The organism is Paracoccus methylarcula (genome assembly GCF_003007735.2).
Classification (GTDB): domain Bacteria; phylum Pseudomonadota; class Alphaproteobacteria; order Rhodobacterales; family Rhodobacteraceae; genus Paracoccus; species Paracoccus methylarcula.
In genome coordinates this window covers 230687-286001 of the sequence record NZ_PXNQ02000001.1, presented here as the reverse complement: position 1 = coordinate 286001, position 55315 = coordinate 230687, and the positions used below count along the sequence as shown (strand labels likewise).

At 60.8% G+C, this 55315-nt stretch carries 62 protein-coding genes, 1 tRNA gene and 1 pseudogene (2 of these 64 cut by a window edge); 29 read left to right on the top strand and 35 right to left on the bottom strand.

Translation table 11 applies throughout. From position 1 onward, the window contains the following. The 6 genes from A7A09_RS01305 to A7A09_RS01280 all read right to left on the bottom strand — a co-directional run. Positions 1 to 225, bottom strand: partial view of an HNH endonuclease gene (locus tag A7A09_RS01305; protein ID WP_245999070.1) — the 5' end (the start) only. The gene continues 765 nt to the left of window position 1, outside the view; 225 of the gene's 990 nt are visible here — the first part of the coding sequence; its start codon is at positions 223 to 225; its stop codon lies off the left edge, out of view. Between the two features lie 231 nt (positions 226 to 456). After that, positions 457 to 747 (bottom strand): AbrB/MazE/SpoVT family DNA-binding domain-containing protein, encoded by a 291-nt coding sequence (locus A7A09_RS01300; RefSeq protein WP_106689595.1) that lies wholly within the window; start codon positions 745 to 747, stop codon positions 457 to 459. Between the two features lie 9 nt (positions 748 to 756). Continuing rightward, on the bottom strand, positions 757 to 1137 hold the full coding sequence (locus A7A09_RS01295) for a hypothetical protein (protein ID WP_106689593.1): 381 nt from the start codon (positions 1135 to 1137) through the stop codon (positions 757 to 759). Next, on the bottom strand, positions 1098 to 1514 hold the full coding sequence (locus A7A09_RS20475; RefSeq protein WP_148043598.1) for a hypothetical protein: 417 nt from the start codon (positions 1512 to 1514) through the stop codon (positions 1098 to 1100). The genes A7A09_RS01295 and A7A09_RS20475 overlap by 40 nt, the downstream gene beginning before the upstream one ends. A gap of 134 nt (positions 1515 to 1648) precedes the next feature. Further along, positions 1649 to 2047 (bottom strand): hypothetical protein, encoded by a 399-nt coding sequence (locus A7A09_RS01285; RefSeq protein ID WP_106689589.1) that lies wholly within the window; start codon positions 2045 to 2047, stop codon positions 1649 to 1651. A gap of 43 nt (positions 2048 to 2090) precedes the next feature. Further along, the gene (locus tag A7A09_RS01280; RefSeq protein WP_106689587.1) at positions 2091 to 2474 is read right to left on the bottom strand and encodes a hypothetical protein; all 384 of its coding nucleotides are present in this window, start codon (positions 2472 to 2474) and stop codon (positions 2091 to 2093) included. Between the two features lie 90 nt (positions 2475 to 2564). Between A7A09_RS01280 and A7A09_RS01275 the strand changes: the two genes are divergently transcribed. The 7 genes from A7A09_RS01275 to A7A09_RS01245 all read left to right on the top strand — a co-directional run bounded on the left by A7A09_RS01275 (position 2565) and on the right by A7A09_RS01245 (position 13359). Next, positions 2565 to 2822, top strand: a complete 258-nt coding sequence (locus A7A09_RS01275) for a helix-turn-helix domain-containing protein (RefSeq protein ID WP_106689585.1) — start codon at positions 2565 to 2567, stop codon at positions 2820 to 2822. Positions 2823 to 3328: 506 nt separating this feature from the next. Further along, positions 3329 to 5143: an McrB family protein gene (locus A7A09_RS01270; protein WP_106689583.1), complete on the top strand. Its 1815-nt coding sequence runs from the start codon at positions 3329 to 3331 to the stop codon at positions 5141 to 5143. After that, positions 5143 to 6387 (top strand): McrC family protein, encoded by a 1245-nt coding sequence (locus tag A7A09_RS01265; protein WP_106689581.1) that lies wholly within the window; start codon positions 5143 to 5145, stop codon positions 6385 to 6387. The genes A7A09_RS01270 and A7A09_RS01265 overlap by 1 nt, the downstream gene beginning before the upstream one ends. 89 nt (positions 6388 to 6476) lie before the next feature. After that, a complete protein-coding gene (locus A7A09_RS01260; RefSeq protein ID WP_106689579.1) occupies positions 6477 to 6800 on the top strand; it encodes a hypothetical protein in 324 nt (107 codons plus the stop codon). Between the two features lie 354 nt (positions 6801 to 7154). Continuing rightward, positions 7155 to 10610, top strand: coding sequence for a type I restriction-modification system endonuclease (gene hsdR, locus A7A09_RS01255; RefSeq protein WP_245999069.1), 3456 nt, complete (start codon positions 7155 to 7157; stop codon positions 10608 to 10610). Then, the gene (locus A7A09_RS01250; protein ID WP_106689577.1) at positions 10607 to 12082 is read left to right on the top strand and encodes a class I SAM-dependent DNA methyltransferase; all 1476 of its coding nucleotides are present in this window, start codon (positions 10607 to 10609) and stop codon (positions 12080 to 12082) included. Before hsdR ends, A7A09_RS01250 begins: the two co-directional genes overlap by 4 nt. After that, positions 12079 to 13359, top strand: a complete 1281-nt coding sequence (locus A7A09_RS01245; protein WP_106689575.1) for a restriction endonuclease subunit S — start codon at positions 12079 to 12081, stop codon at positions 13357 to 13359. The genes A7A09_RS01250 and A7A09_RS01245 overlap by 4 nt, the downstream gene beginning before the upstream one ends. A 156-nt stretch (positions 13360 to 13515) precedes the next feature. Here the strand turns inward: A7A09_RS01245 and A7A09_RS20470 are convergent, their stop codons facing one another. The 7 genes and pseudogenes from A7A09_RS20470 to A7A09_RS01220 all read right to left on the bottom strand — a co-directional run bounded on the left by A7A09_RS20470 (position 13516) and on the right by A7A09_RS01220 (position 19769). Beyond that, positions 13516 to 14721: a hypothetical protein gene (locus tag A7A09_RS20470; protein ID WP_148043597.1), complete on the bottom strand. Its 1206-nt coding sequence runs from the start codon at positions 14719 to 14721 to the stop codon at positions 13516 to 13518. Then, positions 14718 to 15572: a serine/threonine-protein kinase gene (locus A7A09_RS01240; protein WP_106689573.1), complete on the bottom strand. Its 855-nt coding sequence runs from the start codon at positions 15570 to 15572 to the stop codon at positions 14718 to 14720. Before A7A09_RS01240 ends, A7A09_RS20470 begins: the two co-directional genes overlap by 4 nt. Continuing rightward, positions 15556 to 16284, bottom strand: coding sequence for a hypothetical protein (locus A7A09_RS20465; protein WP_148043596.1), 729 nt, complete (start codon positions 16282 to 16284; stop codon positions 15556 to 15558). The genes A7A09_RS01240 and A7A09_RS20465 overlap by 17 nt, the downstream gene beginning before the upstream one ends. Positions 16285 to 16865: 581 nt before the next feature. Then, a tRNA-Pro gene (locus tag A7A09_RS01235) sits at positions 16866 to 16942 on the bottom strand. Positions 16943 to 16990: 48 nt separating this feature from the next. After that, positions 16991 to 17950, bottom strand: coding sequence for a DMT family transporter (locus A7A09_RS01230; protein ID WP_366465312.1), 960 nt, complete (start codon positions 17948 to 17950; stop codon positions 16991 to 16993). Next, a pseudogene (gene leuB, locus A7A09_RS01225) lies at positions 17951 to 19076 on the bottom strand (3-isopropylmalate dehydrogenase). 57 nt (positions 19077 to 19133) lie between these two features. Beyond that, complete coding sequence (locus tag A7A09_RS01220) at positions 19134 to 19769, bottom strand: ribonuclease T2 family protein (RefSeq protein WP_106689571.1); 636 nt, start codon at positions 19767 to 19769, stop codon at positions 19134 to 19136. A 186-nt stretch (positions 19770 to 19955) separates the two neighbouring features. Here A7A09_RS01220 and A7A09_RS01215 point away from each other — a divergent pair, with 186 nt between their 5' ends. After that, on the top strand, positions 19956 to 20717 hold the full coding sequence (locus A7A09_RS01215; RefSeq protein WP_106689568.1) for a DUF1013 domain-containing protein: 762 nt from the start codon (positions 19956 to 19958) through the stop codon (positions 20715 to 20717). A 79-nt stretch (positions 20718 to 20796) separates the two neighbouring features. Here A7A09_RS01215 and A7A09_RS01210 read toward each other — a convergent pair whose 3' ends face one another. From A7A09_RS01210 to A7A09_RS01200, 3 genes are all read right to left on the bottom strand, one after another. After that, on the bottom strand, positions 20797 to 21051 hold the full coding sequence (locus tag A7A09_RS01210; protein ID WP_106689566.1) for a GlsB/YeaQ/YmgE family stress response membrane protein: 255 nt from the start codon (positions 21049 to 21051) through the stop codon (positions 20797 to 20799). Between the two features lie 96 nt (positions 21052 to 21147). Further along, complete coding sequence (locus A7A09_RS01205) at positions 21148 to 22620, bottom strand: NAD-dependent succinate-semialdehyde dehydrogenase (protein WP_106689564.1); 1473 nt, start codon at positions 22618 to 22620, stop codon at positions 21148 to 21150. A 67-nt stretch (positions 22621 to 22687) separates the two neighbouring features. After that, positions 22688 to 23149 carry an Lrp/AsnC family transcriptional regulator gene (locus A7A09_RS01200; RefSeq protein WP_106690018.1) on the bottom strand — a complete coding sequence of 154 codons (462 nt, stop codon included), beginning with the start codon at positions 23147 to 23149 and terminating at the stop codon, positions 22688 to 22690. Positions 23150 to 23305: 156 nt separating this feature from the next. On the opposite strand from A7A09_RS01200, the gene ald reads away from it, so the two are divergent. Continuing rightward, positions 23306 to 24424, top strand: a complete 1119-nt coding sequence (ald, locus tag A7A09_RS01195; RefSeq protein WP_106689562.1) for an alanine dehydrogenase — start codon at positions 23306 to 23308, stop codon at positions 24422 to 24424. A gap of 41 nt (positions 24425 to 24465) precedes the next feature. Here ald and mscL read toward each other — a convergent pair whose 3' ends face one another. Together mscL and A7A09_RS01185 are read right to left on the bottom strand one after the other, a co-directional pair. Next, on the bottom strand, positions 24466 to 24900 hold the full coding sequence (gene mscL / locus A7A09_RS01190) for a large conductance mechanosensitive channel protein MscL (protein ID WP_106689560.1): 435 nt from the start codon (positions 24898 to 24900) through the stop codon (positions 24466 to 24468). 104 nt (positions 24901 to 25004) lie between these two features. Beyond that, positions 25005 to 25382 (bottom strand): GFA family protein, encoded by a 378-nt coding sequence (locus tag A7A09_RS01185; protein WP_106689558.1) that lies wholly within the window; start codon positions 25380 to 25382, stop codon positions 25005 to 25007. Positions 25383 to 25518: 136 nt separating this feature from the next. On the opposite strand from A7A09_RS01185, the gene A7A09_RS01180 reads away from it, so the two are divergent. Beyond that, entirely contained in the window at positions 25519 to 26421 is a 903-nt protein-coding gene (locus A7A09_RS01180) for an ornithine cyclodeaminase family protein (RefSeq protein WP_106689556.1), read from the top strand. A 37-nt stretch (positions 26422 to 26458) separates the two neighbouring features. Then, positions 26459 to 26854, top strand: coding sequence for an acyl-CoA thioesterase (locus A7A09_RS01175; protein WP_106689554.1), 396 nt, complete (start codon positions 26459 to 26461; stop codon positions 26852 to 26854). Between the two features lie 144 nt (positions 26855 to 26998). On the opposite strand, the gene A7A09_RS01170 is transcribed toward A7A09_RS01175, so the two are convergent. Then, positions 26999 to 27715, bottom strand: a complete 717-nt coding sequence (locus A7A09_RS01170; RefSeq protein ID WP_106689552.1) for a GNAT family N-acetyltransferase — start codon at positions 27713 to 27715, stop codon at positions 26999 to 27001. Further along, positions 27715 to 28455, bottom strand: coding sequence for a competence/damage-inducible protein A (locus A7A09_RS01165; protein WP_106689550.1), 741 nt, complete (start codon positions 28453 to 28455; stop codon positions 27715 to 27717). The genes A7A09_RS01170 and A7A09_RS01165 overlap by 1 nt, the downstream gene beginning before the upstream one ends. 102 nt (positions 28456 to 28557) lie before the next feature. Here A7A09_RS01165 and map point away from each other — a divergent pair, with 102 nt between their 5' ends. Continuing rightward, positions 28558 to 29358: a type I methionyl aminopeptidase gene (gene map, locus A7A09_RS01160; RefSeq protein ID WP_106689548.1), complete on the top strand. Its 801-nt coding sequence runs from the start codon at positions 28558 to 28560 to the stop codon at positions 29356 to 29358. Between the two features lie 46 nt (positions 29359 to 29404). Here map and A7A09_RS01155 read toward each other — a convergent pair whose 3' ends face one another. Beyond that, positions 29405 to 29995: a YqgE/AlgH family protein gene (locus tag A7A09_RS01155; protein WP_106689547.1), complete on the bottom strand. Its 591-nt coding sequence runs from the start codon at positions 29993 to 29995 to the stop codon at positions 29405 to 29407. Positions 29996 to 30098: 103 nt separating this feature from the next. On the opposite strand from A7A09_RS01155, the gene A7A09_RS01150 reads away from it, so the two are divergent. After that, positions 30099 to 30902 carry a protein-disulfide reductase DsbD domain-containing protein gene (locus A7A09_RS01150; RefSeq protein WP_245999067.1) on the top strand — a complete coding sequence of 268 codons (804 nt, stop codon included), beginning with the start codon at positions 30099 to 30101 and terminating at the stop codon, positions 30900 to 30902. 13 nt (positions 30903 to 30915) lie between these two features. Here the strand turns inward: A7A09_RS01150 and A7A09_RS01145 are convergent, their stop codons facing one another. The 3 genes from A7A09_RS01145 to A7A09_RS01135 are packed head-to-tail and all read right to left on the bottom strand — an operon-like array spanning position 30916 to position 33021. After that, complete coding sequence (locus tag A7A09_RS01145) at positions 30916 to 31749, bottom strand: uracil-DNA glycosylase (RefSeq protein ID WP_106689545.1); 834 nt, start codon at positions 31747 to 31749, stop codon at positions 30916 to 30918. 38 nt (positions 31750 to 31787) lie between these two features. Next, complete coding sequence (locus tag A7A09_RS01140) at positions 31788 to 32492, bottom strand: response regulator (RefSeq protein ID WP_106689543.1); 705 nt, start codon at positions 32490 to 32492, stop codon at positions 31788 to 31790. Next, positions 32455 to 33021 carry a MarR family winged helix-turn-helix transcriptional regulator gene (locus tag A7A09_RS01135; RefSeq protein WP_170166985.1) on the bottom strand — a complete coding sequence of 189 codons (567 nt, stop codon included), beginning with the start codon at positions 33019 to 33021 and terminating at the stop codon, positions 32455 to 32457. The genes A7A09_RS01140 and A7A09_RS01135 overlap by 38 nt, the downstream gene beginning before the upstream one ends. A 156-nt stretch (positions 33022 to 33177) precedes the next feature. On the opposite strand from A7A09_RS01135, the gene A7A09_RS01130 reads away from it, so the two are divergent. Both A7A09_RS01130 and A7A09_RS01125 read left to right on the top strand, forming a co-directional pair. Continuing rightward, positions 33178 to 34047 carry a branched-chain amino acid aminotransferase gene (locus A7A09_RS01130; protein ID WP_106689542.1) on the top strand — a complete coding sequence of 290 codons (870 nt, stop codon included), beginning with the start codon at positions 33178 to 33180 and terminating at the stop codon, positions 34045 to 34047. After that, positions 34044 to 34442, top strand: coding sequence for a VOC family protein (locus A7A09_RS01125; RefSeq protein ID WP_106689540.1), 399 nt, complete (start codon positions 34044 to 34046; stop codon positions 34440 to 34442). The genes A7A09_RS01130 and A7A09_RS01125 overlap by 4 nt, the downstream gene beginning before the upstream one ends. Before the next feature lie 24 nt (positions 34443 to 34466). Here the strand turns inward: A7A09_RS01125 and A7A09_RS01120 are convergent, their stop codons facing one another. The 8 genes from A7A09_RS01120 to A7A09_RS01085 form a co-directional block, all read right to left on the bottom strand. Then, entirely contained in the window at positions 34467 to 34655 is a 189-nt protein-coding gene (locus tag A7A09_RS01120) for a hypothetical protein (RefSeq protein WP_106689538.1), read from the bottom strand. A 61-nt stretch (positions 34656 to 34716) separates the two neighbouring features. Then, positions 34717 to 35181 carry a PTS sugar transporter subunit IIA gene (locus A7A09_RS01115; protein WP_106689536.1) on the bottom strand — a complete coding sequence of 155 codons (465 nt, stop codon included), beginning with the start codon at positions 35179 to 35181 and terminating at the stop codon, positions 34717 to 34719. Positions 35182 to 35263: 82 nt separating this feature from the next. Beyond that, entirely contained in the window at positions 35264 to 35839 is a 576-nt protein-coding gene (gene hpf, locus A7A09_RS01110) for a ribosome hibernation-promoting factor, HPF/YfiA family (protein ID WP_106690015.1), read from the bottom strand. A 207-nt stretch (positions 35840 to 36046) separates the two neighbouring features. Further along, on the bottom strand, positions 36047 to 36781 hold the full coding sequence (gene lptB, locus A7A09_RS01105) for an LPS export ABC transporter ATP-binding protein (protein WP_245999066.1): 735 nt from the start codon (positions 36779 to 36781) through the stop codon (positions 36047 to 36049). Between the two features lie 14 nt (positions 36782 to 36795). After that, positions 36796 to 37272 (bottom strand): lipopolysaccharide transport periplasmic protein LptA, encoded by a 477-nt coding sequence (lptA, locus tag A7A09_RS01100; protein ID WP_106689532.1) that lies wholly within the window; start codon positions 37270 to 37272, stop codon positions 36796 to 36798. 21 nt (positions 37273 to 37293) lie between these two features. Further along, on the bottom strand, positions 37294 to 37869 hold the full coding sequence (locus A7A09_RS01095) for a hypothetical protein (RefSeq protein WP_106689530.1): 576 nt from the start codon (positions 37867 to 37869) through the stop codon (positions 37294 to 37296). A 4-nt stretch (positions 37870 to 37873) separates the two neighbouring features. Next, positions 37874 to 38818, bottom strand: coding sequence for a KpsF/GutQ family sugar-phosphate isomerase (locus tag A7A09_RS01090; protein WP_436277766.1), 945 nt, complete (start codon positions 38816 to 38818; stop codon positions 37874 to 37876). Between the two features lie 9 nt (positions 38819 to 38827). Beyond that, entirely contained in the window at positions 38828 to 39442 is a 615-nt protein-coding gene (locus A7A09_RS01085) for a ribonuclease D (RefSeq protein WP_106689526.1), read from the bottom strand. 461 nt (positions 39443 to 39903) lie between these two features. Here A7A09_RS01085 and A7A09_RS01080 point away from each other — a divergent pair, with 461 nt between their 5' ends. Further along, positions 39904 to 40824, top strand: a complete 921-nt coding sequence (locus A7A09_RS01080; protein WP_106689524.1) for an aminotransferase class IV — start codon at positions 39904 to 39906, stop codon at positions 40822 to 40824. A 51-nt stretch (positions 40825 to 40875) separates the two neighbouring features. Here A7A09_RS01080 and merA read toward each other — a convergent pair whose 3' ends face one another. After that, complete coding sequence (gene merA / locus A7A09_RS01075) at positions 40876 to 42300, bottom strand: mercury(II) reductase (RefSeq protein WP_106689522.1); 1425 nt, start codon at positions 42298 to 42300, stop codon at positions 40876 to 40878. Positions 42301 to 42312: 12 nt separating this feature from the next. After that, the gene (gene merF, locus A7A09_RS01070) at positions 42313 to 42537 is read right to left on the bottom strand and encodes a mercury resistance system transport protein MerF (RefSeq protein WP_106689520.1); all 225 of its coding nucleotides are present in this window, start codon (positions 42535 to 42537) and stop codon (positions 42313 to 42315) included. 214 nt (positions 42538 to 42751) lie between these two features. Here merF and A7A09_RS01065 point away from each other — a divergent pair, with 214 nt between their 5' ends. Next, positions 42752 to 43165: a MerR family transcriptional regulator gene (locus tag A7A09_RS01065; protein WP_106689519.1), complete on the top strand. Its 414-nt coding sequence runs from the start codon at positions 42752 to 42754 to the stop codon at positions 43163 to 43165. Then, a complete protein-coding gene (locus A7A09_RS01060; RefSeq protein ID WP_106689517.1) occupies positions 43165 to 43434 on the top strand; it encodes a hypothetical protein in 270 nt (89 codons plus the stop codon). The genes A7A09_RS01065 and A7A09_RS01060 overlap by 1 nt, the downstream gene beginning before the upstream one ends. A gap of 65 nt (positions 43435 to 43499) precedes the next feature. On the opposite strand, the gene A7A09_RS01055 is transcribed toward A7A09_RS01060, so the two are convergent. Next, complete coding sequence (locus tag A7A09_RS01055) at positions 43500 to 44066, bottom strand: carboxymuconolactone decarboxylase family protein (RefSeq protein WP_245999063.1); 567 nt, start codon at positions 44064 to 44066, stop codon at positions 43500 to 43502. Between the two features lie 177 nt (positions 44067 to 44243). On the opposite strand from A7A09_RS01055, the gene A7A09_RS01050 reads away from it, so the two are divergent. The 11 genes from A7A09_RS01050 to bioA all read left to right on the top strand — a co-directional run. Continuing rightward, positions 44244 to 44780, top strand: coding sequence for a TetR/AcrR family transcriptional regulator (locus A7A09_RS01050; RefSeq protein ID WP_170166984.1), 537 nt, complete (start codon positions 44244 to 44246; stop codon positions 44778 to 44780). 105 nt (positions 44781 to 44885) lie between these two features. Continuing rightward, positions 44886 to 47036 carry a dihydrolipoyl dehydrogenase family protein gene (locus tag A7A09_RS01045; RefSeq protein WP_106690013.1) on the top strand — a complete coding sequence of 717 codons (2151 nt, stop codon included), beginning with the start codon at positions 44886 to 44888 and terminating at the stop codon, positions 47034 to 47036. Then, positions 47033 to 47653, top strand: coding sequence for a CDP-alcohol phosphatidyltransferase family protein (locus tag A7A09_RS01040; RefSeq protein ID WP_106689513.1), 621 nt, complete (start codon positions 47033 to 47035; stop codon positions 47651 to 47653). The genes A7A09_RS01045 and A7A09_RS01040 overlap by 4 nt, the downstream gene beginning before the upstream one ends. A gap of 12 nt (positions 47654 to 47665) precedes the next feature. After that, a complete protein-coding gene (locus tag A7A09_RS01035) occupies positions 47666 to 48856 on the top strand; it encodes an ABC transporter substrate-binding protein (RefSeq protein ID WP_106689512.1) in 1191 nt (396 codons plus the stop codon). Continuing rightward, positions 48832 to 49788, top strand: coding sequence for an ABC transporter permease family protein (locus A7A09_RS01030; protein WP_148043595.1), 957 nt, complete (start codon positions 48832 to 48834; stop codon positions 49786 to 49788). The genes A7A09_RS01035 and A7A09_RS01030 overlap by 25 nt, the downstream gene beginning before the upstream one ends. Beyond that, positions 49770 to 50567, top strand: a complete 798-nt coding sequence (locus A7A09_RS01025; RefSeq protein ID WP_211341006.1) for an ABC transporter permease subunit — start codon at positions 49770 to 49772, stop codon at positions 50565 to 50567. The genes A7A09_RS01030 and A7A09_RS01025 overlap by 19 nt, the downstream gene beginning before the upstream one ends. Continuing rightward, positions 50564 to 51226, top strand: coding sequence for an ATP-binding cassette domain-containing protein (locus A7A09_RS01020; protein WP_106689506.1), 663 nt, complete (start codon positions 50564 to 50566; stop codon positions 51224 to 51226). Before A7A09_RS01025 ends, A7A09_RS01020 begins: the two co-directional genes overlap by 4 nt. A gap of 146 nt (positions 51227 to 51372) precedes the next feature. After that, a complete protein-coding gene (gene bioB, locus A7A09_RS01015; protein ID WP_106689505.1) occupies positions 51373 to 52341 on the top strand; it encodes a biotin synthase BioB in 969 nt (322 codons plus the stop codon). Further along, positions 52338 to 53468 (top strand): 8-amino-7-oxononanoate synthase, encoded by a 1131-nt coding sequence (locus tag A7A09_RS01010; protein WP_106689503.1) that lies wholly within the window; start codon positions 52338 to 52340, stop codon positions 53466 to 53468. The genes bioB and A7A09_RS01010 overlap by 4 nt, the downstream gene beginning before the upstream one ends. Continuing rightward, positions 53465 to 54085 carry a dethiobiotin synthase gene (bioD, locus tag A7A09_RS01005; RefSeq protein ID WP_106689501.1) on the top strand — a complete coding sequence of 207 codons (621 nt, stop codon included), beginning with the start codon at positions 53465 to 53467 and terminating at the stop codon, positions 54083 to 54085. The genes A7A09_RS01010 and bioD overlap by 4 nt, the downstream gene beginning before the upstream one ends. Next, positions 54082 to 55315, top strand: partial view of an adenosylmethionine--8-amino-7-oxononanoate transaminase gene (gene bioA, locus A7A09_RS01000; RefSeq protein ID WP_106689499.1) — the 5' portion only. The gene runs 53 nt beyond the window's last position; 1234 of the gene's 1287 nt are visible here — the first part of the coding sequence; its start codon is at positions 54082 to 54084; its stop codon lies off the right edge, out of view. Before bioD ends, bioA begins: the two co-directional genes overlap by 4 nt.

The window sequence follows — 55315 nt, the reverse complement described above, 5'->3', positions numbered from 1 at the left end:
GGGTTCGAGGTAAACGATCCAGTCATCCTCGAATTGCTGTACACGTGTAAGGTATTGTTTCGGGAACTGATATCGTTCCGATGGGATGTCATCATAGATCGAATCCGACCGGTGGATGAATACGCCAAACGCCATGCTGAAAAGAATGCCCGGAATTTTTGAGTGAGCCAATCTGCAAAACTTCTGACCAGAATTATTTCTTCGGGGAAGGTCGTGGCGCAGCATATGGCGTTCTGAACAAGGGCCAGAATGAGGCCTCCACAGCCATTGTCACGCAAGCAAAGATGCCGAATTCCGGATCAGTCGGGACTTGTCAGTGCTTCCCGCAGCATTGCTTGTATTTGCGCCCGGGGCCGCAGGGGCAATCGCTGCGTCCAGCACCTGTTCGGTCTTGTTCACAAACTCGATAATTGAAAATCGACGCACCGCTGCCCTCCCGGTGATTTGTTCGCTGCATCAAAGCATTTCTTTGCCCATGGGTGCGGCGTCTATCCAAGCTCTGTCTTCGTTATCCCACTCGATATCAGAATCGAGTTGTTTCAGCAGGGCATCGAGATCATGTTTGGGACGGTGACGCAGCGCGATGATCAAGCGCTCATTATCGATGGTCAACTCAACTTGCTCGCCTTCTGCCAGCGCCAGCTGCTTCATGATGGCGGCTGGAATCGCCAGCGCAACCGAATCCCCCAGCCTGAAAAGGTGAGAATACCGAAATGCCTCGGTGTCGCGATCATCGTGTTTCTTCATGTACCCGACCTATTTCGCGCACTGCCGATCATCTGGAATCCTATCGCCCTGAGCGAAACAACGCAGGGCAGCCTGATCACGCGGCAATCCGCGCAGAATCTGTTCGATCCCGACATGCGGGATCGTGAGGTCATGAATAATGAACCCGCGATCGTCAGTCGACCACCATTCGACCCTCTCCCTTCGTTTGACTTCTATCTCCCCGTGGTTGGGCCAGCGAGCTGCGTTCCCTCCGGTATGCAGATCCCGCAAATAGCGATGCGTATCTAACTGGTAGGCGTCCGCGAACTCCGGAAAAACCGGGTTGCCGAAAACAGGGTCAACGATCAAAGCGAGAAAATCATCATCTTCTATATCAAGTGCGATTTCAAATACTTCGCGCTTGGCCACGATGCCCCTGCCGAAATGCCGGCATAGATAGGAAAGAAAACATGCGGATCCAAACCGTCTGGCAGGGTGATTGCGATATTTCGGCCCTTGTCAGTTGTCACGACGGATGGAAATTCACGCCCGTGATCGGACTGTACATGAGAGCGGAATTCACCTTCGTGTCGAAGGTATCCTTGGGCTTCCAGCAAACGGAAATCTTCGAAAGGTACCGCCCCATTGTATTCGAACTCGAACTGTGCTCGCAGCACCCTGTCGTGCACGATATGTTCGAAGCTTTGGCGGCAGGCCGGATCTTCGAAGTATGTATCAAGCAGTTGGGGACGCAATTTGATTGGAGCGAGATCATACAGGATCAGAAAATCGGTGGATCGGTCCATGACGTGTTACCTTCGTAGGCCTCTGCATCTGGCCAGACAGTGCCCGCAGGCGGATGCAAGGCAGATACTCACACAGATTATCCATTTTTTAGATAATTCGGCAAGGCCCATACTCCCTTCCGATCGGCGGGGTATCATGAAGATGGATAGTCAGGAATCTCTCGCATCAGTTCATCGAACCGTTCGCCTAGTTCCACAACCGTCACACCTAGTCTGGCCGCCCAACCCTCGATTTCTCCGCCATGGCGCGTGCGCGAAAAATAGTCGACCAACCAATTTGAGACCGCTTGCAACTCATCTTCGCTTGGCAGTTCACCGCGACGGGCAATAATCTCGTTAAAGCGATCTGTGACAAGCATCTGTCGCTGCGCGCGTTCCAGCAGGGTTTTCCGTGCCATAGTCAATGTTGCGCCAAGGAATTCCCGGTCAGACTTGGGACCATGAAGCAGGAAGAAGCCATTTGGCTCGATTTCGATGGCACCGTGGGTTTGTGCCGCCAAGAGTTGAAGGTCGATTATCTCGTCATCGGTCATCGCAATTACCCTTCAGCCCCGATTTCGAAGCACGTTCCGGCATTCACTCCCGTTCGGATTCCTCGACGGCCCAGCCACTCGATACTTCAAACACCCTTGCCTCGACATCCTTGATCGGCGAAACAGGTAACTCATTACCGTTAATCGCGAATGCGCGAAGGTCGTAAACGCATAGCCAGCCTCGATCATCGCTGTTCTTTTCGCAAGACGTCAGGTCAACCTCGTGGCTGACACTTGCAAAGCCCCATTCAACACCGGGGACATTCTCCTCAGATCCATACTCGTCGATCAGATTTGCTCGCCATTCTTCTTGTCGGCTCTCATATGCCTCCTCGATATCGGCGGCGGTCGGTCCATCGTCACCACATCCTGATAGTGACAGTAGCGCAAGCACTGCTATTGAACTGATCTTCCCAAAGTAATGCATGAATCCTCTCCGTTGAAGTACAGTAATTATCTAAATTTTAGATTATCTGACAAGTAGATTATCGCCGCCGCGCAGGGGGATCGCGGCGACGTGGCCAAAACAATCAGAAGCAGCGGTCATGAGGCGCTATGCCGAGCTCTCATCGACGCAAGACAAGCGGCAGGTTTGACGCAGACCGAATTGGCTCAACGCCTTCGGTGTCATCAGTCATTGGTGGCGCGCATCGAAAGCGGCGAGCGCCGAATCGATGTGGTGGAGCTTGTCGTGCTATCCCGTGCTCTTGGGGCTGACGCCGGTGAGGTGTTGCGTCAAGTTGAAATGGGTACCGAGCCAGATCATCGGGTCTGATAACAGCCATGCTAGTGGGAACATCCCCGCTGTGTGTCATAACCCTTTGTCAGTGGAAGATTTTACGAGCAAACAACCCTTGAACTGCTATACATGCCGCCGCAGTGCAGGTGTAGGGAGCGGTATGGTGGGAATTTCGCCGCCGCCAGCAGGTGCGGCATCTCGGCCGGGGTCAGGTAATCCCGGCCGCGCCGAACCGCATAGACCGGTTCTTTGTCGTCACTCTTAGCAAAAGGCCGGTTGGGATGCGGGTCGCTCATGCCATGCCAGCTGGACTGCCTCCGTCAGCTCTTAACGAAACGAACCTCCTGTAAAGAGTTTACGCCCTGTTCAACCTACCGCGAAACGTCACGGATGACGAACCTTGAGGCAGTGAAAGTTAGCGCCACTTCTCAAAGGCGTAGATTTTTCAGCGAGATCAAGAGGGTGGTGCAGAAGCGGGATTGCCGGCCTCGCCCTGGCACTCGTATGCTGAGGCAATCGCCGCTTTTGCACTGGGATTTACCATGGCTCGATACAATCCAAGCGCCGACCTTTCGCCGCTTTATGAAACGATGGATCGCCTTCGCACCGATTGTCTGATCAATGATGGATCGCTTCTATCACCAGGGCGGTCGCTTTGGACCGCTGATAACTTTGCCGGGCTCCAGCAAACCTATGTCCAAAACCTTGACGCCGGCGACGGAAATTTTTTCGAGAAACTCAAAGCTCAGCTTTCTGATTCCACGAGCGATGGCCGCTGTCTGATGGCCGAGTTGATCTGGTTACTCTACGCGTTCCAGCGCTCTGATGTCGCCCCCTCAACCAAAGATCAAAAGGTTCGTGAAGTCTGGTCATGGTCCGGTGGAGAACTGCCGCCAGAGGTTGCGGCACTTACCGACCCAATACTTCAAGGCGTCGGGCGCGCCGGACAGGGATATAATAACAATAAATGGCGCGAACTCGTCCTGTTGATAACGGCCATGCAGGATCTGAAAGCGAAACCCGAGAACGAGCGTCGTCATTTAGTCTCTGACGGAGAAGCATTCGCTTCATGGATGGACGTGCATGTCGAAGGTGATAACCGTCAATTGCGGCACATCCTGCCGTTTCTATTTTTCCCTGACGACTATGAGCGCATCAGTGCTGCATCGAATAAGCGTGACATCCTTGTAGGCTTTGGCGCAGCTTCGCCGGCGGAAGTGCGAACCATGAGTTTTATCGAGCTCGATGCGGCGCTCGTAACACTGCGAAAGGAACTTGAGGCAAAACATGGTTCGCGGGTCGATTTTTACGAAGGGGATTTCAGGACCGTCTGGCAGAAACCGAAAAAGAAAAAGAAAACTTCTGCACAGGAAACGAACGAGGATGAGGTCGTTCCACCCCGGACCGACCATGAATTGAATACGATTTTCTACGGCCCACCAGGTACAGGAAAAACATTCAGCACCGCGAGACGTGCTGTCGAGATTTGTCTGGGGCGGGCGTCGGAAGACCCGATCGCTATGCGTCAAGCATACAACCAATTGGTCGAGGACGAACGCATCGGCTTCGTCACTTTCCATCAGAGCTATACCTATGAGGACTTTGTCGAGGGACTGCGACCTCGCCCGATGGCGTCAGGCGCGGGTTTCACCCTGGAGCCGGAAGCCGGAATCTTCAAAATAATGGCAGAGCGTGCGTCGGAACAACAAGGCAATCATGTTCTCATCATCGACGAAATCAACCGCGCGAACATTTCCAAGGTCTTGGGCGAACTCATCACGCTGCTCGAGAGCGATAAGAGAATGGGGGCATCAGCAGCGACAACGGTGACATTGCCTTATTCGAAATCGGCCTTTTGCTTGCCGCGAAACCTTTACATCCTTGGCACCATGAATACCGCGGATCGCTCGATCTCGTTGCTGGATACTGCGTTACGACGCCGATTCGTCTTTGAAGAGCTGCCACCTGATATGTCGATGCTCTTGGATATCGAACTCGATGACAGTGCGCTCGATCTGGCGGCCGTCCTAACAAGCATCAACCAGCGGCTGATTTATTTCCTCGGTGAGGACGCTCAGATTGGCCACGCATGGTTTATGGAGGTGAAGACGAAAGCCGATCTCGACCGGATCATGGCCTTCAAGGTCATCCCTCTGCTGCGCGAGTATTTTCATGATGATCTCGAACGAGTACGGATCGTTCTGGGAGGTGGCGACGGATTTCTATCACGGTCGCAGCTGCCTGTCCCCAGCGGGGCAGAAGGTTATGCGGAGGATCGGTATCGTTATTCGGACATTTATCGCGAAGAGGGGGCCTATCCGGAAGAAGCTTACATCATGCTTCTGGGTCGATCCTGATGTGGCCTGGCCGTCACCACTATACGGTGCCGGAATGGTCGTTCCTGCCCGTCGGACCCGAGGGCATAACTGAACTACAGGCCGAGCAACTCCATCTTGCTGCGATTTCAGCGGCCAGACGACTTGGTGTTCCCGAAAACGGTGTATTGGCGAGGGGCTTCCGGCGGTTGGAAACACGGCAAGTCTGCGGGATCATCGCTGCGCCGGGGATCTCTCTAGAAATCCTGCCCAAGCTGAAGGATGACGATGGCGCGTTGCGCGCGACCCTAATCCGGATGCTGACCTTGGCTTTTGATGTTCCGCTTTCGGAGGGCCAAATTACTGGCTTGAGCACACAGGACAACGATCTCCTTGAAGTATTCATCGACTTGTTTGTGACGCGTCTCGCGCAACAGGTGCAGACTGGACTCATGCGGGCTTATGTCCCGAAAGAGGAATTGTTGCCCAAATTGCGTGGGAATCTTGATCTGCGGCAACAGATACTGCGCCGTGCGATTGATCCTTCCCGGCTGCATTGCCGTTTCGAAGAATTTTCCGAGAACACGCCTTTGAACCGCCTGTTCAAGACGTGCCTTTTGCACGTCGGTTCCTTCGCGCGGACTGAACCACTTCGTCGGCGTATTACCAGCCTAACGGAACGGTTTGCGGGAATCCCGCAAAGTCGCGCACCGTTAAAGGAGCGGATCGTCTGGAATAGGTTGAATGAACGCTTCCGCGACACTCATACTTTGGCACGCATGTTGCTTGAGGCGGTGTGGCAAAATACGACATACGGCACCTTCACTGGGGTGGCCCTGTTGTTTCCAATGAACCTGTTGTTCGAGCGCTATGTATCGCGCTGGCTGCAAAGGGTGCTGCCTGCAGGAACGGTGTCGGTGCAGCGCCGGACGTACACATTGCTGCAGCACGGGGCTTATCCATTGATCCCCGACATCGTGATCGAAACCGATGCCGGACCGCTGATCGTTGATACCAAGTGGAAGGATCTTGGCGACCCAATCGGATCAGTCTCCAAAGTCAGCCAAGCCGACCTCTATCAGCTCGCATCCTATGGAGCGGTTTATGACGCCAGCCGCGTCATACTTCTGTATCCAGGAACTGCACAGGATCGGCAGCCAACGGTGTGGCAATATACAGCCACAGATCGACAGATAGAAATTTGGCTCGTCGATTTGCGGGCCACTCAGAACAGGAAGGATTGGGAAATGCTCGCGCGACAGCTCGTCACGCAAAATTATAAGTAAGAATTGTCAGCACAGATACTTTACAAAACACGTGTTCTGTAAAGGGATTTTGCATCCCAGAATGCAATCAGGACCAGGGAGAGACCGATATGAATTTGCTGGAATTCGCGCGACACCTACCGGAAGAGTTCAGCGAGGCGGAATTCATCAACGCACTGCGCGAGGTGATCAATCTGGACGAAATCCGGCATCTGAGTGATGCGGAATGCCAGAGCCTGTTCGATGCCGTCACTTTCCTCGCTGATTACCTGATCCTGCTGCGGGAATTCTACCGGCAGGCGAAAACCAGAGGTGGCCATCCGGTTCTCGATTACCGCGGCCCGATGATCTGGAACCAATTGACCCGGGTGCCAGGCGAAAAGCCGGATTTCAGCCAGTTGACAAGCTTTGGCGTCGGCGAAGATCCTGCGTAACGGTGAACTCGGTGAGAGACCGGTTGCTGTAGCCCCAGGTCGATGTCCCGCCTGCCGCGTCATCTTGATCCCGCGACGCGGTCCTCGCATCCGATGCAACCCATGACGACCGGGCGGTCACCATCTACCGGCTGGCTCAGCGTGTTTCATCTGCGTCCTCCCAGCTCTCGTCCATGAAGGCCTTTCTCTCTGAAGGGGAGAACCTCGCCCGAAAACCTTCCGCCTCGGCACGTTTCTGGAGTTGGCGCACCCGAATCCGCAAATCATCCGCGTGGTGCGTCACCGCGGGCTTGTCGTTCCGATTATCTTACTCCATGCGGCCACCTTCATTCTCAAATCGGTCCAGAGTATATTATGATCCGCGGAACGCTTTCTGCAAAGCGCCGCGACGAAGATCCAAGTTATTGCTCCACTATCTCGTTGCATTTGCAGGATAACAAACGCAACAATTGCATTATGGGACAGTCGGTCGGTAATTTCGGTTTCCTGGATCACCTCGATGGCGAGCTCGCCAATCTGGGGCGATTGGCCGAGAGTTATTTTCAGGACGATCCGAGTACGAGCATCATAAAACTCAGGCAGTTTGCCGAACGCCTCACGCAGCGACATGCTGCGCTTGTCGGGATAGAGCAGCAACATTTTGGCAGCCAATCCGACCTTCTACGACGGCTAAAATATGAGCGGGCGGTCCCAGAGCAGGTTCTGGATGTCCTTCACTATATCCGCAAGCGGGGAAATACGGCGGTTCACGAAGGAAAGGGCAATCATCGGGATGCGCTCACCTGTCTCAAGATGTCCGTGCAGCTTGGTGTTTGGCATGTTCGTGCGAGCACCCCGGACCATGAGTTCTCGACAGGGCCTTTCATTCCACCGCAACCGCCATCCGACAGCAACACGGAATTGCAGCAAGAGCTGGACCGTCTTCGCGCCGAGCGAAATGAGGCTCTGACAGCAGCGCAAAAGGCCGAGGAAGAGCGGCAGCAGGCCATTCTCGCGGCAGAAACGGCCGAGGCGCGGCATCGGCGGGAGGTCGAAGAACGCAAAACCTGGGAAGCGCTCGCTCAGGACGCAGATCGTCAACTTCAGCAATTCGTCTCCAAGGCGCAGCATCAGGCCCCGGCATTTAAGGCATCAATAGCGAAAGCCGGTCATGATGCGGCCAATGTCATCAATCCGGATGAACAGGCGACCCGTGCGTTGATTGATCAGCAGCTCCGGGACAGTGGATGGGAAGCCAACAGCACCGACATTAGACACAGCAAGGGGGTTCGGCCGGCCAAGGGACGCAATCTGGCAATTGCCGAATGGCCGACAGCATCCGGTCCAGCGGATTATGCGCTTTTCGCGGGAGAGACCTGCGTCGGCATCGTCGAGGCCAAGCGGTACCGCAAGAATGTTTCAGCAGCTATCGACCAAGCCGAAAGATATTCCAAGGGTTTTGAGTGGCCGTCAAATTCAGATAGCTGGGACAATGGCTATTCGGTGCCCTTCGTATTTGCCACCAACGGGCGGCCCTATCTGAAGCAAGTCGAAACAGAGAGCGGCATCTGGTTTCGCGATGTCCGGCGCGCGCACAATCTCCGGCGTGCCGTAGTCAGCTGGTTCAGGCCCGAAGAGTTGCTGTCAATGCTTGAGGTCGAAAAGGAAAAAGCGCAAGCTGCCCTGAAAGCGCGACCTTTCGATTTCGGCTTTCAACTGCGCCCATATCAAAGGGCAGCAATTGAAGCCGTAGAACAGACCCTTTCCACCGAAAAGCGGGAAATGCTGGTGGCGATGGCCACCGGTACCGGCAAGACCAAACTCGCCATCGCGATGCTCTACCGCTTGCTGGCAACGAAAAGATTCCGCCGTATCTGCTTTGTCGTGGACCGCTCGGCCCTCGGCACACAGACCAGCGATGAATTCATGAGCACCGCGATTGAAGGACCGAAAACCTTCGGCCAGTTATTCGGCATCATGGGGCTGGAGGATATCAAACCCGATCCGGAAACCCGCTTTCACATCTGCACCATTCAGGGGCTGGTGAAACGGGTCCTCTATAATAACGATCCCGCCGATGTGCCGCCAATCGGTCAATATGATCTGATGGTGATTGATGAATGTCACCGAGGCTATCTGCTGGACCGGGAAATGTCGGATGCGGAACTGAGCTTTCGGAATCAGGAAGATTATATCTCCAAATATCGGCGTGTCCTTGAGTATTTCGACGCGGTCAAGATCGGCCTCACGGCAACGCCTGCACTGCACACCTCGCAGATTTTCGGTGATCCGATTTATACCTACAGCTACCGCGAAGCAGTCATAGATGGCTGGCTGATCGACCACGAACCTCCGGTCCGCTTCCTAACGGTTCTAGCCAAAGCAGGGATTACGTTTGACGCAGGTGAGGATATCGAGTTGCTGGACAGCCAGACAGGGGAAGTCCAGACGGCACCTGCTCCGGATGAACTGAATTTTCAGGTCGAATCCTTCAATCGCAAAGTCATCACGCAATCATTCAATCAGGTGGTCGCCGAAGAGCTCGCCAAGCACATTGATCCGGGTCTTGAAGGCAAAACCCTGATCTTCGCCGCGACCGACGCGCATGCCGATATCGTCGTAAACGAGTTGAAAAAAGCCTTTGCCGCACAATATGGATCAATTGAGGATTCCGCCATCCGCAAGATCACCGGGAGCGTCGACAAGGTCGGCACCCTGATCCGGTCATTCCGTAATGATGCCTTTCCCCAGATCGCCGTGACCGTCGATTTGCTTACCACGGGCATCGACGTGCCGAAAATCACCAATCTCGTCTTCATCCGCCGCGTCAACAGCCGCATCCTTTATGAGCAGATGCTAGGCCGCGCGACCCGCCGTTGTGACGATATCGGCAAGGAAGTGTTCCGCATTTTCGATGCCGTCGATCTGTATGCCACGCTACAGGACCTGACGCAGATGAAACCGGTCGCCAGCAATCCGAAGCTGACATTTGAGCAGCTTTTCGACGAGTTGGCGACCGTGACCGAGGAAGATCAACAGGCTTTGATCCGCGATCAAATCCTTGCCAAGTTGCACCGGAAATTACGGAAACTGCCAAGCAAGGTAGCGCAATCCATTGAAGACCTGACCGGCGAAACCGCCGAGCAACTGCGCGACCATCTCAAGAATGCGTCGCCCGGGAATGCGGCAGCACATGCCAGAAAATTCAGGGAATTGGGGAAAATCCTCGACTGGAACCCCGATGGCTCGGGACCGAACCTCCTGCCGATTTCACATCACGAAGATAGCATGCATGCCATCACCACCGGTTATGGCGAGCACGATAAACCCGAGGACTTCCTCGAAACCTTTACCTCATTCGTCAAAGAAAACCAGAATCGCATTGCCGCGCTTTCCGTTGTGGTCCAAAGGCCGCGTGATCTGACCCGCGCCGAACTGCGCAGCCTGCGCCTTGAACTCGACAAACTGGGCTTTTCCGAAACCAGCTTGCGCCGCGCATGGAACGACGCCTCGAATGAAGATATCGCCGCCTCGATCATCGGTTTCATCCGTCAAGCCGCACTTGGCGATGCTTTGATTCCGTTCGAAACCCGCGTGCAAAACGCCACCAAAGCTATACTGGCGAAGGCAAAATGGACCGACCCGCAGAAACAATGGCTGCGCCGGATCGCCGATCAGATCACACAGGAAATCGTGCTCGACCGCGCCTCTATCGACGAAGGCACCTTCAGGCATCACGGGGGCTTTAACCGGCTCAACAAGGTGTTTAACGGTCAGCTGGAAACCATCCTGCACGACTTCAACGAAGAACTCTGGAAAGTGAGCGCATGAATCCGAATACCGCCGATATCGTTAACAAGCTCTGGCGCGAATGCAAAACCCTGCAATCTGCAGGCGTTTCCTATGCGAACTACGTGAATGAGCTGACATATCTGCTGTTTCTCAAGATGCTGGAGGAAACCCAGCAGGAACACCGCCTGTCGAACGGCCATAGCTGGCGCAAGCTGGCCACCACCGAGGGTGGCGAACAACTGGAATATTACAAGACCATGCTGTTGGAGCTCGGCAATCCCAGGAAGACACAAGATCCGGTGACGCTCGCGATCTTTACCGATGCGACGACCCACATTCGCCTGCCCAAAGACCTCAAGATTCTGACCACCAATATCGACAAGCTCGACTGGTTTTCCGCGCGTGAGGATGGGCTGGGCGATATGTATGAAGGGCTGCTGGAAAAGACCACCTCGGCCACGAAATCAAAGGCGGGTCAGTATTTCACCCCACGCGCATTGATCGACAGCATCATTCGCCTGATCAAACCGCAACCGGGCAAGGTCATTCAGGACCCTGCCGCCGGAACCGCAGGTTTTTTGATCGCCGCTGACCAATATATCAAAGCCGCCACCGACGATCTGTTCAAACTGCCGGACAGCCAAGGAGATTTTCAGCGAAAACAAGCGTTCAGGGGGCATGAATGGGTGCCGGACACGCACCGCCTCTGCGTCATGAATATGCTGCTCCACGGCATTGAAAGCCTTGTCGGCTGCGAGGATAGCTGCTCCCCGTCAGGCGAAAGCCTCGGCCGCGCCGATGTGATCCTGACCAATCCGCCTTTCAACAAGATGTCGGGCAATGTGAACCGCCCCGATTTCACCCTGACAGCGGGCGAACGTGTCGGCCCGATGCCGTTTCTCGAACACGCCATCCGTATGCTGAAGCCGGGCGGACGCTGTGCCATTGTCATGCCCGACAATATCCTGTTCGGCGACGGTACCGGGACCGAGTTGCGCCGTTTCCTGATGGTAAACTGCAACCTGCACACCATCCTGCGCCTGCCCACCGGGATTTTCTATGCCCAGGGCGTCAAGACGAATGTGCTGTTCTTCACCCGCGTGACGGATAAGGTCTATCCCGCCAATCACAGCACGCAGGCGACTGAAGCTGTCTGGTTCTATGACCTGCGCACCAACATGCCCTCTTTCGGCAAAACCAACGCTTTGACGGCGGCGCATTTCGAGGAATTCGAAACGCTGTTCGGCCCCGATCCCCTGGGCGGGTCAGAGCGTGAGGATCAGGGAGAGGCCAGCCGCTGGCGCAAGCTGACCCGCGAACAGATCGCAGAGCGTGGCGACAACCTCGACTGGACATGGCTGCGCGACGAAAGCGGCGATCCCGAGGATGAGATGACCGAACCCGACGAGATCGCCGCCACGATCATGGGCCATTTGCGGGCGGCGCTGGAGGAGATTGAGGCGCTGAGTGAGGAACTCGACCCCACGCCGGTCGTGGAGGCGGCGGAATGAGGGAGTTGCCGTCGGGGTGGGTTTCGGCGAGGCTCGCAGATTTTTGCGAAGTGTATCAGCCGCCTACTATCTCAAAATCACAGCTCTCTTCGAATGGTCTCTACCCAGTATACGGCGCGAATGGCGTGATTGGTCGATATGACGAATACAATCACGAAGATTCGCAGCTTTTAATTACTTGCCGTGGTGCAACCTGTGGGTCAGTCAACATATCCGAACCGAAGTCATGGATTAACGGCAATGCAATGGTCGTTCAGCCCAATAAAAACTGTGCCGAGCTAAAGTTTGCAGAGTACTTTTTTCGTGGTGCCGCAGACTATTCAGCGATCATCTCAGGATCAGCACAACCTCAGATAACACGACAGACACTCGCTCCCACATTATTCCCCCTTCCCCCACTCCCCGAGCAGAGGCGGATTGTGCGGAAGCTTGACACCCTCACCGCCCGCACCACCACCGCCCGAACCCACCTCACCGCTATCAAAAAGCTGGTGGAGCGGTATAAGAATCGTATGATTGTGAAGGCTTACTCCGGGAGATTAACTCGGCCTGATAGAGAATATGTTGCGAGCGACAAGGAAGGGCTTTGGGATATTCCAGATCAATGGCAGTGGCAAACTATTGGAGATGTAGCAGAGATTCAGCCATGTTTGACGCCCGTTTCCGAAATTCAGGATCTGCCGCACATCGCCCCTGATAACATCGAGAAGAATACTGGAAAGCTGCTTGATTACCGAACGATTGGCGAAGATGGTGTCATCAGTGCTAAGCATAAATTTTTCAAAGGCCAGATAGTATACTCAAAAATCCGCCCATATCTACGTAAAGCGGTACTGTCGGTTTTTGACGGAGCATGCAGCGCGGATATGTACCCTATATCGGTAAAATCAAACTGCGCTCTCAAGTATCTGTTTTATTGGCTTTTAAGTGAAGATTTTTCTTACTTTACTTCGCTCAGCGATGGAAGGACCGTCCTTCCCAAGATCAACATGAAGCAACTAAACGCAGCCCCAGTCCCTTGGTGCGAAATCGACGAACAACACGAAATTGTCCGCCGGATCGAAACCGCCTTCGCCAAGATCGACCGTCTTGCCGCGGAGGCAAAAAAAGCCCTGAAACACACCGACCGCCTCGATCAGCGCATTCTGGCCAAAGCCTTCGCCGGTGAACTTGTCCCCCAAGATCCGAATGACGAACCCGCCGAAATCCTCCTTGCCCGCATCCGCGCAGAACGCGCCGCACCCAAAGCTCGACGCGGCAGAGAGACCCGTAAATGACTTACGTTATAAATTCTGGGGCAGCCAGATTCTCGTAAGCGCGATGCTGATCACCTATGTGGTGCAGGTTGACGGCTTTGGGAAGCGCTAGGGCACAAGCTCCTCGATGCGATTTTTGGGAAGACCGTCAAGGATGGCACTGAATCGCATCATGCTTTATGGGCCACCTTGTAATTGGAGCCAGACGTAGTCGCTTGCCATGTCTGCAAGCATCCTAGTTCCGGCAGAAGCCCAAGCCGGTTGATAAGAATTACTTCCATCGCGAAGAAACAAGCCTGCGCTGTGAATCTGATGATGGAGGGCGTTTGCACTCGCCAGATCTGAGACAACTGTCTGCATCGCCTGCCGAGCGTTTACTGAAGCAGCGAGCGGATTAATGTAATCGACCATCTGATACACCATATGCCGATAAGAATCCCACTTTTGCCAAGCTGCGGCGGTCACCGGAGATACTGAAGCTGAGTATGGGGATTGCACCAAAACAGTCGCCTGAAGAGCGGCCGGTAATTGGAGCACTTCGTCGGGGTATACAATCGTGCCCCAGAGGGGAGTTGAAAAGAAGCGAGGCGGAGCATCACCACCGCCACCCGGGCCGGTTGAGGGCTGAAACCGAGATCGCGTAAAGCCCCATAAGTTTTGCCAGAAGCCAACCGCCGCTGCTCTCGCACCGGCGCCGAAGGCCAGCCCGGCCAAAGGTCCTGCGTATGCGTGCAGCACTGGCTTCCCGGTACAAGCGAGTGTCAAACCTGCAGAACAATACCGATATACTGCTTCGACATCTGTGGGAAGACGCTCCGCGCTGTCGAATTCAACAGCGTAGTACCATCCATCAGCGTTTAAGGCGGTGGCCTGCGACAAAATAGTTTGCGCAACTTGGGCAGTCGTGATGCTAACTCCCATCACGACAGTCGCGTAGGTGGGAATGCCGAGCGTGTCACCGGCAGCTTTAGATGCCGCAAAGAGACGAGCATTTAGCTGTGCGATGTCAGGCCGAGCAGCCTCGTAGGGGATCGCGGGAGCAATAACCGCACTAGCGCCCAGGGCTTGGTTTTCGTCTCGGAGCGCGGCTGTTAAGCTGGCAAAAGATGGGGCCGACAGTGCCCCTAGCGATGCGATCGACTGTCGAAACTGCGCGATGGGGTAGCTCGAAAGCTTTCCATCTGAAAAGTCAGGCTCATAGAACTGAGGGTCAAGTAGAACTTCGCCTCCGGTATTTCTATACTCACCGGCGTACTCTTGAGCCTTTTCATATGCTAGGTCTTTGGGGCTTAGAATAACACCTACACCAGTTCCAGCTTGAAGCATTTCGAGGATAAATTTTTGATTTCGAGCACCACATTGATGCCAAGCGCCGCGTCTCATTGCTGTGCCCCCAAACCGTTCAAGATATTTCCGACCATCGCCGCACTAGCCGGTCTACGCGCTCTTTCCTTTTCCAGCAGTCGCTGCAGAACAAGTTTCAAAGTGGGATTGAGCCCTAAATAATTCGGATCGGATTTAAAGTCTTCCGAAGTGCAAATTGCCTCGTCCAGCTCATCAAATGTCATTGGACTATCTGCTACTGACGGGTGTTTCCCAACGGCCGCCTCATACAGGATCACACCTAAGGCATAAAGATCGGTTCGTGGGTCGATGTCTCTCTTCGTACCTCTCAACTGTTCTGGTGCGAAATATTTAGGGGTGCCCAACATAGCACCTTCAACGGTTGCTGTAAGGCTTTCCATATCCAGAAGACGGGCCAAGCCAAAATCTATTATTACAGGATTTTCATTATTATCTACCCTAATGTTACTAGGCTTCAGATCTCTGTGCACTATGCTATTTTCAGCCAGCGCATTAAGACCACTGCAAAGAGGAACGAAAATATTCTTAATCTGCTCCAGGCTCAGGTTCCCGCGAGCTGCGAGGAAGTGTGAGAGGTCAGTCCCAGCCACAAACTCTTCTACCAAGTAGTGTCGCGTTTCTCCGCCGCGTGCACTATACTCGTACTCAACGACTCTTGCCACGTTAGGATGGTTAAGGGTTTGCATCGCCAGCACTTCACGCTGAACTCTTTCAAGAGACTGCGTCGGGGCAATAATCTTCAAGCAAAAATCTTCGCCATTGCGCCTAACGTGGAAGGCGGCCTTTTGCGCGCTTGGAGTAAGGGCGGTGACAAATTCGTAGTCAGGATGCTGTTGACTCGCGTCGTTTATATTAACCTGGAACATCATTACCTGAAGCCTTTAAGTCTCCTGCAGCTCTCGCTGCGACAGTATAGTAGTATGTCCAAGATTTTGGGGTGGACTTCCTTGCGCGCTTTATCACGCAGCTAACGCCATCGTCGTCGATTGAAATAAGCCCCAAGCCCAACGAAGAAAAAGCTAATTCGTCCTTCACACGCTTTGCAACACCTTCCGGCAGAGCAACAAAGGAACGGTGTGCAAAAATCCTATTCCGCGACGCTTGCGCAACAGCTCTTTTCCAATCTGAAACCTTCACCTCGATTGCCGAAACGTCACCCAAGATATTCTGCCAGCGCTGCGCCAAGTTAAAGGTTTTCCGGGTTTGCTCGATGACGCCATGCGTCTGGAGTAGATCAAGCTTCTTGAGAGTAGACCTTTCGTTCAGACCTAGACGTTCGGCGATGGTTTCCAGGCGAGCACGTCGAGCCGCGCGCAAATATCCAAGGATCGCCAGAGACGCGCTATCAGCATCCGCAAGCTTGACAGCCTCCGGCAGCACACTCGCCCGGAGTAAGTCCGGGACACCTGCACCAACCGGGACGGTACTGCCTGTCCAAGAAATCTCGGCAGAAAGGGGCAGCAATTTTGCAATGTTTTTCTCTACTGAAGCTTGCAGAACTGCTTCGGGGCCGACCTTAAGTTGTCGAAACACCGAAATACCGCTATGACTGGCGGTGGTAACTTTGTCTGAATCAAGCAAAATTTTTTCCCATCCGTATGCTCGTTAGTCTAATCATTCTTGTCGAGTAGTCTAGTTCTTAGAAGCTTCATGAGCGCTATGTGTTTGTACTCGGCCTGTAGTAGGAGATCGACGATCGGAGGATGAAGAACTTCACCATCTAAATCGCTCAATGCACCCTAGAATGGCCAAAGTATCCGTAGCTCGGCTCCTAGCACGGTCCGATAAGCGAGTTCATCCTGACTGCCTATGCCGATTGGTTCAACGAGGCCGAAGAGCGGTGGACTTGGTGTAGAATGATGGCTAAACGGCGCCGATAGACGGAGTTCGAGGCCCTCGACGCTGCCTAGAAGAAAGGGACGTTCGGCGACGATTTCGCACAGCCGCTTTGACCCGAAGTAGGCTCGATAGAGGCGATGGCCTAAAGTCCGCTGTGGGCCGAGATTCTCGAATTCCTACTTCCACCTTCAAATCACCGACTGCTGCAATGAAGCCTGGCTGTCACGGAGCCTGAGCTTGTGATGTTGGTCAGTACTGCTGCCGCAAAGGAAGCATAGTGGCAAAAAGGGACGACTATTGTGGCAATCCACACAAGTTTAAACTGGTCGGAGCGAGAGGATTCGAACCTCCGACCCCCTGCTCCCGAAGCAGGTGCGCTACCAGGCTGCGCTACGCTCCGACCGTAGGGTGGGCAGGTAGCGCGAGCCGGGGTGGAATGCAAGACCTGTCAGCGGCGCGGATGCAACAATCTTTGCAATATGGCCGCTTTCGGTGCAGTGACCGACTCGTTTCGCAGGCGCGCCGCAGTTGCCGGGCGGTTCACAGAATTTCCGCCGCTGCCTTCGCGCCAAACGATGTAAAGACCCGAGGCAATGATCACTAATGCCCCGATCAATGTCGGCAGGTCCAGCATCTCGTTGAACAGGAACCAGCCATACAGGCTGGCCCAGATGATCTGCGAATATTGCATCGGCGCGACGATGGCGGCCTCTCCGGCGCGATAGGCGGCGATGACAAGCAATCCGCCCGCCAGCCCGAAGACCGAGATCAGCCCGGCCAGTGCAAGATCCTGCAGCGGCATCGGCTGGTATTGCAGTGTCAGCGCTCCGCCGGTCACGACGAAATTGCCCAGCATCGGCCACATCATCAGCACCAGCGGCCGCTCGCGATTGCCAAGCTTGCGGGTGACGACCGCGACCATGGCACTGGCCGAAGCCCCGATCATCGCGGCGAAATGGCCGGGTTGCAGCGGATGGGTGCCGGGCCGCAAGACGATCAGCACCCCGCATAGCCCGACGATCACCGCGCCCCAACGATGCAGGCCCACCTTTTCCCCGAGAACCGGGATCGACAGGACGGTGATCAGCAGCGGCGTGGTGAACAGGATCGCGTAGACCTGTGTCAGCGGCAGGGTCGAGAAGGCAAAGAACCCCGCAAGCCCGGCCAAGATCGCGCAGGCGGTGCGCAGGATCAGCCAGCCCGGGTTGTTGGGACGCAGCGTGCCCGAGGTGGGATCACGCAGCAGGATGATCGAGACCAGCGGAAATGACAGAAGCGAGGCGAAGAACAGGATCTGATGCGAGGGATAGCTGCCGCCAAGCGTCTTGATGACGGCGTCATGGGTCGCGAACAGGCCCATCGCCGCGAGTTGCAGCAATACGCCCCGAACATTTCCGGTCAGTTGCACCTATTTCCCGGCTGCAAGAGCCGCGACGATCCTGTCGCCCATCTCGGCGGTGCTGACCGGCGTGCCCCCTTCGGGACCCATCAGGTCGGGGGTGCGGACACCATCGGCCAGCACCTGCTCGACCGCGGCCTCAAGCTCCGCCGCGGCATCGCCCTGGTCGAAACTGTAGCGCAGCGCCATGGCGAAGCTGAGGATGCAGGCGATGGGATTGGCCTTGCCCTGTCCGGCGATGTCGGGCGCGCTGCCATGCACGGGTTCATACAATGCCTTGGGCCGGCCATTCGCCATCGGCGCCCCCAGGCTGGCCGAGGGCAGCATGCCAAGCTGCCGGTCAGCATCGCCGCCGCGTCCGACAGGATGTCACCGAACAGGTTGTCGGTCACGATCACGTCGAATTGCTGCGGCTTGCGGACAAGCTGCATCGCGCCGTTATCGGCATACATATGCGACAGCTCGACATCCGGGTATTCGTTGTCGTGGACCCATTGCACCTCTTCGCGCCAGAGGATGCCGGATTCCATGACATTGGCCTTCTCCATCGAGCAGACCTTGTTGCTGCGCCGCTTCGCCAGCTCAAAGGCCGAGCGCGCCACGCGCCGGATCTCGCCGCTGGTATAGCGCTGCGTGTTGATGCCGACGCGGCCACCCTCGTTCTCGGGATTGTTGTTATCGTCATGGATGCCGCGCGGTTCGCCGAAATAGCGCCCGAGGTCAATTCGCGGACGATCAGGATATCCAGCCCCGCCACCACCTCGCGCTTGAGCGACGAGAAATCGGCAAGCGCATCGAAACATTGCGCCGGGCGCAGATTGGCGAAGAGATCCATCTCCTTGCGCAGACGCAGCAAGCCCCGCTCGGGTTTCACGCTGAAATCGAGATCATCGTATTTGGGTCCACCCACCGCGCCCAGCAGCACCGCATCGGCCTGTTGCGCGCGGGCCATCGTCTCGTCGGCCAGCGGTGTGCCGTGCTTGTCATAGGCCGCGCCTCCGACCAGGTCGTGGCTGACATCGAAACGCATGCCGCGATTGGCCTGGAACCAGTCGATCACCTTGACCACCTCGGCCATGACTTCGGGACCGATCCCGTCTCCGGGCAGGATGAGCAGCGAATAGGGGGGGGTCATGCATGTCTCCTCGATGTCTTGTCGCCGGGTTAGACCCGGTGTGACGACGGGTCAAGATCAGCGCACCTGCTCCATCAGGATTTTCGGCATCGAACAATCCTCGCGCGCATCCGGCGCACAATCGCGGGGTTCCAGGTCGCGGGTCAGGCAGATGCGCACCTCCTGCAGCGCCTCATCGCGGCAGGTGACGGTGATGCCGTCGCGGGTCAGATCCGGGTTGGCCTCGATGAAGGCATCCTCGACGACCGAGGGCGGCAGGGTAATATCCCGGGCAAGATCGTCGAACACCTCGGGGATGGGTGCGCGCGCGGCTGCCTCGCGGATCGCGTCGTAATAGCCATGCGCCGACAGGCCCGAGCAACGCCCGTGCTTCTGCCACTGATACCAGGCCAGCCCGCCCGAGCCCATGATATCGGCCATGGCGGCGCTTTCCCGCCGGGACGGATCGCGTTCCCGCGTGCGGCAATCCTGCGGCCAGCCATCCTCGTATTGCGGCCACAGCCCATGCACGACGAAATCCGTATCCCGCTCCGGGTCGCATTGCGCGGCATCGCGCCCATCGCCGGTCAGGCTGCACCATGTCGGCGACCAACTGAGCGCCAGCACGTAATAGTCGAACTCGCCCGCGACATCTTCGGCATGGGCGGTGAATGGCAACAGGGCGATCAGGGCGGCGCGAAACAGGTCTCTCATGATGGTCAAACTAGCCGGGTTGCGGGCGCCGTCCACCCCTCATCGCGCGAATCCTCTTTTCTCTTCGCATCTGAATCGCTATATCCGCCCTCAATTCCCCCGATTCCGAGGAATGGCGCCCGCCAAAAGCCGATTCCCGGCCCAAGCAGGCCATGGCTTCGGGGTAGAGACGCGAAGGAGATTGACATGAACAAGCCACTGATGGCCAAGGCCACCGCCGTCTGGCTGGTCGACAATACGACGCTCAGCTTCAAGCAGATCGGTGATTTCTGCGGTCTGCACGAGCTCGAGGTGCAGGGAATCGCCGATGGCGATGTGGCGGCCGGGGTCAAGGGCTATGACCCGATCGCCTCGAACCAGCTTTCCCCCGAAGAGATCAAGCGGGGCGAGGCCGATCCGGCCTACAGGCTGCGCCTGAAGCACAATCCCGCCGCCGAGGGCGAGGAAAAGCGCCGGGGGCCGCGCTACACGCCGCTTTCCAAGCGCCAGGACCGTCCGGCGGCGATCCTGTGGCTGGTCAAGTTCCATCCAGAACTTGCGGATTCGCAAATCTCCCGGCTGGTCGGCACCACCAAGCCCACGATCACCGCGATCCGCGAGCGGACGCATTGGAACATCCAGAACATCCAGCCGATCGATCCGGTCGCGCTTGGCCTGTGCAAGCAGACCGAACTGGATGCCGCCGTGCAGAAGGCCGCCAAGAAGCGCGGCACCGACGGCGACGTGATGACCGATGACGAACGCCGCAAGCTGGTCAGCACCGAGACCTCGCTGGCGATGGAGGATGACGAGGCGCGCCTGCCGACAGCAATCGCCGGGCTCGAGAATTTCTCGCTGTCGAAGGATGACGAAAGCGAACGGCCGCGCGAACAGGAACTGGATGCCGACAGTTTCTTCAACCTGCCCGAGCAGGACGAGGATGACGAGGACGAAGACGACAAGCGTTGATTCCGTCCGGATCGAGGAATTGCAAAAGGCCGGTGCGAGGCAATCGCGCCGGCCTTTCTGTTCTTGCAGGTCGAACCGGTCAGGTCTTGCTGCGGATGGCGCGATAGGCCCAGATCAGCAGGCAGGCACCGGCAGCGGCGACCACCAATTGCCCGAAGGTCCCGCCAAGCGTCGATCCCAGCAGCGTGCGCAGCAGCCAGTTGCCGACAAGCGCGCCGACGACACCCAAGATGACATTCGTCAGCAGACCATGATCCGATTTCATGACTTTCTCGGCGATCCACCCGGCAAGCCCGCCCAGAATGATCGTCAGGATCCAGCCAATTCCTTCCATATTCAGGTTCTCCCCTCTTGGTTGATGGCGACCCGGTAGGCCCCTCGTCCCAAGGAATGCTTAACCGGGCGATTTCGTTCCATATTCATTGATCGTTCAGATCGACAGGCAGATATATTTCATCTCGAGGAAGTCATCCATGCCGTGGCGGCTGCCCTCTCGCCCCAGCCCGGATTGCTTGACACCGCCAAAGGGCGCGACCTCGGTCGAGATGATGCCCGTGTTCACGCCGACGATGCCATATTCCAGTGCCTCCTGGACCCGCGTGATCCGGCCGATATCGCGGGCATAGAAATACGAGGCCAGCCCGAAGATCGTGTCATTGGCCTTGGCGACCACCTCCTCCTCGGTCTCGAACTTGAACAGCGGGGCCAGCGGGCCGAAGGTTTCCTCGGTCGTGACCTTCATGCTGTCGGTCACGCCGGTCACCACCGTCGGCTTGAAGAACAGCCCGTCAATGCGCTCGCCGCCGGTAGCGACCGCGCCGCCGTGATCCAGCACATCCTTGATATGCTCTTCCACCTTCAGCGCGGCGGCTTCGTTGATCAGCGGACCGGTTGTGACACCGTCCTCCAGCCCGTCGCCGACCGTCAGCTTGTCCACCGCCTCGGCCAGTTTGCGGGCGAATTCGTCATAAACCCCGGCCTGCACGTAGATGCGGTTGGCGCAGACGCAGGTCTGGCCGTTATTGCGGAATTTCGAGGCCATCGCGCCCTCGACCGCGGCATCCAGGTCGGCATCGTCAAACACGATGAAGGGTGCGTTGCCGCCCAGTTCCATGCTGCATTTCAGCACCTGGTCGGCGGCCTGGCGCAGCAGGATGCGGCCCACCTCGGTCGAGCCGGTGAAGGTCAGCTTGCGCACCAGCGGGTTCTCGCAGAACTCCTTGCCGATCTCGCTCGAACGCGACGAGGTGACGACCGACAGGATACCCTTGGGCAGTCCCGCCCGCTCGCCCAGCACCGCCATGGCCAGCGCCGAAAGCGGCGTTTCGGCAGCCGGCCGCGCAACGAAACCGCAGCCCACGGCCAGCGCGGGCGCAGCCTTGCGGGCGATCATCGCGTTGGGGAAGTTCCACGGCGTGATCGAGGCCACCACCCCGATCGGCTGGCGGATCACGCTCAGCCGCTTGTCGGGCTGATGGCCGGGGATGGTTTCGCCGTAAACGCGCTTGGCCTCCTCGCCGAACCACTCGATGAAACTTGCGCCATAGGCGATCTCGCCCTTGGCCTCGGGCAGGGGCTTGCCCATCTCGGCGGTCAGGATCAGGCCCAGATCATCCTGATTGGCCATCATCAGGTCGAACCATTTGCGCATCACCTGCGCGCGCTCCTTGGCGGTGCGCGCCGCCCAGCCCTTCATCGCCTCGCCCGCCGCCGCGATGGCCTGCGCCACCTCGGCCCGGCTCAGATCGGCGACCTGCGCGATCACGTCGCCACGCGCCGGATTGATCACGTCGAATGTCGCGCCATCGCCGGCATCGACCCATTCCCCGGCCAGGAAGGCCCGTGTTTCCAAAAGCGACGGATCGCGCAGAAGAGTCCGAAGATCGGTGGAATGCTTGGTCATGACAGCCCCATTTGATGGATTTGCCGGATGATGACCACGCGGCAGCCCGCTTGTCAAAGGGCTCCGGTCACACCGGGATCGCGGTCGTCCGAAACACCGTACGCAGCGCAAAGGACGAATGCATCTGCGCCACACCCGGCAGGCGGGCAAGATGTTGCCGATGGATACGGGCGAAATCGTCGGTATCCTCGACCACGATCTTCAGCAGGTAATCGGCCGTGCCCGCCATCAGGTGGCATTCCAGCACATCGGGAATCGCCCGCACCGCCCGTTCGAACGCGTCCAGCAACTCGTCCGCCTGCCCCGACAGGGTGATCTCGACGAAAACCGTGGTCTGCCGCTGCAATTTCCGCGCGTTCAGCAGGGCGACGTAATCCTGTATCACGCCCGCCTCCTCCAGCCGTTGCACCCGCCGGTGACAGGCGCTTGGCGACAGATGCACCCGCAAGGCCAGCTCGGCATTGCTGATTCGGCCCTGCTTCTGCAACAGGGCAAGGATTCGGCGGTCTATTGCGTCAATCTCGGACATGATGGGATATTCTTCGAATATTTTCGACAATTGCAATGCTTTCTACCGAAACCCCCTGCCCCGTAGCCACAGCTTCGCAGCACCTTGCGGCGATTTTCTGGCAATCTGTCCGCAATGTTATTGTGAATGGTTCCACACGAAGGGAGGAGCAGCTTCATGAAAATCGGTTGCCCGAAGGAGATCAAACCGCAGGAATTCCGCGTGGGCCTGACCCCCGCCAATGCCGCCGAGGCGATCCTGCGCGGCCATGACGTGCTGATCGAGACCGGCGCGGGCATTGGCGCAGGCTTCACCGACGAGGATTACCAGGCCATCGGCGCCGAGATCGCCCCGGATGCGGCGGCGATCTTTGACAGGTCCGATCTGGTCATCAAGGTCAAGGAGCCGCAGGCGGTCGAGCGCAAGCTCCTGCGCGAAGGGCAGGTTCTGTTCACCTATCTGCATCTTGCACCGGACCCGGACCAGACCCGTGACCTGCTGGATTCCGGCGTCACCTCGATCGCCTATGAAACCGTGACGGATGCGCGCGGCGGCCTGCCGCTTCTGGCGCCGATGTCCGAAGTGGCGGGACGCCTCGCGCCGCAGGTCGGATCATGGGCAATGCAAAAGGCCAATGGCGGGCGCGGCGTGCTGATGGGCGGCGTGCCGGGCGTCCGTCCGGCCAATGTCATCATCATCGGCGGCGGCGTGGTCGGTGCCGCGGCCGCGCGCGTTGCGGTGGGCATGGGGGCGAATGTGACGGTCATGGACCGCTCCGTGCCGCGGCTGTCCTATCTGGACGACGTGTTCATGGGCAAGCTGACCACCCAATATGCCAATGCCGCCACCACCGCCGAACTGATCCAGACCGCCGACATGGTGATCGGCGCGGTGCTGATCCCCGGCGCGGCCGCGCCCAAGCTGATCTCGCGCGAACAGCTTTCGACCATGCCGCAGGGCTCGGTCCTGGTGGATGTCGCCATCGACCAGGGCGGCTGCTTCGAGACCTCGCGCGCCACGACGCACCAGGATCCAATCTACGAGGTGGATGGGGTGGTGCATTACTGCGTGGCGAACATGCCGGGCGCGGTTGCGCGAACCTCGACCCAGGCCCTGGGCAATGTCACCCTGCCATTCCTGCTGGCGCTGGCCGACAAGGGCTGGCGGCAGGCGGTCACCGATGATCCGCATCTGCGGGCCGGGCTCTCCACCCATCAGGGCAAGCTGACATCGCTGCCCGTGGGCGAGGCATTGGGCCTGCCGGCGATCACGCCCGAGCAATTGCTGAGCGCATGAGAAAAACCGGCGCGCCCGGGACCGGGCGCGCCATTCGAGGCTTAACCCTTCGCCGCCAGCAAGTCGCGGATCTGGGCCAGCAATTCTTCCTGCGACGGACCTGCGGACGCCTCCTCTGCTGCCGCCTCCTCTTTCTCTGCGGCGGATTTGGCGCGGTTCACGGCCTTGACCAGCAGGAACACCACCCATGCGATGATGAGGAAGTTCAGCACCGCCATCAGGAACGAACCATAGGCAAAGACCGCCGCACCCGACTCGCGCGCTGCGGCCAAGCTGGTGCCATCGGCAACTTCGCCCGACAGGATAATATATTTATTGGTGAAATCGACGCCGCCGGTCACCAGCCCGATAATCGGGTTGATCAGGTCATCAACCAGCGATGTCACGATCGCCGTGAAAGCCGCGCCAATGATGATCCCCACGGCCATGTCCATGACATTGCCCTTGGCGATAAATTCCTTGAACTCCTGAATCATCTTCTTGCTATCCCCCTGAGGTTCCTTGCAGCACGCTGCCGGGGTGAGGTTAGTTCACCTCCTTGCGGCTGGCAATTCCCGGCATGCGTGCAACAAGACCTCCGCTATTCTCCATCGCGATCCCGGTCATACCGTCTGGCAAGCGGAAATTCCGGCAACCAGGATTCGCGCCGGATGATCCAGCTTTCATAGCTAGGCGCCAATTGGTTCGGGGAATCCAGTGCGCCCAGATGCAGTTCGATCTCATCCCCGCTGCGCGCGAAAACCGACGATCCACAGCGAGGGCAGAAACACCGCCCCGCATAATCGCGTGTCTCGCCCTCGATGCTCACCGCGTCCCGGGGAAATATCGCGGCGGCGTAGAAAAGCGCCCCGTGATGCTTGCGGCAGTCGAGGCAATGGCAGATGCCGACACGGGATGGCGGGCCCGAGGCCGTGATCCGGAGATCGCCGCACAGACAGCCTCCGGTGAATTGCTCCATGACGCGCCTCCTCTGCCATCGGATAGACAGGATTTTTACAATGGCGGATGGCGTCCTGGCAATCGAGGCTGTTGCGCAATGCTTTCCATCCCGTCCGGTTCTGCTCTAGCTGAATGCCAAAGACGAGGATACGAGCATGCAGATCATCACTTCCGACGCCGAGTCCCGGCTGGACTGGATCGCCCTGACCGACGCGCTGGCGCGTGGTCACAGCCTGCCACGGGCCGAGGTTGCCGACAGTTTCCTTTATCGCGGCGAGGATACGCTTCTGACCCGCTCCGCCTGGATCGACGGGCTGGGGCTGGCGGTCAAGCCGGCGGCGGTCTTCCCGGGCAACCCCGCGAATGGCCTGCCGATGATCAACGGCGCGGTAAACCTGTTCGACGACACCACCGGCCAGTTGCAGGCGATCGTCGATTTTCACCTTGTGACCAAGTGGAAAACCGCGGGAGACAGCCTCTTGTCCGCCCGCCGCCTCGCCCGCAAGGACAGCCGGCAGGCGCTGATCGTCGGCGCGGGTAATGTCGCGGCCTCGATGGTCGAGGCCTATCGCGCGCTATTTCCCGATATCCGCATAACCATCTGGAATCGCACCGCAAGCGCCGCCCGCGACCTGGCCGAACGCGTGGATGCCACGGCGGTCGAGGATCTTGCGGCGGCCACCCGCGACGCCGATCTGATCGCCACCACCACCATGGCGAAAGAGCCGGTTCTGCGCGGCGAATGGCTGCAACCCGGCACGCATCTGGACCTGATCGGCGCCTATCGCCCCGACATGCGCGAAATCGATGACGAGGCCATCCGCCGCGCCCGTCTCTTCGTTGACAGCCGCAGCACAACCATCGGCCATATCGGCGAAATCCAGATGCCGCTGGATAGCGGCGCGATCACCGAAGAAGATATCGTCGCCGATTTCTACGATCTGCCCTCGGGCCGCTACGCGCGCCAATCCGATGCCGAGATCACCCTCGCCAAGAATGGCGGCGGCGCGCATCTCGACCTGATGACCGCGCGCTATATCCTTGAAGCAACCGGATAAAATCCAACCATTCAGTTTTCACGAGGAAGGCTTTCCCATGTCAGACCCCATCTCTGCACCCTCTGCGAACCCGACCATCCGCACCATCGCGATGCCCGCCGACACCAATCCGGCCGGAGACATCTTCGGCGGCTGGCTGATGAGCCAGATGGACCTTGCCGCCGGCACCGTCGCCGCGCTGACAGCGCAGGGCCGCAGCGCGACCATCGCGGTCGAGGGAATGAAGTTCCTGCGTCCCGTCAAGGTAGGAGACGAGGTTTCGCTCTTCGCCGATCTTGTCCGGGTGGGCCGAAGCTCGATGCATATCCATGTCGAGGCATGGCGGCGGGAACGGGAACGGGACCGCAATCAGAGCGAAAAGGTCACCGAAGCGACCTTCACCTTCGTTGCCCTCGACGATCAGGGACGGGCAAGACCGGTCCGGCCGGGCTGAGCCTGCCACCGCCCGCACAACAGGGCGATCATTGATTCCATTATGGAAGCAATGCGCGGAAATACCCGTCAATTGCGACGTGAACGGAATCAATCCCCGTTGCACACCCAGACATGATGCAACGCAGAACGCGTGTTGCGTGGCCTATCCTGCGGACCTTGCGTAATAGCTGTATCCGGCCATCTCGCGGAAACCGAGCCTGCGATACAGCGCCACCGCCCCCTCATTCCCCCGGCTGACCGCCAGTCCGATCCGATCCGCCCCGTTCTCCGCCGCCCAGAAGGCCGCCTGCCGCATCATCCAGCCCGCCAGACCCTTGCGCCGCAAACCCGGCAGGATCTCGACGCAGTGGACCATGGCGACGCCTTGATGAATCGCGACGAATGCGGCCCCGGCGGCACGATCCGCGACCCGCCCGAGGATCGATGTGACGGGCTCCTCCACCCGTTCCATCACCGCCTGCCGCGCCGGTCCGATATTGCCCGCGCTCCAGATCTCGCGCTGAATCGCCATGGGAGGCCAGACTGCGAAGGCCGTCACCGGCGGCAAATCCCGATCCGTCAGCGCGGCGGTTTCGATCTCCATGATCGCGGTCGGGTTCTCGCGCCGGAAACCCTGTGCCTCCAGCGCCGCGATCAGCTTCGCATCATCGTCCAGCGCGCGGAACAGCGGCGGTTGCCCCCACTGCTCATGGAGCCTGACGGCTTCCGGAATATCGCTGTCTTTCCAGCCGGTCAAAGCCCTGGCCGAGCTGACGCGACCACCTGCGCCCAAACCTCTGCCGACGCGGAATCCGCCCGCATCCGCATATTCCGCGGCGGGCCATGTCGCCTCGAAGGCCTGTGCCAATGCCGCGTCCATCACAGCTTCAGCAACCGCTTGAGTTCCGACATCGCGAAGGCCACCCGCTCGCCGTCCAGCCCGCGCACGACCAGGTTGGTGCCCCAGCCACGCTCGTCGTGGAAAGGATAGGACCCCATCGACAGATCGGGGAATTCTGCGGCCAAGGCCTGCAATTCCTCGGCCACCTCGCTTTCGCCACGCCGCACCTCGACGCTCAGCGATTGCGCGGGCTGCCCACCCGGCAATCGCGGGATCAGCCAATCGACCATGCCGCGGAACACCTCGGGCACGCCGGCCATCACATGGGTCCTGCCGATGGAGAAACCCGGCGCCGCCGAGACCGCATTGTCGATGAGCGTCGCCCCGACCGGCACCCGCGCCATCCGCAGCCGGTTCGGCGTCAGTTCCACCCCCATCCGGTCGCAGCGCGCCTGCAGAAGCGCCCGCGCCTCGTCGTTGATCTCGACCGTGGTGCCATGCGCGGCGGCCACCGCATCGGCGGTGATGTCGTCATGCGTCGGCCCGATCCCGCCCGAGGTGAACAGCAGGTCATAGGCACCGCCCAGAGAGCTGTCCAGGGCCCGGATCGCAGCCACGATCTGGTCATGGTCATCCGCGACGATCCGCATCTCGCGCAGGTCGAACCCGGTGGCCGTCAGCACCCCCGCCAGATGATGCGCATTCCCCTCGCGCGTGCGCCCCGACAGGATTTCATCGCCGATCACCAGGATGGCTGCCGTGGGATTGTCTGATTGCATGGTCCTGCCCCTTGCTTTTACCATCCCCTTCTATGCCTGCGCATGGGGCTGGAACAAGTGGGCCGCTGCGACTATCTATGCGCCCATAGGAAAGGACAACCGATGGACGAAGAAAGCCGCATCACCAAGGAAGGCATCCGCATCCATGCGCCGCAGGATTTCGCAGGCATGCGCAAGGCGGGCGCCGTGGCCGCCAGGATTCTCGACGAGGTAGGCCCATTGGTGGAGCCGGGCGTGACAACGGCGACGCTCGACGACTTCATCCGCAACCGGGTCGAGGAGCTTGGCGCCACCTCGGCAACGATCGGCTATCGCGGCTATCAGCACGCAAGCTGCATCAGCGTGAACCATGTCGTCTGCCACGGCATCCCGGGCGAGAAAAGCCTGAAGAACGGCGATATCCTGAATATCGACGTGACCGTGATCGTCGATGGCTGGTATGGCGACACCAGCCGCATGTATGTGGCGGGAAAGCCGTCGATCAAGGCGCAGCGGCTGATCCAGGTGACCCATGATTCACTGATGAAGGGGATCGAGGCGGTTCGTCCCGGCGCGACCTTTGGCGATATCGGCGCCGCCATCCAGACCTATGCCGAGGGGCACCGGATGTCGGTGGTGCGGGATTTTTGCGGTCACGGGCTGGGGCGGGTGTTCCATGCACCGCCCAACGTCCTGCATTTCGGGCGAGCCGGCAAAGGCCCGGTGCTGGAGGAAGGCATGTTCTTCACCATCGAGCCGATGATCAATCTCGGCCGGGCCGAGACCAAGACGCTGGCCGATGACTGGACCGCCGTCACCCGCGACAAATCCCTTTCGGCCCAGTTCGAGCATTCGATCGGCGTCACCTCGGACGGTTTCGAGATCTTCACGCCCTCGGATCTGTTCTTCCCGGAATTCCGTTAAGGTCCTTTTCGCGCAACCGCATCGGGCCGCGCCCGGGCGCCGCCGGTCAGGCGCGCCCCGCCGCAGCCGACAGGAGCGACGGGTCGATGCCCTGCGCCCGCAGCGCCGTTTGCCATTTCACATCGTGATCGCCGCCGAAGACCAGCTCTTCGGCGCTATCGCCCACCAGCCAGCCATTCTGCAGCATCTCGTCCTCGAGCTGCCCCGGCCCCCAGCCCGCATATCCAAGGACCAGAACGGCCGATTCCGGACCGCCCCCATGCGCCAGATCCTCGAGAATGTCGCGGGTGGTGGTCATTGCCAGGTCCTGCCCGATACGCAAACGCCCCTCGGGATCGCTACCATGTTCGGGCACGTTGTGCAGCACGAAGCCCCTTCCGGGTTCGACCGGCCCGCCAAAGCGGACCTCGATCAGGCGGGCGCCGTTATCGGCCTCGATCTCCAGCTGCTCCAGCAGGTCGCCGAAATCGATCTCGGGCAATGGCCGGTTCAGCACCAGCCCCATCGCCCCGTCATCGGAATGCGCGCATATCAGTACGACCGAGCGCTGAAAGCGTGGATCGCTCATCCCCGGCATGGCAATCAGGACCTTGCCGGTGAGGTTCTCGGATTCGGACTGTTCGCGGCTGCTGCTCATCTGGTCTCCTTGTCTCCCCAAGATCGGCGCTTCGGGGCGATGTTGCAAGATCCCCGCGTGAAAGTGATTTCATCCATCCCGCAACAGCGGCTAAACCCACCCCATGATGATCCGAGCCACGCTGATTTCCCTTTGTGCCATATTCGCCGCCCTTCCCGCCGCCGCGCAGCAATTGCCCCCCGGCGTGGAATCGGCCCGGCTGCTGCCCGGCTGGACGGATGCCGATGGCAACCGCATCTCGGCACTCGAATTGCGGCTCGAACCGGGCTGGAAGACCTATTGGCGCAATCCCGGCGATAGCGGCCTGCCGCCCAGCTTCGAGTGGCAGGAATCGGACAACCTGGCCAAGATCAGTTTTCACTGGCCCGCCCCCGAAGCGATCCGATCGGGCGATGAACTGACGCTTGGCTATCACAACCTCCTGGTCCTGCCCTTTACCGCTGAACCGGTCGATCCCGCCCATCCCGTCGAACTGGCCGCAAGCATCGATCTTGGCGTCTGCGAGAAGATCTGCGTCCCGGCCCACCTGGACCTGCAAGCCCCCGCCGCCGCGGTGGATCCCGATCCCGAAATCGAAGCGGCCCTGGCCAGGGTGCCCGAACCGCTCTCGCTCCGCCCCAGCTGCACCAGGCGGGATATATCCGACGGAATTCAGCTCGACGTGCTATTGCCCCGGCAGGATATCGACGTCGCCGCGATGGAGCTGGAAGATCACCCCGAGATCTGGGTATCCACGGCAACGCTCGATCCCGAAGGCACGGGCACCCGCGCCACCGCGGATTTCGTGCCTCCCTCGGGCAAGGCGTTCGACCTGGATGTCACCGACCTGCGGATCACCCTGATCGGAGCGGATGGCACGGTCGAGATGCGGGGCTGCGATCTGCAAGGCACCGCCTCTGCCGGGTAAGCCGAAGCCGGGTTCAGCCCGCGCCGGAGTCAAGCCGGGCCGCGATGGACAGCAGGTCGGCCCATGCCTCGCGCTTGGCCGCCGGGTTGCGCAGCAGATAGGCCGGATGCGTCATTGGCAGGGCCGGACGGCCGAACGCCTCTGTCCATTGCCCGCGCAGGCGCAGGATGCCGCGCCGTCCCAGGGCCGCCTGACAGGGAATATTGCCCATCAGCACGATCAGGTCCGGTGAGGCGAGTTCGATATGCCGCCGCACGAAAGGCAGGCTGACGGCGATTTCCTCGGGGCTCGGATCGCGGTTTCCCGGCGGGCGCCAGGTCAGTACATTGACGATGTAGAGCGCCTTTTCGGCATCGACCGCATCGCGTGCCAGCCCTATGGCCTCGAACATCCGGTTCAGCAATTGCCCCGCGCGGCCGACAAAGGGCCGCCCTTCGCGATCCTCCTGATCTCCCGGAGCTTCGCCAAGGATCAGCACCCGCGCCTTGGGATTGCCGTCGCTGAAGCAGAAATTGCGCGCGCCTTTCTTCAGTTCAAGCCCATCGAAACCCTCCTGGACGGCCGCCAGCGCCGCGAGACTGTCTGCCGAAGCCGCCAATGCTTCGGCCTCGGCGACCAGCGCCGACGGATCATCGGGAGCATCGGCGGGTGCCGGTGGAGTCTTGGTCTGCGGCTGCGACACGGGCATCTGCGGCATCGCTGGCTTGGGCCGCGCCGCCAGTTCGAAGCGATCCACCGTATCGTCGGAGATCGGCTCGTCGGCCCCCATCTCGGCCTGCCATTCGAGCAGCGCAAGCGCTGTCACGGCATCCAGTTCAATTCCCTGATATGTGAGCGTGCCGTCCATGCCGTCAAGCTAGGCCCGCTGCCACGCGCAAGCAAGCATCAGTCGATCACCAGCATATATCCGGCGCCGCGGACGGTCTGCAGGAAGCGAGGTTCCTTCGGATCGGGTTCGATCTTGCGGCGCAGGCGGGTCATCTGCACATCGATGGCGCGTTCCGAGTTCTCGGATTCCTCGCCGCTACCCCTGCCCAAATCCTCGATCAATTCGGTCCGGCTGACCGGCTGACCGGGGCTGGCGGCCAAGCGCCGCAGCAGCGCCTGTTCGGTCCCGGTCAGGCGCAGGGGCGCGTCGCCCTGCCACAGTTCTGCCTTCTCGGTATCGTAGCGCAGGATTCCCATTGTCAGGAACTTGGGCTGCGCCAGTTCGGTCACCGGAACCCGCCGCAGGATCGCCGCGATCCGCAGCAGCAATTCGCGCGGCTCGAAGGGCTTGGGCAGGTAATCGTCGGCACCGCTTTCCAGCCCCGTGATACGATCCTCGGTCTCGCCCTTCGCGGTCAGCAGCAGGATCGGCATATCCGTGCGTTCGCGCAGGAACCGGGTCAGGGAGAAACCATCCTCGCCGGGCATCATCACATCCAGAACGGCCAGGTCGAAATCCAGCCCCTTCAGCAATCTGCGGGCCTGCGCCGCGTCACGGGCGCAGCTTACGAGAAACCCGTTCTTGCGCAGGAACCGGCTTAGCAGGCTGCGGATGCGTTCGTCGTCATCGACGATCAGAATATGTGTATCTTGGCTGCTCATTGGCGGGTTCTTTCCGATCTTCCGGCGGGTCCGTCATCGCCTGATACTGCGCCCGCGTCTCGGGGTCCATCATCGCTTCCAGAACTTGCCGGAAACCCGCCACCGCCTGCGGGCCGGCATTGCGATAGGCGGCCCGCATCCGGGCACGCTGAGCCTCGGACAGGCGGCGTTCCAGCCGGGTTCCCTCCTCGGTGAGGTAAAGCTGCCGCTCGCGCCGGTCGCGGCGGCCGATCCGGCTTTCGACCAGCCCGTCCTCGATCAGGGTCCGCAGCACTCGGTTCAGGGATTGCTTGGTCACGCCAAGCACCGCCAGCAGCGATGTCACGGTCAGCCCCGGATCGCGGTTGATGAAATGCAGGGCGCGGTGATGGGCGCGGCCATAATCCAGCTCGGCCAGGATCAGGTCGGGATCGGCGGTAAAGGCGCGATAGGCGAAGAACATCGCCTCGATCCCCCGGCGAAGCTGATCATCGGTCAGGAACAGCAAATCTTCACCGATCATTCCCGGCACCCGCACTTTCTGCTGCATCCCCGTTCCTCTCTCTGCATTTCCCGGCTTGATAGGACAGCCTTGTTGACTTTCCAAGATTCGATTGCTAGCCGTCAAGCATCTTACGCAAGAAATTAGCCGATTCCGGGCTATTTTGCGCAAGATCCGTAAAGTCCGGGATTGATGGAGAGAAAAATGACGGCGGCTTACGACGATCGCGACGGCAAGATCTGGATGGATGGCGAGCTCATCGACTGGCGCGACGCAAAGGTGCATATCCTGACCCACGCGCTGCATTACGCCAGCTCGGTCTTCGAGGGCGAGCGCTGCTATGACGGCAAGATCTTCAAGGGACACGAGCATTCGCTGCGGCTGATCGAATCGGGCCGCTTGCTGGACATGCCGATCCCCTATTCCGCCGATGAGATCGACGCCGCCAAGGAGGCCGTGCTGAAGGCGAACGGTTTCGAGAACGCCTATGTGCGCGTGGTCGCATGGCGGGGATCGGGCGAGGATATGGGCGTATCGGCCAAGCGCAACCCGGTCCGCATGGCGGTCTGCGCATGGGAATGGGGCAGCTATTACGGCGATGCGAAATGGCAGGGCGCCAAGCTGGACGTCGCCAAGTGGAAGCGTCCCAGCCCGGAAACCATCCCGACCGCAGCCAAGGCCGCCGGTCTCTACATGATCTGCACCATGTCCAAGCATGCCGCCGAGGCCAAGGGCTGCTCGGACGCGCTGTTCATGGATTGGGAGGGTTACGTGGCCGAGGCAACCGGCGCGAATATCTTCTTCGTCAAGGATGACGAGGTGCATACGCCGCTGGCCGACCGTTTCCTGAACGGGCTTACCCGGCAGACCGTCATCCAGATGCTGAAGGACAAGGGCGTCACGGTGCATGAGCGCCGCATCAAGCCCGAGGAACTGGAAGGCTTCCAGGAATGCTTCCTGACCGGCACGGCTGCCGAGATCACTCCGGTCGGGCAGATCGGCGACTGGCACTTCCAGGTCGGCCAGGCCACGCGCGGCATCGCCGAGGATTACGAGAAGCTGGTCCGGGCATGAGCCATCGCCTCGCCCATGTCGCGCTGGTAGTGCGCGATTACGACGAGGCGATCCGGTTCTACGTGGATGTGCTGGGCTTCCGGCTGCTGGAGGATATCTATCAGCCGGAGCAGGACAAGAGATGGGTGCTGGTGCAGCCTTCCGGCGGAGGCGCCTCGATCCTGCTGGCCCGCGCCACGAATGACATCCAGCGCGCGGCCATCGGAGCGCAATCCGGTGGCCGCGTGTTTCTTTTTCTGGACACCGGCGACCTGTCGGCCGATCTGGCCAGATTGCGCGAGAACGGGGTCCGGATCGTCCGCGAACCGAAAACCGCCGATTACGGCACGGTCGCAGTGTTCGAAGACCTGTATGGCAATCTCTGGGACCTGATCGAGCGTCCCAGGGCCGAGTAAGACACGGTAACGCGCCCGGCGGAGTTACACTTCCCTGCCGCGTTCGATGCGCAGGTATTCTGCGGTCTTGCGGCTTTCGGCGCCGCGCGTCAGCGGGCGGCTATGCAGTGTCGCAACGGATGGATGCATGCCCGCCTCGCGTTCCTGCCTTGTATATTCACGCAACCGCTGGTGGCTGTGGCCGCGGGGTTGGTCGCTGATGTGCTTGTTCATCTTCGGCCCCTCCTCAGGTGGATGAGCCGTCACTATAGGGCCGAATCGCCCCATTTCAAAATCAGGCCGCCTTGATCCCCTGCGCGGCGGCCAGAACGGCATGCAGCGCCGTCGGGCTGTCATTGGCCCGCAGCTTGGCCCTCAGATCGGAATCCCGCAATGTGCGCGACACCAGGGCAAGGGCCTTGAGATGATCGACCCCGCCGGATTCCGGCGCGAGCAGGGCAAAGACCAGATCGACGGGCTTGCGGTCCACCGCGTCGAAATCCATCGGCTTGTCCAGCCGCAGGAACAGTCCCACGACCCTGTCCAGCCCGTGCAGCCGCGCATGCGGCAAGGCCACGCCCTGCCCGACTCCGGTCGGGCCCAGGCTTTCGCGTTCCTGCAAGGCGTCCAGCACCTCGGATGCGTTCAGCCGGTATTCGGCATGGGCCAGATCGGCCAGTTCCTGAAACAGCCTCTTCTTGGATGTCACTTGCCCGAGGGAGCGGACAGCTCCCGGCCCGAGAATCTCACTGAGTTGCATTCAGTCGTATCTTTCCTGCGCTGACCGCCCCCGCCAGCCATCGGTCGGGGACGGTTCCGTCCAAAAGGCGGTGCGCGACGGATTACCCGTTGCCACGCGGATCAATCCAGCCCACATTGCCGTCTTCCCGGCGGTGGACGACGTTGACGCCGCCATGTTTTTCGTTTCGGAACACCAGCAAAGGCGCTCCGGCCAATTCCATCTGCATCACCGCATCACCAACCGACAAGGTCGGGACACGGCTCTCCATTTCCGCGATGATGATGGGTTGCAGGCCACTGCCATGCGATTCCCAGGCATCCTCGTCAGCGGAAAGGACATACATCCCGGCCTCTCCGAATTCAACAGGCCCCGTGCGATCCTTGTGATGATCCTTCAACCGCCGCTTGTAGCGTCGAAGCTGTTTGTCCATCTTTTCGCGGCAGGCTTCGAACGCGGCATAGATCTCGTTCGCGGCGCCGCGCGCCTGCACGGTCAGGCCGGTGGAGAGATGCACAACCGTATCACACAGGAACTGATGCGCATCGCGGGAAAAGGTGACTGTCGCATCGGTCGGGCGCTGCGAATACTTGATAACCGTATCGCCCAGTTCCGTCTCGACATGCGTGCTGAGAGCATCGCCGATATCAATTTGTTTTCCGCTGATGGTATAGCGCATCGTTTTTCCTCTTCGGTTGCCCGTTTTCGCCTGCGCCGATCCGTTCAAGCACCGGCGCGCGGCGGAAAACGGGGATGGCAGGGCACGGTCGATCCCGTACCCGCATATCTCAATTTGGTGACAGTGGATCGTCCCTGTCAACGGAAAGCGCACGATCCGATCCAATTTCCCGCGATGTCCCGCCGCCGGCATCCGGCATGGCCGGTTTCAGCCGACATGAAAGCTGTCGCCAAGGTAAACCTCGCGGACTTTCGCATCGGCGATGATTTCCGAGGTGGTGCCGGACATGAGCACATGACCATCATGCAGGATATAGGCGCGATCGACGATCGCCAGCGTCTCGCGCACGTTGTGATCGGTGATCAGCACCCCGATACCGCGCGATTTCAGGTCATGCACCAATTCGCGTATATCGCCCACGGCGATGGGGTCCACGCCCGCGAATGGCTCGTCCAGCAGCAGGAAGCTCGGGGCCGAGGCCAGGCAGCGGGCGATCTCCACCCGGCGGCGCTCACCGCCCGACAGGGCCAGCGCCGGCGCACCGCGCAGATGCGTGATCGAGAAATCGGCCAGCAATTCCTCGAGCCGGTCGCGGCGATGGCGCGGATCGTCCAGCGCCACCTCCAGCACCGCCATGATGTTCTGTTCGACCGTGAGGCCGCGGAAGATCGACATCTCCTGCGGCAGATAGCCGATTCCCATGCGCGCGCGCCGGAACATCGGCAGGCGCGTCGCGTCCTGCCCGTCGATGGTCACCTGCCCGGCATCGGGCGAGACCAGCCCCGCGATGCAATAGAAACAGGTCGTCTTCCCCGACCCGTTCGGCCCCAGCAGGGCGACGACCTCGCCACGTTTCAGCCTGACCGAGACATCCCGGATCACCAGGCGGTTGCGATAGGATTTGCGCAGGTTCCTGACCGTCAGGCCGTCACCCGCTTGCATCTCGGCCTCTTGCATCAGTTCTCGCCCGGCTGAAACACCGAGCGCACCCGGCCATCGACCCTGGCCGTGCCCGTAGCCAGATCGACCTGCATCCGGTCCCCGGTCAGGACATTGCCGCCCCGCGTCATGACCACATCGCCGATCAATGTCACATGCCCGGATTCGACGTCATAAGTCGCCTCGGCGGCTTCGGCGGCGTCCTCGCCGCTGACCAGCGTCACCTCGCCCCTGGCATGCAGCGACTTGATCCGGCTTTGCCCGCCATCTGCATATTCGACCGTCACCTCCCGCGCCGACAGCCGCATCTCCCCCTGCCCGATCACGACATTTCCGGTAAAGATGGCCCGCCCGCTCTCCTGTTCGACCGAGAGGCTGTCGGCCGCCACCTCGACCGGGGCCGAAACATCCGCCTGAAGCCCGCCGAATCCAATCTCCTGCGCCATTGCCGGCATAGCCAGCAAGGTCAGTGCAATGATCAGGAGACGCGGCATGTGGATATTCCTTCGCAGAAATCAGGGCTGGTATATCAGACGGACGCCATCGGTAAAATCCAGGACCGCAGCGCCGTCCTTGTCAGGCCCGGCGCGCAGTTCCATCCCACCCGCGGTAATCTCGCCGAAAGGCGCGGCGGCGTCCACACCTTCCGGCGCAAAAAGACGGGACCGGTCGGTCGCCGCATCGATGCGCGCCGCTTCCATGGTCCAGCCGGTGGATGTGGTCAGGCGAACCCCGCCCTGCAACGTGATCCCGCCATCCTCCACCCCTCCGGACGGGGCGGTCAACTGCGCCGTCAAGCCGTCCTGGCGGCGCCAGTCCAGTCGCAGCTGGCTGGCCGTCCCGCCCTCGCCCTGCCTGGGGCGGGCTTCGGCGGCGCGAAGCGATAATTCGGCCCCGTCATCGGTCACACCCGAATATTCCGGGGCGACCATGCGCGGCTCGCGCGCCATCCGCTCGGCATCGACCTCGGCATAGGGGATCTCGGGATCGGTGCCGGGCCTGCTCGAAAACAGGAACATCGTCGACAGGATCGCCAGTGCAAGCAGCGGCAGGAGCACGCGCAGCCAGCGGACGATGCGGGTGCGGCTCATCTGCTCAGACCATGCCGGCGCGCAGGCAGTCATGGATATGCAGGATCCCTTGCGGCCTGTCATCTGCCACCGCGAACAGGCAGGTGATCTTGCGCGACTGCATCTCGGCCAGCGCCGCTTCGGCCAGCGCGTCAGGTTCGATGACCCGCGGATTGCCGGTCATCACCTCGGCCGCCTTGTGATCCAGCAGCCCGTCCATATGCCGCCGCAAATCGCCATCGGTGATGATCCCGATCAGCCGCCCGTCGGAATCGGTCACGCCGGTCACGCCATAGCCCTTCTGGCTGATGACCAGCAGCGCCTCGGTCATCGGATCGCTTTCCAGCACCAGCGGCATGTCGGCATGCATCAGGTCACCGACCTTCGCCAGCCGCGCGCCCAGCTTGCCGCCCGGGTGGAAGGTCCGGAAATGCTCGGGAGTGAATTCGCGATGCTCCATCAGGGCGATGGCCAGCGCATCGCCAAGCGCCAGCGTCATCGTCGTCGAGGTGGTGGGCACGATGCCGCTGCCACAGGCTTCCTCGGCGGCGGGCAGGACCAGGGCGACATCCGCCTGCCGCAGCAGGGTCGAACCCGGACGCGACGCCACCCCGATCAGGGGGATCCGGAAGCGGCGGGTATGGGCGATCAGATCGGCGAGCTCCGGCGTCTCGCCACTGTTCGAAAGCACTAGCGCCACATCGGCCTTGGTCACCATCCCCAGGTCACCATGGCTGGCCTCGGCGGGGTGGACGAATTGCGCGGGCGTCCCGGTCGAGGCCAATGTCGCCGCGATCTTGCGGGCGATATGGCCGGACTTGCCCATGCCGGACACGATCACCCGCCCCGATGCTCCGAGGATCAGGTCGATGGCCTGCCGGAATTCCGGCCCGAGGCTTGCCGCCAGAAGTTCAAGCGCCTCTGCCTCGGTGCGGATCACCCGGGCGGCGGTATCGAGATATGCGTTCATTGCGGTCATCTAATGGTGGAAGATGTCTTTTTCATCCCCCCAGCCCAGCAAATCCAGATGGGCCCGCGCCGGAAGGAAATCGAAACAGGCTTGCGCAAGTCCCAAACGATTCTCGCGCCGCAAACGTTCCTCCAGCGCCTCTTTCAGCTTGTGCAGGTAAAGAACGTCCGAGGCGGCATATTCCAGCTGCGCGTCGGAGAGATCCTCGGCACCCCAGTCACTGGTCTGCTGCTGCTTGCTGATATCGACATCGACCAGTTCGTTCAGCAGGTATTTCAGCCCATGCCGGTCGGTAAAGGTCCGCACCAGCTTGGAGGCGATCTTGGTGCACCAGACGGGCGAGGTGACAATTCCAAAGGCGTTTTCCAGCGCGGCGATGTCGAAGCGTCCGAAGTGGAACAGTTTCAGCACCTTGGGATCGGTCAGCATGCGGGCCAGGTTGGGGGCCTCGGTCTGGCCCCGCTCGATCTGGACCAGATGCGCATCGCCATCGCCCGACGACATTTGCACCAGGCACAGCCTGTCGCGGCGCGGGTCCAGCCCCATAGTTTCGGTGTCGATGGCCACCACCGGCCCGAGATCGACGTCATCGGGAAGATCATTCTGATAAAGATGTATACTCATCGCTTCTTCTGCCTGATATCTGCATCAAAACTTTTGGCCCCACAGACCAGAAACTGCCGCGGCAATCCAGTCAAAACCACCCGATCGGCGGGTTTTGCGCGACAGGGGCGGTTTCCATCTCCGACTTTAGACGGGGTGGCGCCGCGACGCGACTCCTTGCAGACTGTGCATGTTCACCCCTGGGAGGAGGCGATGAACGAATTATCGCATAAAGCCCACGCCGTCGCGCGATTGGGAGCCGAGGTCGGCGCCACGCTGATCGGCCATCGCTTGCGGCTTGTGGCTGATGCTATGGCAGCGCGCGCCGATGCGCTGGCTGGGCCTGCCTGTCCGGGGATTTTCCGAACTCGACCGGCAGCTCTACGCGGCTTTACCTCCTTCCGGTTTCGATGCACTGGATTGGCTGTCCGGATTTCGTAAGATGACCCGGTCGGAAACGCGAAAGAAGGAAAGCGACGGAAATGGCCCCTACCAGCGCACAAAGCTATGACGGCGATCCACGCAACGATGATGCGCTGATCTATGTGAACGGCGATTTCGTCCATCGCGACCGCGCCATGGTCTCGGTCTTCGACGCGGGCTTCGTGCTTGGCGATGGCGTGTGGGAGGGATTACGGCTGGTCAATGGCAGGCTGCTGTCGCTGGATGCGCATCTTGACCGGCTGTTCGAGGGCGCGCGCTCGATCAGCCTCGATATCGGCATGAGCCGGGACGAGGTCGCGCAGGCGATCATGGAAACCTGCGCCAAGAACGGCTTTACCACCGATACCCATATCCGGCTGATGATCACGCGCGGGCGAAAATCCACGCCCAACCAGGACCCCCGCTTCACCATCGGCGGCGCGACCGTGGTCATCGTCGCCGAGATCAAGCGCCCGCGCAGCGAGTTGGCCGATAGAGGGCTGCGGCTGTTCACCTCGACCTTCCGCTGCTCGACCCCGGATGTCTTCGACCTGCACCTGAACTCGCATTCACGGCTGAACCTGATCCGGGCGCTGACGCAGGCTATCGCGGCAGGCGCGGACGAGGCGCTGATGCTGGATCCGATGGGCTTCGTTGCAAGCTGCAATTCCACGAATTTCTTCATCATCCGCAAGGGGCAGCTATGGACCTCGCGCGGGCTTTACAGTTTCAACGGGATCACGCGCGGGCATGTATTCCGGCTGTTCGGCGAGCATCTGGGATCGGCCGTGGAAAAGGATTTCACCTTGGCGCAGTGCTATTCCGCGGATGAAGCCTTCGTCACCGGAACGCTTGGCGGTATCACGCCGGTCTCTTCGATAGACGGCCACCGGATCGGCGATGGCAAGCCCGGCCGGCTGACCCGAGAATTGTCCGGTATCTATTGGAGCGATGTCGAGGCCCGGTCACAGGGCGAGTAAACCGACGGGACGTCCGGCCGCGCGCGACCGAGGCCGGATGGGCGGACAGCCTTACCCCCCGCAGCAGGACAGCCTTGCGACATCCTTGTCGAAGGTCTGTGCCGCGAGCTTCAATCCCTCGACCGTTGTCAGATAGGGGAAGATCGTCTCGCCCAGGGCTTTCGCGGTCATGCCGAATTTCAGCGCCATGGCCAGCGTCTGCACGCTGTCGGAACCTTCGGGTGCCATGACGACGCCGCCGAGGAGGCGATCGGTTTGCGCATCCGCCACCAGCTTGATGACGCCGCGTGTGTCCCGGGCGGCCAGCGCACGCGGCAGGTTGTCGAGACCGAGAACCGACGTTTTCACCTTATGACCCGCCAATTTCGCGTCCGCTTCGGTCAAACCGACGCCTGCAACCTGCGGATCGGTGAACACGACCCAGGGCATTGCGGCATTGTCGTAGCGGTGCGTTTCGCCCGAGAGGGCATTGCGCGCGGCCAGTTTCGCGCCATAGGCGGCCATGTAAACGAATTGATCGCGGTTGGTGACGTCACCAGCAGCGAAGATACCGGGCCGGGTCGTGGCCATGTCATCGCCGACGATGATAGCACCGCGCCTGTCGGTCTCGATCCCCATTCCGGCCAATCCCAGCCCCTCGGTATTGGGACTGCGCCCGGCAGTTATCACCAGGTGATCGGCAGACAGTTCCAGCCGCTCTTCGCTGTTCTCGACACGGAGCACCGCCCGCTCACCCTCGCGATGGCAGCTGTCATAGGTCACGCCGCAATGCAGGGTGATACCTTCGTCACAAAAGACCCGTGAAAGCGTCTCCGATATTTCCGGCTCTGCCCGGGGCAGCAAGCGGCTGCGGCAGACCACCGTCACCTTCACTCCCATCCGGGCCATCATCTGCGCCAGTTCCGCACCGATATAACCACCGCCAAGGAACAGGAGACTCTCTGGCAGCTTTTCCAGTTCCAGCAATGAGGTGCTGTCGAGCCTCGGCACTTCCGCGATGCCGGGGATCGGTGGCAGGGCAGGACGCCCGCCGGTCGCAATGACGATTCGGGGGGCACGGATCATGCGCGTGCCCGTCTGCACACCGCCTTCGACCAGCCTGGCGGCCCCTTCATCGATATAGGTAATGCTCTCATAGCCCGGCAAAAGCCCCGCGTATTTCTTTTGCCGAAGCGTCGAGACCAGATCGGACTTGGCCGCCACCAGTTTTGCCCAGTCATCGACCCGCGCCATACCGGACAGGCCCGGAAAACGGTGCGCCGCGGTTGCGCCATGGATCGCCTCGGCCGCCCGGATCATCGTCTTGGACGGCACGCAGCCATTGTTCACACAGGTTCCGCCGATGGTGCCATGTCCGATCAGTGCCACCCGTTTCCCGGATTCGGCTGCCGTGATCGCGGCGGAAAAGCCCGCCGAACCGGCACCGATCACCACCAGGTCGTATTCGCCTCGCCGCCCGCAGCAGAGGTCATTCATCTGGTCATCCCTTCAGTGATCCCGCATGCGCCTCTGGCGTCGCCAGACCGCATAGAGCGTCAACATGATGAAGAAGGCGAGAGCGGGAAGAAGCACATAATCGATCCAGCCCAGCACCGCCGAGAGGCCAACGGCCCCCAGGAGGACCGCCAGGATTGGCGTGAAGCAGCATAGCGCCGCGACAACCGTGCCAATCAGGCCGGTGGAGATAAGCTTGTTGTCGGTCTTTTCGGTCATTTCCGCCTCTCCCTGCTTATCTGGCGCGGTGCCTTGCACTCGCCGGTGCCGCCCATCGGGTCGTCACGGATGGCTGGCGCCGCGGACCTGTCGCCGGGGTCTTTGGTCATGCCTGCCTCGGCAAGCGATTTCCACGGAATGCGCAGCCTCTCGAACCTATCCATTCTTTCGTTTACTCTCTGTAGCTACTACAGGCTCAAGAAGGATTTCCGCCATGTCCGATCACGAGGCCGCGACGAGTTTCACCCGCGGGCAACTGGCCCGAGAGACCGGCTGCAATCTTGAAACCATCCGCTACTATGAAAAGATCGGCATGATGCCGGATCCGCCGCGCACCGCGGGCGGCTATCGAATCTATGCGCAAGCGCATGCCAGGCGGTTGCGGTTCATCCTGCGCGCGCGGGAGCTGGGGTTCAGCATCGATGACATCAGGGGCTTGTTGGACCTCGTGGATGGCGGCACCCAGACCTGTGCCGAGATCAAGGAGCGAACCGAACGGCATCTGGCCGACATACGCGAGAAGATCGCCGATCTGAAGCGCATCGAGAATATCCTGGCGAAGACCGCCGCCAGATGCTCGGGCACGGATGTCCCGGAATGTCCTGTCCTGGAGGCGCTGGCATCCTGATGCGCAGATTGCGCTCATCCTGGGCGATCGGTTTATTCGGCCCTCTTGCCATGCTGCTTGCCGCCCAGATCCGGAATTCGCGTGGCTCAAGGATCACACCGCCAACATCGGGCGCATTGCGGATCGCCAGCCACAACGTCCATTGCATCCTGCTGGACAAGGCCGAAGGGCGATGGTCCGTCGGAAACTGGATGAAACGCCGCCATGCGCTGGATGCCGCGTTCAAGGCGCTTGATATGGCGGCCAGCCAATTGAAATCACTTGGATGATTCAGCATACGAAAAACGACCAACGGTATTCCCGCCAGCGTAATACCGGCGGGAATGTCCTGATCTCAGTCCACCTTGTAGGCGGCAAAGATCTCGTCCACCGGGGTTCCCGCAAGATGATTGACGTAATTCGAGAAGGTCTTGCACGCGATGGCCAGCACCACACCGAGGACCTGCTGCTGGCCATAACCGGCAGCCAGGAAATCATCCACGGCCTGCTTGCCCGGGTTGCCGCGTGAATCGACCATGGCCTCTGTAAACCTGGCGACGGCATTCAGCCGGGCATCGGGAAGTTGGCCACCTTCACGCAGCGCGGTCAAGCTGTCTGCGGGCACGCCCGATTTCTTGTCGGCGATCATGGAATGCGCGGCCATGCAATAATTGCAACCATTGATGCGGCTGATCGTCAGGAAGATCGTTTCCTGTTCCGCCGGCGTGAAACCGGTGGCTTCGCGAAACGCCTGATAGCTGCCAAGATATCCGGCCAGAATACCGGGGAGATTGGCCATATAGCCATACATGTTCGGAACGAAACCAAGCTTTGCCTTGGCGCCTGACAAGAGTTCTTTCACCTCTCCGCTGGCCTGCTCAAGCGTTGTCGGCTCCATCTCAAGAAGCGGTGTATGCGGCATCGGAAACTCCATTTATTTACAGAACAGTCATTTTTTAATTTGCATTGATCGGCCGCGCCACATATTTTCAGAATGATCAGTTCAAAAAATGGTGAAGCATTGCCCGATAACCGGCCACAGCCCCGCCCCCGAGGGCGTCCGAGAGGTTTCAGGAAGGACGAGTCCCTGGAGACCGCGATGCGGATCTTCTGGGCTGAAGGCTATGAGGCGGCCTCCATCGACAGGCTGTGCCGGGAAACCCGGATGCCACGGGCGAGCCTCTACCAGGCTTATGGCGGGAAAGAGGGGCTGTTCCTGGCCGCTGTCGCGCATTACGTCGCAACGCGAATTGCCCCGCTGGCCACCGCCCTTGGCCCTTCCGGTAGCCTGCGACAGGATTTGACCGCGTTTTTCGATGAGGTCATATCCCTCGCGACCTGCGATCCCGCCACTCCGGGTTGTCTCATTTCCTGTGTCCTGGCCGATGCGGCAGGAACCAATGCGACATTCCGCAGCGAATTGGACAAGAGTTTCACCGCGCTTGAAGCGCGGATCGAGGCGCGCCTTCACGCCGATACATGGTCTGACGCCACTACGGATATGCGTTCCGCAGCCAGGATGCTGGCAGCGATTGCGCGCGGGATCATGCTGCGCGCCCGCTCTGGTGCGGGCAAGGATGAATTGGCGCCGATTGCAGCGGCGGGAATCGAAAGCGTCATGCGATTGCGTGCCTGATCCGGCGGCGAAAGGCAGAAATTTCGACGGGACCTGTAACGATCCGGGGGTTTGAGCGTCCTGTATCCTGACAGCCTCTTGATCGGGAAGAATGAAGGATCCTCCGTGAAGAAACCAGTCCTCCTTGTCGCCATCCTCGCATTGATTGCGACGGGCCTTGTCATCCTGCGCAATTACTCGCTCGACCTGGACAGCGTCCGGGCTCACCTGGATGCGCTGCAAACCTGGCGGCAATCCAACGCCTGGACATTGTTTGCGCTGTTCTTTCTGGCCTATGTCACGGTGACCGCCTTGTCGTTGCCCGTGGCGCTCTGGATGACGCTCGGCGCCGGGGCGCTGTTCGGCTTCTGGCAGGGGCTGCTGCTGGCCTCCTTCGCCTCGGCCATCGGTGCGAGCCTGGCCTTTCTGGCAGCGCGCTATCTGCTGCGGAACTGGGTGAGGGCAAAGCTGGGCGAGCGCGCCGCCACCATCGATACGGGGCTAAAGCGGGACGGGGCCTTCTACCTGTTCACCCTGCGGCTGATCCCGATCGTGCCGTTCTTTGCCATCAACCTGATAATGGGGCTGTCGCCGATGCGGGTGACGACCTTCTGGCTGGTCAGCCAGGCCGGGATGCTGGCCGGCACCGCCGTCTATGTGAATGCCGGCACACAATTGGCGCAGATCGACAGCTTGTCGGAAATCGTTTCGCCCGCGCTGCTTCTGTCATTCGCCCTTTTGGGAATTTTTCCATGGATTGCCCGCATGTTCGTCAACATCCTCAGGCGGCGCAAGGCCTATGCCCGCTGGAAACGTCCGGCCGGTTTCGACCGCAACCTGATCGTGATCGGCGCGGGTGCTGCAGGGCTGGTTTCCAGCTATATCGCCGCCGCGACCAAGGCCAAGGTCACATTGGTCGAAAGCGGCAAGATGGGCGGCGATTGTCTGAATTACGGCTGCGTGCCGTCGAAAGCCCTGATCAAAAGCGCCAAACTGGCTCACCGGATGCACCAGGCCGATCATTACGGGCTTGAGCCGGTCACACCGCAAATCCCCTTTGCCAAGGTGATAGGGCGGGTGCATCGCGTGATCGCCAATATCGCGCCACATGACAGCGTGGAGCGATATACCGAACTTGGGGTCGAGGTGATCCGGGGTCACGCGAAGATCATCGATCCATGGACGGTCGAGATCACGCAGGGTGATGGCGGCAGGCGGCGCCTGACCAGCCGCGCCATCATCATCGCCACCGGGGCGGAACCCTTCGTGCCGCCCCTGCCGGGGATCGAGGATGTCGGCTACCTGACCTCGGATACGCTATGGGAAGTGCTTCGCGATCGGCCGGAGGCTCCGCGGCGGCTGGTGGTCCTGGGCGGCGGGCCGATCGGCTGCGAATTGGCGCAGAGCTTTGCCCGGCTTGGATCGCAGGTCACGCAGGTCGAGATGGCCTCACGCATCATGCTCCGCGAGGATGAAGAGGTGTCCGAACTGGTCAAGGCGTCTTTGGAGCGCGATGGTGTCAACCTGCTGACCAATCACAAGGCGGTCGCCTGCGGGACCAGTGATGAGGGGAAATGGATCGAGGTCGAGCATGCGGGCGAGACGCGACGGATCGCTTTCGACGATATCATCGTCGCGGTGGGCCGCAAGCCGCGCCTGACGGGCTTCGGACTCGAAGAGCTGGGGATCAAGGCCGAGCGGGTGGTCGAGACCAATGACTATCTGGAAACGCTGTTTCCCAATATCCTTGCCGCCGGCGACGTGGCTGGCCCCTATCAGTTCACCCATGTGGCAGGCCACCAGGCATGGTTTGCCAGCGTCAACGCGCTGTTCGGCTGGATCAGGCGGTTCAAGGTGGATTACCGGGTGGTTCCCTGGGCCACCTTTACCGATCCCGAGGTCGCGCGCGTCGGCCTGTCTGAGGCGGAGGCCCGCGAGAAGGGCATCGCCTATGAGGTCACGCGCTATGACATCGGTGATCTTGACCGTGCCATTGCCGATGGAGCCGCGCATGGGTTCGTCAAAGTGCTGACCCGGCCGGGCAAGGACCGGATCCTGGGCGTCACCATTACCGGCGAACATGCGGGCGATCTGATCGCGGAATTCGTGCTGGCGATGAAACACGGGCTGGGGCTGAACAAGATCCTCGGCACGATCCACATCTATCCGACACTGGCCGAGGCCAACAAATACGCCGCCGGCGAGTGGCGGCGGGCGCATGTGAATCCGCGCCTGCTGGCACTGCTTGAGAAGATACATGACTGGAGGCGCAAATGATCGATGCCACTCTCTTGCCCCTGCAGCGCCGTGCATTGTCGCCTGTCGCCTCGGTCGCCGCGGAACGCGGCATCCATGCCGACCAGATCACGCTGGCCGGGTTCGGCATTGGGTTGCTGGGCTGTCTCTCCCTGTGTTTCGGGCAATTCGCCCTCGGGCTGGTCCTGATCCTGCTGAACCGGCTGCTGGACGGGCTGGACGGAGCCGTCGCACGGCAGACAAAACCGACCGAACGGGGGGCGTTTCTGGATATCGCGCTGGATTTCGTCTTTTACGCGATGGTGCCCCTTGGGTTTGCAATGCACGATCCCGCCCAGAACGCCCTGCCCGCCGCCGTGCTGATCGCGGCTTTCGTCGGCACCGGCAGTTCGTTCCTGGCCTTCTCGGTCATCGCCGAAAAACGCGGATTGTCCTCATATGATTACCCCAGCAAGGGCATCTATTACCTTGGCGGCCTGACCGAAGGTTTCGAGACCATCGTGCTTTTCGTGCTGATGTGCCTGTTTGCCGATTACTTCCCGGTATTCGCCTATGTCTTCGCGGCCGCCTGCGCGGTGACAACCCTGACCCGGTGGCACCAGGGCTGGACCGCTTTCGCGCCGCAATCCGATTCGTAACAAGGAGCATTCATGCGACCGACCATTCCGGCGATCCTTCTCACCACGATTTTCGCCCTGCCCGCGCTTGCCGATGACTGGCAGGACACGCTTGATGCGGCACGTGGCCAGACCGTCTATTGGAACGCATGGGGCGGGGACGAGCGCACCAATGCCTTCATCTCCTGGGTGAATGAAGAGCTGTCCAGGCGCCATGACGTCTCGGTGCGGCAGGTCAAGCTGACCGATACCGCCGAGGCGGTGACACGGGTGATCTCGGAAAAGGCCGCTGGAAAGGACCGGGGCGGATCGGTAGATCTGATCTGGATCAACGGGCCGAATTTCCTGGCCATGAAGGAACAGGGCCTGCTGCACGGTCCCTTCGTCGCCGACCTGCCCAACGCGCGATACCTGGATCTGTCGCCCGGATCGGCCAGTTCTGTGGATTTCACGGTTCCGGTCGAGGGGATGGAAAGTCCGTGGCGGCTGGCGAGATTCGTGTTCAACTACGATTCCGCCCGGATCGGGGAGCCTCCCCGCACCATGGCCGCCCTCGGGGATTGGGCCAAGGCCAATCCGGGGCGCTTCACCCATCCCGACCCGTCGAATTTCATAGGCGCGACATTCCTCAAGCAGGCGCTGATCGAACTCGCACCGGACAAGGCGGTCCTGCAGGAGCCCGCCAGTGATGCCGATTTCGACGCCGCCACGGCCCCGCTATGGGAATGGTATGATGCGTTGCGGCCGCATCTGTGGCGGCAGGGAGAGGCTTTCCCCGAAAACGAATTCATCCAGCAGCAGATGATGAATGACGGGGTGCTGGACATCTCGATGTCCTTCGATCCGGCCAGCGCCGCCGCGGCGATCCGGCAGGGCCTGCTGCCCGACAGCACCCGCGTCTTCGTCCCCGAAGGCGGCAGCATCGGCAATGTCAGCTTCGTGGCCATCCCCTATAATGCGGCCAACCGCCAAGGCGCCGAGGTCGTGGCGAATTTCCTGCTGGCCCCGCATGTCCAGGCACATATGCAGAATATCGAGGTTCTCGGCTCGTTCTCGGTGCTGGATCCGTCCAGGCTCCACGCCGAGGCGCAGGCCGCTTTCGAGGCATTGCCCTCTGACCCGGCCCTTCCTGCACTGGAGGATCTGGGGCCGACCCTGCTCGAACCCCATGCCAGCTGGATGGATCGCCTGAGCGAAGAATGGGCGAGGCGTTACACCAGGTGATCCGCGAGACGACAGACGGGCGTGCGCTGCGCATGGTGGTGCTTGCCATCGTCATGCTCGGGCTGGTGATACCGATCGCCGCCGGGTTCCGGGAAACCGGACGCGCCGCCTTCGGGGTGATGCCGGTCATCGGGGCGGCCGAATTCGGATTGGCGCCGTGGCGGCATTTCCTCGACCTGCCGGGGGTTGCGACCAGCCTGCGGTTGAGCCTTGTCACCGGGCTGGGGGCGAGCCTGCTGTCGCTGGTCCTGGCCATCGGATTCTGCGCGACCGTTCACGACCGGATGGATCGGCGCAGCGGCGGCCGGATGCTTGCACCCTTTCTCGCCGCGCCACATGCAGCCATGGCCATCGGGCTTGCCTTCGTCCTGGCGCCATCGGGTTGGGTGGCGCGCCTGCTCGCCCCGGTCCTCGGGTTGGACCAACCGCCCGGTCTGGCCATCGTGAACGACCCGTGGGGAATAGCGCTGATCATCGGGCTGACCGTCAAGGAAATGCCCTTCCTGCTGCTGGTGATCCTGTCGGCGCTGACCCAGATCCCGGTGCGCGTCCATATGGCGGCCGGCCGCGCCTTGGGCTATGGGCGCGGGATCGTCTGGATCAAACTGATCATGCCGCAGGTCTGGCCGCTGATCCGCCTGCCGGTCCTCGTGGTGATCGCCTATTCCCTGTCGGTGGTGGATATGGCGATCATCCTCGGGCCATCGAACCCACCCACTCTTGCCGTGCTGCTGACGCGGCTGTTCTCGGACCCGGATATCGCCATGATCCTGCCTGCCAGTGCAGGCGGGCTCGTCCAAGCGGGAATGGTGATGCTGGGTTTTGCGGTGCTTTGGGGTGCAGAAAGGCTGATGCGCCGGATCGGGTTTTGGTGGCTGCGTGAGGGGGGCGCGGTTCATCGGCCGAGCCGGGATTGTGGCTTGCCACGATGATCGCCTCGACACTGTTGGTCCTGGGCGCGCTGGCGATGCTGTCGCTGGTGATCTGGTCATTCGCATGGCGCTGGCACTGGCCCGGGATCCTGCCGGAAAGCTGGTCATGGCGGTTCTGGAGCAGACCGGGCGCAGGCTGGGGGCAGGCCTTCGTCACGACCTTCACGCTGGCGGTGACGACGACAATGCTGTCGCTGGCACTGGCGATCGCCTGGCTGGAGGGCGAGGACCGCGCCCGAATGGCGCGCGCCCGTTGGGCCGAGGCGTTGATCTACCTGCCGCTTCTTGTGCCGCAGATCGCCTTTCTCTACGGGCTGAACCTGCTGTTTTTGCGAGCCGGGATCAGCGGCGGGATGGGGGCGGTCATCTGGGCGCAGGCACTGTTCGTCTTTCCCTATGTCATGATCGCCCTGTCGGATCCGTGGCGCGCGCTGGACCCACGGCTTACGCAGGCCGCAGCCTCGCTTGGTGCCGGGCCGTGGCGCAGGCTGATCGCCGTCAAGCTGCCGGTCCTGCTGGCCCCGATCCTGACCGCCGCAGCCATCGGCATGGCGGTGTCGGTGGCGCAATATCTGCCAGCGCTGTTCATGGGGGCGGGCCGGATCTCGACATTGACCACCGAGGCGGTGACCTTGTCATCCTCCTCCGACCGTCGAGTCACCGGGGTCTATGCCACGCTGCAGGCCATGCTGCCGATGCTCGGCTATCTGCTGGCCTTCCTGTTGCCCGCCATCGCGCATCGCAACCGTCGCGCCCTGCAAGGAGGCAGTCGGATATGACCCTTGAGCTTGTCGATCTGAGCGTCGGTCCCGGCGGAACACAACCGCTGTTTCCACCGCTGAACCTGCGCGTCCGAGCCGGAGAGGTCGCGACCCTGATGGGGCCGTCAGGGATTGGGAAATCCACCCTGCTTAGCGCCATCGGCGGGCATCTCGAACACGGTTTCACGGTCTCGGGACAGGTGAGGCTGAACGGGCGCGACATGCTGGTATTGCCTGCCGAGGCGCGGCGCATCGGGCTGATGTTCCAGGACGCGGTGCTGTTTCCGCATCTGTCGGTGGGCGACAACCTGTCCTTTGGGCTGGCCCGCAATGTCAGAGGCCGCGTTGCACGCCGCGCCGCCGTGGAGCAGGCGTTGGAGCAGGCCGGGCTATCGGGGCTGTATGAACGTGACCCAGCGACGCTGTCAGGAGGCCAGAAGGCACGCGCGGCATTGATGCGGACATTGCTGGCCGATCCGGAGGCATTGCTGCTGGACGAGCCGTTCTCCAAGCTGGATGCAGAACTGCGCGCCGAGATCCGCAGTTTTGCATTCGCCCATGTGCGGGCCCGGCAAATCCCGGCTTTGATGGTCACGCATGATCCCGATGATGCACGGGCAGCCAATGGGCAGACCATCATTCTCGGCAGCGAGGGTGATCCGCCTCAGGCCAAGTGAGATGGCTTGTTCTGCCCTGTCCGACACGCCCCCACCCATTCCAGCAGATGTCTGTGGCAAGTGGCGACATATTCAGGGTTTGACAGCACTCAATTAATAGATAAAAACTATGTCAATCATAAGAATCCGGATAAATTATCTATAAAATGACCTGCTGGACCAGACAAGACGCGCAAAAGCTGCATGACCAGCCCCTGATGGACCTGCTGTTTCAGGCGCAAGGCACGCATCGCAGGCATTTCGACCCGAACCGGGTCCAGATGTCCAAGCTGCTCTCGATCAAGACCGGCGGCTGCGCCGAGGATTGCGCCTATTGCTCGCAATCGGCACGCAACGGCTCCGGCCTCCCGGCTTCGAAACTGATCGAGGTGGAGCGCGTGCTGAGCGAGGCGAGAAAGGCCCGTGCTGCCGGAGCGACCCGGTTCTGCATGGGCGCGGCCTGGAGAGAGCCGAAGCCGCGCGACATGGACGCCCTGGTTGCGATGATCGAAGGCGTCAAGGCACTGGGCATGGAAAGCTGCATGACCCTGGGGATGCTTGACGACGATCAGGTCATCCGGCTGCGCGATGCGGGGCTTGATTACTACAACCACAATATCGACACATCCGAGCGTTACTATCCCGAGGTCATCACCACCCGGAGCTTTGCGGAGAGGATCGATACGCTGAACCGGGTGCGCGAGGCGGATATCAAGCTGTGTTCGGGTGGCATTCTCGGCATGGGCGAAGAGGCGCAGGACCGTATCGACATGCTGGTCACTTTGGCCAACCTGCCGGAGCCGCCGGAATCCGTGCCGATCAACATGCTGATGCCGCAGGCCGGCACACCGCTTGCGGATATCGAACCGCTGGACCCGATTGCATTCATCCGCGTCATCGCCGTGGCCCGCATCATGATGCCGCGCTCGCATGTGCGCCTCTCGGCCGGGCGCAGCGGGATGAGCGACGAGATGCAGGCCATGTGCTTCTTTGCCGGGGCGAATTCGATCTTCGTCGGCGACAGGCTGCTGACAGCCGGGAATCCCGGGGAAGACAAGGATATGGCGCTGTTCGAAAGGCTTGGCATCCAGCCGATGACCGCCGAATGCGACACGGCGGGGAAAGCCGCTGAATGACGGCGCTGACGCGTTTTGACGGGGTGCTGGAGGGGCTGGCCGCTCGGCACCGGCTGCGCAGGCTTTTGCCGCGGCGGGGTCTGGATTTCGCTTCGAACGACTATCTCGGGCTGGCGGATTCCGCGCTTCTGCGCAGGGCGGCACGGGAGGCGATCGATCGCGGCGTGCCGGTGGGATCGGGCGGCTCGCGCCTGCTGCGCGGCAATCACCCCGAGCACGAGGCGCTCGAAGCCGAGGCGGCGGCGTTCTTCGGCAGTGAGGCCGCGCTTTACCTTGGCGGGGGATTCCAGGCCAACCAGGCGCTGTTTTCGACGCTTCCCGCACAGGGGGATCTGGTGCTGCATGATGCGCTGATCCATGCGAGCGCCCATGAAGGCATGCGCCTTGGCCGGGCGGATACGCGCAGCTTTGCCCATAATGACGCGGATGCGGCGCGGGACGAATTGCGCGCATGGCGTGCCGCTGGTGGGCAAGGGCAGGTCTGGCTTGCCGTTGAGAGCGTGTATTCCATGGAAGGAGATCTCGCGCCGCTCGCCGATCTGGATGCGCTTGCCTGCGAGACCGGCGCGATCCTGGTGGTGGATGAAGCGCATGCCACCGGCGTCTTCGGCACGGAAGGGCGAGGGCTTGCACATGGATTGCGGGCGGAAGTGCTGAGCCTGCATACCTGCGGCAAGGGGCTTGGTGTCGCGGGCGGGTTGATCTGCGGCGCGCGGGTCATGGTGGATATGCTGATCAACCGCGCCCGGCCCTTCATCTTCGCCACCGCCCCGTCACCGCTGGATGCCGCGCTTGTCCGCGCTTCGCTGAGGGCATTACAGGCCGGGCCGGGCCTGCAAGCCGCCGCCCGCAAACGCATCCGTCACGCTCATGACATGGCTTTCCACTCATGCGGGCTTGAGGGGCTGCACAGCCAGATCATCCCGGTCATTCTGGGATCGGACAGCACCGCGATGGGCTTGGCGGCAAGCCTGCAAACGCAAGGTTTCGACATTCGCGGCATCCGCCCGCCAACCGTTCCGCGCGGTACATCGCGGTTGCGCATATCGATCACCGGGCAGGTGACCGAGCCGGAGATCTCCGCGCTGTTCCAGGCCATCGCGGCATGCAGAAGGGGAGGGTCATGAGTACCCTCGTGATCACCGGCACGGGCACCGGCGTCGGGAAAACCGTTTTCGCCGCCGGATTGGCGGCGGCTCTGAGGGCCAGCTACTGGAAACCCGTTCAGGCCGGGCTGGAAGAGGCAACCGATACCGAAACCGTCAGCGCCCTTACCAATTGCCGGGTTCTCCCCGAGCGCTACCGGCTTCGCCTCCCGGCCTCGCCACATCTCGCGGCGGAAGACTTGGGATTGACCATTGATCTCGACGCGCTTTCGCTGCCACAGACTGATGGCCTGCTGATCGTCGAGGGCGCCGGCGGGGTGATGGTGCCGCTCAATCGCCAGAGTTTCTATCTTGATCTCTTTACCCGCTGGCAGGCCCCGGTCATCCTTGTCGCGCTCACCGCTCTCGGGACGATCAACCATACCGCCCTGTCGCTTGCGGCCCTGCGCCGGGCGGGTTGCCCGGTGCTTGGCGTAGTTTTCAACGGCCCCCCGGAGCCCGAAGTGGAACAGAGCATCGTCGACATTTGCGATACGCGCCATCTCGGGCGCCTCGATCCCTTGCCGGAACTGAGCCGCCCGGCCCTGCTGGAAGCCTTCAAGGCCATCGATCTCGACACCATCCGGAAAGCGCCATGACTCCGACGGAATTCGACGCTTGCCATCTGTGGCACCCCTATAGCAGCCTCTCCGATCCCGGTCCGACGCATATGATTGCCGAGGCCGAGGGTGTCTGGCTGATCCGCCCGGACGGGACGCGGATGATCGACGCCATGTCGTCCTGGTGGTGCGCCAGCCATGGCCACCGACATCCGGTGATTGTCGCCGCGATGGAGGCGCAGCTTCGACGGATGCCGCATGTGATGTTCGGCGGACTGACGCATCAGCCGGCCATCGACATGGGACGCAGTCTGACGCGCCTTCTTCCCCAAGGGCTCGACCGCATCTTCTTTTGCGACAGCGGCTCGGTTTCGGTCGAAGTCGCGTTGAAAATGGCGGTTCAGTACCAGATGGCAATGGGGCGCGGGAACAAAACCGGCTTCGCCACCATTCGCGGCGGCTATCATGGCGACTCGTGGAAAGCGATGAGCGTCTGCGATCCGGTCAACGGCATGCACGGGCTGTTTCGCGGCGCGCTTTCGATCCAGAATTTCCTGCCACGCCCGCCGGTCAGGTTCGGAGAGGCATGGCCGGATGCCCCCGACCGCAACGGCCTTGCCGGGCTGGAGGCATTGCTGGCCGCGAAAGGTAACGGAATTGCCGCGCTGATCCTTGAGCCCGTGGTGCAGGGCGCGGGCGGGATGTATTTCTACCATCCCGAATGGCTTCGCGGTGCCAAGGCGCTTTGCGCGGCTCATGACGTCCTGCTGATCTTCGACGAGATCGCCACGGGTTTCGGGCGTAGCGGGCGAATGTTCGCGATGGATCATGCAGGCATCACGCCAGACATCCTGTGCCTGGGGAAGGCGTTGACCGGTGGACATATCTCACTCGCCGCCACGGTAGCGACGGCGCATATTGCCGCGGAAATCGGAAATGATGCGGCGGGCGTGTTCATGCACGGGCCGACCTATATGGCCAATCCGCTGGCCTGCGCTGCCGGAGCCGCCAGCCTCTCCCTTTTGGAAGACGGCGCGTGGCGGGACCGGGTGGCGCAGATCGAAACCCAGATGCGCGAGGAACTGGAAGCGGCGCGCAACTTGCCCGGCGTGGCGGATATCCGCACTCTCGGCGCGATCGGCGTGATCGAGATGAAGGACAGGGTGGACCCGCGCATCGCCCATGCCCGGGCATCCCGAACCGGAATCTGGCTGCGTCCCTTTGGCCGGAACATCTATTGCATGCCGCCTTTCATCATCACCCCCGAAC

Coding starts and splice junctions, on each gene's coding strand:
- bioD (WP_106689501.1), top strand. CDS start 53,465: ATGAGTACCCTCGTGATCACCGGCACGGGCACCGGCGTCGGGAAAACC.
- A7A09_RS01085 (WP_106689526.1), bottom strand. CDS start 39,442: ATGAGTATACATCTTTATCAGAATGATCTTCCCGATGACGTCGATCTC.
- A7A09_RS01245 (WP_106689575.1), top strand. CDS start 12,079: ATGAGGGAGTTGCCGTCGGGGTGGGTTTCGGCGAGGCTCGCAGATTTT.
- A7A09_RS01175 (WP_106689554.1), top strand. CDS start 26,459: ATGTCAGACCCCATCTCTGCACCCTCTGCGAACCCGACCATCCGCACC.
- A7A09_RS01210 (WP_106689566.1), bottom strand. CDS start 21,051: ATGGAAGGAATTGGCTGGATCCTGACGATCATTCTGGGCGGGCTTGCC.
- A7A09_RS01155 (WP_106689547.1), bottom strand. CDS start 29,995: ATGAGCAGCAGCCGCGAACAGTCCGAATCCGAGAACCTCACCGGCAAG.
- A7A09_RS01050 (WP_170166984.1), top strand. CDS start 44,244: ATGCGGATCTTCTGGGCTGAAGGCTATGAGGCGGCCTCCATCGACAGG.
- A7A09_RS20475 (WP_148043598.1), bottom strand. CDS start 1,514: ATGGACCGATCCACCGATTTTCTGATCCTGTATGATCTCGCTCCAATC.
- A7A09_RS01020 (WP_106689506.1), top strand. CDS start 50,564: ATGACCCTTGAGCTTGTCGATCTGAGCGTCGGTCCCGGCGGAACACAA.
- A7A09_RS01120 (WP_106689538.1), bottom strand. CDS start 34,655: ATGAACAAGCACATCAGCGACCAACCCCGCGGCCACAGCCACCAGCGG.
- A7A09_RS01090 (WP_436277766.1), bottom strand. CDS start 38,818: ATGAACGCATATCTCGATACCGCCGCCCGGGTGATCCGCACCGAGGCA.
- A7A09_RS01095 (WP_106689530.1), bottom strand. CDS start 37,869: ATGAGCCGCACCCGCATCGTCCGCTGGCTGCGCGTGCTCCTGCCGCTG.
- A7A09_RS01165 (WP_106689550.1), bottom strand. CDS start 28,455: ATGCAATCAGACAATCCCACGGCAGCCATCCTGGTGATCGGCGATGAA.
- ald (WP_106689562.1), top strand. CDS start 23,306: ATGAAAATCGGTTGCCCGAAGGAGATCAAACCGCAGGAATTCCGCGTG.
- lptA (WP_106689532.1), bottom strand. CDS start 37,272: ATGCCGCGTCTCCTGATCATTGCACTGACCTTGCTGGCTATGCCGGCA.
- A7A09_RS20470 (WP_148043597.1), bottom strand. CDS start 14,721: ATGAGACGCGGCGCTTGGCATCAATGTGGTGCTCGAAATCAAAAATTT.
- A7A09_RS01200 (WP_106690018.1), bottom strand. CDS start 23,149: ATGTCCGAGATTGACGCAATAGACCGCCGAATCCTTGCCCTGTTGCAG.
- A7A09_RS01080 (WP_106689524.1), top strand. CDS start 39,904: ATGGCCCCTACCAGCGCACAAAGCTATGACGGCGATCCACGCAACGAT.
- merA (WP_106689522.1), bottom strand. CDS start 42,300: ATGAATGACCTCTGCTGCGGGCGGCGAGGCGAATACGACCTGGTGGTG.
- A7A09_RS01135 (WP_170166985.1), bottom strand. CDS start 33,021: ATGCAGCAGAAAGTGCGGGTGCCGGGAATGATCGGTGAAGATTTGCTG.
- A7A09_RS01125 (WP_106689540.1), top strand. CDS start 34,044: ATGAGCCATCGCCTCGCCCATGTCGCGCTGGTAGTGCGCGATTACGAC.
- A7A09_RS01030 (WP_148043595.1), top strand. CDS start 48,832: ATGGGCGAGGCGTTACACCAGGTGATCCGCGAGACGACAGACGGGCGT.
- A7A09_RS01215 (WP_106689568.1), top strand. CDS start 19,956: ATGAACAAGCCACTGATGGCCAAGGCCACCGCCGTCTGGCTGGTCGAC.
- hpf (WP_106690015.1), bottom strand. CDS start 35,839: ATGCGCTATACCATCAGCGGAAAACAAATTGATATCGGCGATGCTCTC.
- A7A09_RS01300 (WP_106689595.1), bottom strand. CDS start 747: ATGAAGAAACACGATGATCGCGACACCGAGGCATTTCGGTATTCTCAC.
- map (WP_106689548.1), top strand. CDS start 28,558: ATGGACGAAGAAAGCCGCATCACCAAGGAAGGCATCCGCATCCATGCG.
- A7A09_RS01140 (WP_106689543.1), bottom strand. CDS start 32,492: ATGAGCAGCCAAGATACACATATTCTGATCGTCGATGACGACGAACGC.
- A7A09_RS01065 (WP_106689519.1), top strand. CDS start 42,752: ATGTCCGATCACGAGGCCGCGACGAGTTTCACCCGCGGGCAACTGGCC.
- A7A09_RS01145 (WP_106689545.1), bottom strand. CDS start 31,749: ATGGACGGCACGCTCACATATCAGGGAATTGAACTGGATGCCGTGACA.
- A7A09_RS01035 (WP_106689512.1), top strand. CDS start 47,666: ATGCGACCGACCATTCCGGCGATCCTTCTCACCACGATTTTCGCCCTG.
- A7A09_RS01130 (WP_106689542.1), top strand. CDS start 33,178: ATGACGGCGGCTTACGACGATCGCGACGGCAAGATCTGGATGGATGGC.
- A7A09_RS01180 (WP_106689556.1), top strand. CDS start 25,519: ATGCAGATCATCACTTCCGACGCCGAGTCCCGGCTGGACTGGATCGCC.
- mscL (WP_106689560.1), bottom strand. CDS start 24,900: ATGATTCAGGAGTTCAAGGAATTTATCGCCAAGGGCAATGTCATGGAC.
- A7A09_RS01205 (WP_106689564.1), bottom strand. CDS start 22,620: ATGACCAAGCATTCCACCGATCTTCGGACTCTTCTGCGCGATCCGTCG.
- A7A09_RS01115 (WP_106689536.1), bottom strand. CDS start 35,181: ATGCAACTCAGTGAGATTCTCGGGCCGGGAGCTGTCCGCTCCCTCGGG.
- A7A09_RS01250 (WP_106689577.1), top strand. CDS start 10,607: ATGAATCCGAATACCGCCGATATCGTTAACAAGCTCTGGCGCGAATGC.
- bioB (WP_106689505.1), top strand. CDS start 51,373: ATGACCTGCTGGACCAGACAAGACGCGCAAAAGCTGCATGACCAGCCC.
- A7A09_RS01010 (WP_106689503.1), top strand. CDS start 52,338: ATGACGGCGCTGACGCGTTTTGACGGGGTGCTGGAGGGGCTGGCCGCT.
- A7A09_RS01240 (WP_106689573.1), bottom strand. CDS start 15,572: ATGATGTTCCAGGTTAATATAAACGACGCGAGTCAACAGCATCCTGAC.
- A7A09_RS01055 (WP_245999063.1), bottom strand. CDS start 44,066: ATGCCGCATACACCGCTTCTTGAGATGGAGCCGACAACGCTTGAGCAG.
- A7A09_RS01185 (WP_106689558.1), bottom strand. CDS start 25,382: ATGGAGCAATTCACCGGAGGCTGTCTGTGCGGCGATCTCCGGATCACG.
- A7A09_RS01220 (WP_106689571.1), bottom strand. CDS start 19,769: ATGAGAGACCTGTTTCGCGCCGCCCTGATCGCCCTGTTGCCATTCACC.
- A7A09_RS01170 (WP_106689552.1), bottom strand. CDS start 27,715: ATGGACGCGGCATTGGCACAGGCCTTCGAGGCGACATGGCCCGCCGCG.
- A7A09_RS01040 (WP_106689513.1), top strand. CDS start 47,033: ATGATCGATGCCACTCTCTTGCCCCTGCAGCGCCGTGCATTGTCGCCT.
- A7A09_RS01150 (WP_245999067.1), top strand. CDS start 30,099: ATGATGATCCGAGCCACGCTGATTTCCCTTTGTGCCATATTCGCCGCC.
- lptB (WP_245999066.1), bottom strand. CDS start 36,781: ATGCAAGCGGGTGACGGCCTGACGGTCAGGAACCTGCGCAAATCCTAT.
- A7A09_RS01260 (WP_106689579.1), top strand. CDS start 6,477: ATGAATTTGCTGGAATTCGCGCGACACCTACCGGAAGAGTTCAGCGAG.
- A7A09_RS01270 (WP_106689583.1), top strand. CDS start 3,329: ATGGCTCGATACAATCCAAGCGCCGACCTTTCGCCGCTTTATGAAACG.
- A7A09_RS01280 (WP_106689587.1), bottom strand. CDS start 2,474: ATGCATTACTTTGGGAAGATCAGTTCAATAGCAGTGCTTGCGCTACTG.
- A7A09_RS01265 (WP_106689581.1), top strand. CDS start 5,143: ATGTGGCCTGGCCGTCACCACTATACGGTGCCGGAATGGTCGTTCCTG.
- A7A09_RS01285 (WP_106689589.1), bottom strand. CDS start 2,047: ATGACCGATGACGAGATAATCGACCTTCAACTCTTGGCGGCACAAACC.
- hsdR (WP_245999069.1), top strand. CDS start 7,155: ATGATCCGCGGAACGCTTTCTGCAAAGCGCCGCGACGAAGATCCAAGT.
- A7A09_RS01060 (WP_106689517.1), top strand. CDS start 43,165: ATGCGCAGATTGCGCTCATCCTGGGCGATCGGTTTATTCGGCCCTCTT.
- merF (WP_106689520.1), bottom strand. CDS start 42,537: ATGACCGAAAAGACCGACAACAAGCTTATCTCCACCGGCCTGATTGGC.